This window comes from Streptomyces sp. NPDC091287, assembly GCF_044768525.1.
GTDB lineage: Bacteria > Actinomycetota > Actinomycetes > Streptomycetales > Streptomycetaceae > Streptomyces.
On the sequence record NZ_JBIVUV010000005.1, the window covers coordinates 1 to 55,647 of the forward strand.

The 55,647-nt window shown below is 72.6% G+C and carries 52 protein-coding genes (1 of these 52 only partly in view); 24 read left to right on the forward strand and 28 right to left on the reverse strand.

From position 1 onward, the window contains the following. The coding region (locus tag ACIQRW_RS08820) for a heavy metal translocating P-type ATPase (protein WP_403756442.1) at window positions 1-1,071 on the reverse strand (1,071 nt) is incomplete at its 3' end. Window positions 1,072-1,343: 272 nt separating this feature from the next. Between ACIQRW_RS08820 and ACIQRW_RS08825 the strand changes: the two genes are divergently transcribed. Beyond that, the gene (locus tag ACIQRW_RS08825; RefSeq protein WP_403756445.1) at window positions 1,344-2,033 is read left to right on the forward strand and encodes a copper homeostasis protein CutC; all 690 of its coding nucleotides are present in this window, start codon (window positions 1,344-1,346) and stop codon (window positions 2,031-2,033) included. 61 nt (window positions 2,034-2,094) lie between these two features. Here ACIQRW_RS08825 and ACIQRW_RS08830 read toward each other — a convergent pair whose 3' ends face one another. After that, window positions 2,095-4,203: a HelD family protein gene (locus ACIQRW_RS08830; protein WP_403756447.1), complete on the reverse strand. Its 2,109-nt coding sequence runs from the start codon at window positions 4,201-4,203 to the stop codon at window positions 2,095-2,097. Window positions 4,204-4,597: 394 nt separating this feature from the next. Here ACIQRW_RS08830 and ACIQRW_RS08835 point away from each other — a divergent pair, with 394 nt between their 5' ends. Then, the gene (locus ACIQRW_RS08835) at window positions 4,598-4,789 is read left to right on the forward strand and encodes a hypothetical protein (protein ID WP_003967306.1); all 192 of its coding nucleotides are present in this window, start codon (window positions 4,598-4,600) and stop codon (window positions 4,787-4,789) included. 21 nt (window positions 4,790-4,810) lie between these two features. On the opposite strand, the gene ACIQRW_RS08840 is transcribed toward ACIQRW_RS08835, so the two are convergent. From ACIQRW_RS08840 to ACIQRW_RS08850, 3 genes are all read right to left on the reverse strand, one after another. Then, window positions 4,811-6,454, reverse strand: coding sequence for a DNA repair helicase XPB (locus tag ACIQRW_RS08840; RefSeq protein WP_403756450.1), 1,644 nt, complete (start codon window positions 6,452-6,454; stop codon window positions 4,811-4,813). Window positions 6,455-6,544: 90 nt separating this feature from the next. Beyond that, complete coding sequence (locus tag ACIQRW_RS08845) at window positions 6,545-7,246, reverse strand: YqjF family protein (protein WP_403757393.1); 702 nt, start codon at window positions 7,244-7,246, stop codon at window positions 6,545-6,547. Window positions 7,247-7,367: 121 nt separating this feature from the next. Next, entirely contained in the window at window positions 7,368-9,848 is a 2,481-nt protein-coding gene (locus tag ACIQRW_RS08850; protein WP_403756453.1) for a helicase C-terminal domain-containing protein, read from the reverse strand. Window positions 9,849-9,902: 54 nt separating this feature from the next. On the opposite strand from ACIQRW_RS08850, the gene ACIQRW_RS08855 reads away from it, so the two are divergent. Beyond that, window positions 9,903-11,294, forward strand: a complete 1,392-nt coding sequence (locus tag ACIQRW_RS08855) for a hypothetical protein (protein WP_403756456.1) — start codon at window positions 9,903-9,905, stop codon at window positions 11,292-11,294. Window positions 11,295-11,328: 34 nt separating this feature from the next. On the opposite strand, the gene ACIQRW_RS08860 is transcribed toward ACIQRW_RS08855, so the two are convergent. From ACIQRW_RS08860 to ACIQRW_RS08875, 4 genes are read right to left on the reverse strand one after another with little or no spacing between them, the layout of a single operon-like run. After that, window positions 11,329-12,309 (reverse strand): ABC transporter substrate-binding protein, encoded by a 981-nt coding sequence (locus ACIQRW_RS08860; RefSeq protein WP_403756458.1) that lies wholly within the window; start codon window positions 12,307-12,309, stop codon window positions 11,329-11,331. Window position 12,310: 1 nt separating this feature from the next. Further along, complete coding sequence (locus ACIQRW_RS08865) at window positions 12,311-13,183, reverse strand: ABC transporter ATP-binding protein (RefSeq protein ID WP_403756461.1); 873 nt, start codon at window positions 13,181-13,183, stop codon at window positions 12,311-12,313. Next, on the reverse strand, window positions 13,180-14,256 hold the full coding sequence (locus tag ACIQRW_RS08870; protein WP_403756464.1) for a FecCD family ABC transporter permease: 1,077 nt from the start codon (window positions 14,254-14,256) through the stop codon (window positions 13,180-13,182). Before ACIQRW_RS08870 ends, ACIQRW_RS08865 begins: the two co-directional genes overlap by 4 nt. Continuing rightward, entirely contained in the window at window positions 14,253-15,293 is a 1,041-nt protein-coding gene (locus ACIQRW_RS08875; protein ID WP_403756467.1) for a FecCD family ABC transporter permease, read from the reverse strand. The genes ACIQRW_RS08870 and ACIQRW_RS08875 overlap by 4 nt, the downstream gene beginning before the upstream one ends. A gap of 167 nt (window positions 15,294-15,460) precedes the next feature. Here ACIQRW_RS08875 and ACIQRW_RS08880 point away from each other — a divergent pair, with 167 nt between their 5' ends. Continuing rightward, window positions 15,461-16,132, forward strand: a complete 672-nt coding sequence (locus ACIQRW_RS08880) for an HAD family hydrolase (RefSeq protein WP_403756470.1) — start codon at window positions 15,461-15,463, stop codon at window positions 16,130-16,132. 99 nt (window positions 16,133-16,231) lie between these two features. On the opposite strand, the gene ACIQRW_RS08885 is transcribed toward ACIQRW_RS08880, so the two are convergent. Continuing rightward, entirely contained in the window at window positions 16,232-16,471 is a 240-nt protein-coding gene (locus tag ACIQRW_RS08885) for a hypothetical protein (RefSeq protein ID WP_007452509.1), read from the reverse strand. A 176-nt stretch (window positions 16,472-16,647) separates the two neighbouring features. Here ACIQRW_RS08885 and ACIQRW_RS08890 point away from each other — a divergent pair, with 176 nt between their 5' ends. Continuing rightward, complete coding sequence (locus tag ACIQRW_RS08890) at window positions 16,648-17,031, forward strand: cold-shock protein (RefSeq protein WP_015610403.1); 384 nt, start codon at window positions 16,648-16,650, stop codon at window positions 17,029-17,031. Window positions 17,032-17,076: 45 nt separating this feature from the next. Here the strand turns inward: ACIQRW_RS08890 and ACIQRW_RS08895 are convergent, their stop codons facing one another. The 5 genes from ACIQRW_RS08895 to ACIQRW_RS08915 are packed head-to-tail and all read right to left on the reverse strand — an operon-like array spanning window position 17,077 to window position 21,275. Beyond that, the gene (locus ACIQRW_RS08895) at window positions 17,077-17,697 is read right to left on the reverse strand and encodes a hypothetical protein (RefSeq protein ID WP_403756473.1); all 621 of its coding nucleotides are present in this window, start codon (window positions 17,695-17,697) and stop codon (window positions 17,077-17,079) included. A 39-nt stretch (window positions 17,698-17,736) separates the two neighbouring features. Next, entirely contained in the window at window positions 17,737-18,597 is an 861-nt protein-coding gene (locus ACIQRW_RS08900; RefSeq protein WP_403756476.1) for a 1,4-dihydroxy-6-naphthoate synthase, read from the reverse strand. After that, window positions 18,587-19,282, reverse strand: a complete 696-nt coding sequence (locus tag ACIQRW_RS08905; RefSeq protein ID WP_403756479.1) for a futalosine hydrolase — start codon at window positions 19,280-19,282, stop codon at window positions 18,587-18,589. Before ACIQRW_RS08905 ends, ACIQRW_RS08900 begins: the two co-directional genes overlap by 11 nt. Before the next feature lie 52 nt (window positions 19,283-19,334). Continuing rightward, window positions 19,335-19,811 carry a DUF2771 domain-containing protein gene (locus ACIQRW_RS08910; RefSeq protein WP_403756482.1) on the reverse strand — a complete coding sequence of 159 codons (477 nt, stop codon included), beginning with the start codon at window positions 19,809-19,811 and terminating at the stop codon, window positions 19,335-19,337. A gap of 27 nt (window positions 19,812-19,838) precedes the next feature. Continuing rightward, window positions 19,839-21,275, reverse strand: coding sequence for an MFS transporter (locus ACIQRW_RS08915; RefSeq protein WP_403756484.1), 1,437 nt, complete (start codon window positions 21,273-21,275; stop codon window positions 19,839-19,841). A gap of 473 nt (window positions 21,276-21,748) precedes the next feature. Between ACIQRW_RS08915 and ACIQRW_RS08920 the strand changes: the two genes are divergently transcribed. The 4 genes from ACIQRW_RS08920 to ACIQRW_RS08935 all read left to right on the forward strand — a co-directional run bounded on the left by ACIQRW_RS08920 (window position 21,749) and on the right by ACIQRW_RS08935 (window position 28,456). Further along, a complete protein-coding gene (locus ACIQRW_RS08920) occupies window positions 21,749-22,624 on the forward strand; it encodes a DUF3027 domain-containing protein (protein WP_403757396.1) in 876 nt (291 codons plus the stop codon). Window positions 22,625-23,119: 495 nt separating this feature from the next. Continuing rightward, window positions 23,120-26,323 carry a sacsin N-terminal ATP-binding-like domain-containing protein gene (locus ACIQRW_RS08925; RefSeq protein ID WP_403757399.1) on the forward strand — a complete coding sequence of 1,068 codons (3,204 nt, stop codon included), beginning with the start codon at window positions 23,120-23,122 and terminating at the stop codon, window positions 26,321-26,323. 180 nt (window positions 26,324-26,503) lie between these two features. Beyond that, window positions 26,504-27,382: a calcium-binding protein gene (locus tag ACIQRW_RS08930; RefSeq protein ID WP_403756487.1), complete on the forward strand. Its 879-nt coding sequence runs from the start codon at window positions 26,504-26,506 to the stop codon at window positions 27,380-27,382. Window positions 27,383-27,592: 210 nt separating this feature from the next. Further along, window positions 27,593-28,456, forward strand: a complete 864-nt coding sequence (locus ACIQRW_RS08935) for a calcium-binding protein (RefSeq protein ID WP_403756490.1) — start codon at window positions 27,593-27,595, stop codon at window positions 28,454-28,456. Window positions 28,457-28,546: 90 nt separating this feature from the next. Here the strand turns inward: ACIQRW_RS08935 and ACIQRW_RS08940 are convergent, their stop codons facing one another. Beyond that, window positions 28,547-31,066, reverse strand: a complete 2,520-nt coding sequence (locus tag ACIQRW_RS08940; protein WP_403756493.1) for an HAD-IC family P-type ATPase — start codon at window positions 31,064-31,066, stop codon at window positions 28,547-28,549. A gap of 195 nt (window positions 31,067-31,261) precedes the next feature. Next, entirely contained in the window at window positions 31,262-31,594 is a 333-nt protein-coding gene (locus ACIQRW_RS08945) for a DUF2530 domain-containing protein (protein WP_403756495.1), read from the reverse strand. Window positions 31,595-31,805: 211 nt separating this feature from the next. Here ACIQRW_RS08945 and ACIQRW_RS08950 point away from each other — a divergent pair, with 211 nt between their 5' ends. Next, entirely contained in the window at window positions 31,806-33,260 is a 1,455-nt protein-coding gene (locus ACIQRW_RS08950; protein WP_403756498.1) for an NCS2 family permease, read from the forward strand. 30 nt (window positions 33,261-33,290) lie between these two features. Here the strand turns inward: ACIQRW_RS08950 and ACIQRW_RS08955 are convergent, their stop codons facing one another. Then, a complete protein-coding gene (locus ACIQRW_RS08955; protein WP_398614236.1) occupies window positions 33,291-33,500 on the reverse strand; it encodes a hypothetical protein in 210 nt (69 codons plus the stop codon). A 134-nt stretch (window positions 33,501-33,634) separates the two neighbouring features. On the opposite strand from ACIQRW_RS08955, the gene ACIQRW_RS08960 reads away from it, so the two are divergent. Further along, window positions 33,635-34,075, forward strand: a complete 441-nt coding sequence (locus ACIQRW_RS08960; protein WP_007452526.1) for a MarR family winged helix-turn-helix transcriptional regulator — start codon at window positions 33,635-33,637, stop codon at window positions 34,073-34,075. Between the two features lie 135 nt (window positions 34,076-34,210). Continuing rightward, the gene (locus tag ACIQRW_RS08965; RefSeq protein ID WP_403756502.1) at window positions 34,211-35,545 is read left to right on the forward strand and encodes an MFS transporter; all 1,335 of its coding nucleotides are present in this window, start codon (window positions 34,211-34,213) and stop codon (window positions 35,543-35,545) included. A 72-nt stretch (window positions 35,546-35,617) separates the two neighbouring features. Here ACIQRW_RS08965 and ACIQRW_RS08970 read toward each other — a convergent pair whose 3' ends face one another. Continuing rightward, complete coding sequence (locus ACIQRW_RS08970) at window positions 35,618-36,202, reverse strand: Uma2 family endonuclease (RefSeq protein WP_403756505.1); 585 nt, start codon at window positions 36,200-36,202, stop codon at window positions 35,618-35,620. Between the two features lie 101 nt (window positions 36,203-36,303). Between ACIQRW_RS08970 and thpR the strand changes: the two genes are divergently transcribed. Continuing rightward, window positions 36,304-36,903: an RNA 2',3'-cyclic phosphodiesterase gene (thpR, locus tag ACIQRW_RS08975; protein ID WP_403756508.1), complete on the forward strand. Its 600-nt coding sequence runs from the start codon at window positions 36,304-36,306 to the stop codon at window positions 36,901-36,903. Between the two features lie 203 nt (window positions 36,904-37,106). Then, window positions 37,107-38,096, forward strand: a complete 990-nt coding sequence (locus ACIQRW_RS08980) for an aldo/keto reductase (protein WP_403756511.1) — start codon at window positions 37,107-37,109, stop codon at window positions 38,094-38,096. Window positions 38,097-38,177: 81 nt separating this feature from the next. On the opposite strand, the gene ACIQRW_RS08985 is transcribed toward ACIQRW_RS08980, so the two are convergent. After that, window positions 38,178-38,420: a DUF6411 family protein gene (locus ACIQRW_RS08985; protein ID WP_265600142.1), complete on the reverse strand. Its 243-nt coding sequence runs from the start codon at window positions 38,418-38,420 to the stop codon at window positions 38,178-38,180. 267 nt (window positions 38,421-38,687) lie between these two features. Between ACIQRW_RS08985 and ACIQRW_RS08990 the strand changes: the two genes are divergently transcribed. Then, window positions 38,688-39,194: a hypothetical protein gene (locus ACIQRW_RS08990; protein WP_403756514.1), complete on the forward strand. Its 507-nt coding sequence runs from the start codon at window positions 38,688-38,690 to the stop codon at window positions 39,192-39,194. Here ACIQRW_RS08990 and ACIQRW_RS08995 read toward each other — a convergent pair. Genes ACIQRW_RS08995 through ACIQRW_RS09005 form a run of 3 tightly spaced genes read right to left on the reverse strand, consistent with a single transcriptional unit; the run spans window position 39,188 to window position 42,769 of the window. Continuing rightward, window positions 39,188-40,024, reverse strand: a complete 837-nt coding sequence (locus ACIQRW_RS08995) for a phosphatase PAP2 family protein (protein WP_403756517.1) — start codon at window positions 40,022-40,024, stop codon at window positions 39,188-39,190. The genes ACIQRW_RS08990 and ACIQRW_RS08995 overlap by 7 nt on opposite strands. A 1-nt stretch (window position 40,025) precedes the next feature. Continuing rightward, window positions 40,026-40,979, reverse strand: coding sequence for a YihY/virulence factor BrkB family protein (locus tag ACIQRW_RS09000; RefSeq protein WP_403756520.1), 954 nt, complete (start codon window positions 40,977-40,979; stop codon window positions 40,026-40,028). Next, the gene (locus ACIQRW_RS09005) at window positions 40,979-42,769 is read right to left on the reverse strand and encodes a diacylglycerol kinase family protein (protein WP_403756523.1); all 1,791 of its coding nucleotides are present in this window, start codon (window positions 42,767-42,769) and stop codon (window positions 40,979-40,981) included. Before ACIQRW_RS09005 ends, ACIQRW_RS09000 begins: the two co-directional genes overlap by 1 nt. 206 nt (window positions 42,770-42,975) lie before the next feature. Here ACIQRW_RS09005 and ACIQRW_RS09010 point away from each other — a divergent pair, with 206 nt between their 5' ends. The 3 genes from ACIQRW_RS09010 to ACIQRW_RS09020 all read left to right on the forward strand — a co-directional run bounded on the left by ACIQRW_RS09010 (window position 42,976) and on the right by ACIQRW_RS09020 (window position 44,279). After that, window positions 42,976-43,149, forward strand: a complete 174-nt coding sequence (locus ACIQRW_RS09010) for a CsbD family protein (RefSeq protein ID WP_403756526.1) — start codon at window positions 42,976-42,978, stop codon at window positions 43,147-43,149. Between the two features lie 172 nt (window positions 43,150-43,321). Next, a complete protein-coding gene (locus ACIQRW_RS09015; protein WP_403756529.1) occupies window positions 43,322-43,777 on the forward strand; it encodes a VOC family protein in 456 nt (151 codons plus the stop codon). Window positions 43,778-43,787: 10 nt separating this feature from the next. Further along, window positions 43,788-44,279 carry a hypothetical protein gene (locus ACIQRW_RS09020; protein ID WP_403756532.1) on the forward strand — a complete coding sequence of 164 codons (492 nt, stop codon included), beginning with the start codon at window positions 43,788-43,790 and terminating at the stop codon, window positions 44,277-44,279. A gap of 53 nt (window positions 44,280-44,332) precedes the next feature. Here the strand turns inward: ACIQRW_RS09020 and ACIQRW_RS09025 are convergent, their stop codons facing one another. Both ACIQRW_RS09025 and ACIQRW_RS09030 read right to left on the reverse strand, forming a co-directional pair. Further along, window positions 44,333-46,414 carry a serine/threonine-protein kinase gene (locus ACIQRW_RS09025; protein WP_403756535.1) on the reverse strand — a complete coding sequence of 694 codons (2,082 nt, stop codon included), beginning with the start codon at window positions 46,412-46,414 and terminating at the stop codon, window positions 44,333-44,335. Between the two features lie 113 nt (window positions 46,415-46,527). Next, window positions 46,528-47,340 carry an SDR family oxidoreductase gene (locus ACIQRW_RS09030; protein WP_403756538.1) on the reverse strand — a complete coding sequence of 271 codons (813 nt, stop codon included), beginning with the start codon at window positions 47,338-47,340 and terminating at the stop codon, window positions 46,528-46,530. A gap of 288 nt (window positions 47,341-47,628) precedes the next feature. Between ACIQRW_RS09030 and ACIQRW_RS09035 the strand changes: the two genes are divergently transcribed. Further along, on the forward strand, window positions 47,629-47,958 hold the full coding sequence (locus ACIQRW_RS09035; protein ID WP_403756541.1) for a nuclear transport factor 2 family protein: 330 nt from the start codon (window positions 47,629-47,631) through the stop codon (window positions 47,956-47,958). 24 nt (window positions 47,959-47,982) lie between these two features. Here the strand turns inward: ACIQRW_RS09035 and ACIQRW_RS09040 are convergent, their stop codons facing one another. The 3 genes from ACIQRW_RS09040 to ACIQRW_RS09050 form a co-directional block, all read right to left on the reverse strand. Beyond that, on the reverse strand, window positions 47,983-49,479 hold the full coding sequence (locus ACIQRW_RS09040; RefSeq protein WP_403756544.1) for a helix-turn-helix domain-containing protein: 1,497 nt from the start codon (window positions 49,477-49,479) through the stop codon (window positions 47,983-47,985). 74 nt (window positions 49,480-49,553) lie between these two features. After that, window positions 49,554-50,360, reverse strand: coding sequence for an SAM-dependent methyltransferase (locus tag ACIQRW_RS09045; protein ID WP_217229172.1), 807 nt, complete (start codon window positions 50,358-50,360; stop codon window positions 49,554-49,556). Next, a complete protein-coding gene (locus tag ACIQRW_RS09050) occupies window positions 50,335-51,204 on the reverse strand; it encodes a helix-turn-helix domain-containing protein (protein WP_403756547.1) in 870 nt (289 codons plus the stop codon). The genes ACIQRW_RS09045 and ACIQRW_RS09050 overlap by 26 nt, the downstream gene beginning before the upstream one ends. A gap of 402 nt (window positions 51,205-51,606) precedes the next feature. Between ACIQRW_RS09050 and ACIQRW_RS09055 the strand changes: the two genes are divergently transcribed. The 5 genes from ACIQRW_RS09055 to ACIQRW_RS09075 all read left to right on the forward strand — a co-directional run. Beyond that, window positions 51,607-52,014, forward strand: coding sequence for a hypothetical protein (locus ACIQRW_RS09055; RefSeq protein ID WP_403756550.1), 408 nt, complete (start codon window positions 51,607-51,609; stop codon window positions 52,012-52,014). Window positions 52,015-52,576: 562 nt separating this feature from the next. Continuing rightward, entirely contained in the window at window positions 52,577-53,008 is a 432-nt protein-coding gene (locus ACIQRW_RS09060; RefSeq protein ID WP_403756553.1) for a hypothetical protein, read from the forward strand. Beyond that, window positions 53,005-54,825 (forward strand): alpha/beta hydrolase, encoded by a 1,821-nt coding sequence (locus ACIQRW_RS09065; protein WP_403756556.1) that lies wholly within the window; start codon window positions 53,005-53,007, stop codon window positions 54,823-54,825. The genes ACIQRW_RS09060 and ACIQRW_RS09065 overlap by 4 nt, the downstream gene beginning before the upstream one ends. Then, window positions 54,822-55,409: a hypothetical protein gene (locus tag ACIQRW_RS09070; RefSeq protein ID WP_403756559.1), complete on the forward strand. Its 588-nt coding sequence runs from the start codon at window positions 54,822-54,824 to the stop codon at window positions 55,407-55,409. The genes ACIQRW_RS09065 and ACIQRW_RS09070 overlap by 4 nt, the downstream gene beginning before the upstream one ends. A gap of 180 nt (window positions 55,410-55,589) precedes the next feature. Beyond that, window positions 55,590-55,647: the 5' end (the start) of a DUF1707 domain-containing protein gene (locus ACIQRW_RS09075; RefSeq protein WP_403756561.1), read on the forward strand. Its footprint extends 575 nt past the window's final position; only the first 58 of its 633 coding nucleotides appear in the window; the start codon lies at window positions 55,590-55,592; the stop codon falls past the right edge of the window.

Here is a 55,647-nt window from a genome sequence, read left to right on the forward strand (position 1 = left end):
CATGCGGGCGAGTTGGGTGTCGGCGCCGACGCGGGTGGCTTCGACGACGAGTCGGCCTCCGGCGTTGAGGGTGGCTCCGGTGACGGTGTCGCCGACGGTGACCTCGACGGGTACGGACTCGCCGGTGAGCATGGAGGCGTCCACGGCGGACGCGCCCTCGACCACGGTCCCGTCCGTCGCGATCTTCTCCCCGGGACGGACCAGGAAACGGTCCCCGACCTGCAGCGCGGCGGTCGGGATCGTCGTCTCGACGCCGTCGCGCAGGACCGTGACCTCCTTCGCCCCCAGCTCCATCAGCGCCTTGAGCGCCGCCCCGGCCTTCCGCTTCGAGCGTGCCTCGAAGTAGCGCCCGGCGAGGATGAACGCCGTCACCCCGGCCGCGGCCTCCAGGTAGATGTTCGCGGCGCCGTCGCTGCGGGCGATGGTCAGCTCGAAGGGGTGCGTCATCCCGACCATGCCCGCGGTCCCGAAGAACAGCGCCCACAACGACCACAGGAACGCGGCGGACGTGCCGACGGAGATCAGCGTGTCCATCGTCGCCGCGCCGTGCTTCGCGTTGGTCCAGGCGGCACGGTGGAACGGCCAGGCGGCGTAGACGACGACCGGCGCGGTCAGCGTCAGGGAGAGCCACTGCCAGTAGTCGAACTGGAGCGCCGGGACCATCGCCATCGCGATCACCGGTACGGCGAGGAGGACGGCGGTGATCAGGCGCTGGCGCAAGGAGGTGAGCCCGCCGTCCTCGCTCTCCACCGCCGCGCCCGCCGTGTCCGTACTGTTGATCCCGGGGGAGGCGGTGGAGGCGGGCGGTGCGGGTGGCCGGGCGGTGTAGCCGGTGGCCTCGACGGTCGCGATCAGGTCCTCGACGGACACGTCGGCGCCCAGGTAGGTGACCTTCGCCTTCTCGGTGGCGTAGTTCACCGTGGCCTCGACGCCGTCCATCCGGTTGAGCTTCTTCTCGATACGGGCCGCGCACGAGGCGCAGGTCATCCCGCCGATCGCGAGCTCGACCGCGGCGGTGTCGGCGGCGGAGCCGGCAGCGGTGGTGGCGGTGGTGGCGGAGTGCGCGGACACGGGGTCCTCCCTGAAGCCGTCCGGATACCCCTAGGGGGTATCTCTATCTCTTCCCATGTATACCCCCCGCCCCTATGAAGCGCAAGGGGTGATCGCGGTGAATGCGCCCGTTCCGCACCGGTGTGCGCGCGGTGCGCGTCACCCGTCTGCGGGGTCGGCTCGCGCGCCGTCGTGGTGGTGCGTTGAGATAGAGGGCTGCGCTGTCCGTCTACCGACCCGTAGGCTGGCCATTGGACTAGACCTATAGCTGCGTATCGGAGGAATGGGGACCCATGAGCAACCGTGCAGTCCTGGAGGTGATCGCTCTCGACGCGGAGGACGCGGTCGCTGCCCAGGCCGGTGGTGCAGACCGCCTCGAACTGGTCACCGACATGGCCGCCGACGGTCTGACCCCGTCGCGGGAGACCTTCGCGGCGATCAGGTCCGCCGTGGACATCCCGCTGCGCGTGATGCTCAGGGTGGCGGACGGCTTCGCCGCCGGTGACATCGATGTACTGGTCGGCAAGGCCCGCGAGATGCGGGAGGCGGGAGCCGACGAGTTCGTGTTCGGCTTCCTGGACGGGGAGGGCCACGCCGACCTCGTCGCCGTCGAGCGGCTCGTCACCGAGCTGGACGGCTGCCGGTGGACGTTCCACCGGGCGATCGACCGGGCCGCCGACCGCGACGCCCTGCGCAAGCAGCTCGCGGACCTGCCCGGCCTCGACACGTTCCTCACGGCGGGTTCGCCGGACGGGGTGGACTCCGGCATCCCGGTCCTCCTGGCCGAGGCGGCCCGTACCGGCGAGCCGGGATACCAGGCCCAGGTCCTGGTCGGCGGCGGCCTCCACCTGCGGCACCTGCCCCGGCTGCGGGCCGCGGGGATCGACGCCGTCCACATCGGCGGCGCCGCCCGGCCCGGGGGCTGGTCGGCCCCGGTGGACGCGGCAGCCGTACGGGAGTGGCGCGAGGCGCTGGACGCCTGAGCCGCCGAGTCGGTGGGGCGGTGGGGCGGGAACCGCAAGGGTTCCGCCCCACCGCAGGTCCTCAGGCCAGCGCCTCCGGCAACGGCGCCGCGTGCAGCACCGTGAGCCCGGAGACCGCACGGGTCAGCGCCACGTACAGCCGCCGCAGCCCGGTCCGCTCGTCCGGCTCGTCGTCGACCACGGCCGCCGGTTCGTCGAGCACCACGTAGTCGTACTCCAGGCCCTTCGCGAGCGACGCGGGCACCAGCGTCAGCCGGGACGCGGCGGTCGTCTCCTCACCCGGGGAGAGAAACGCGTGGCCCGCCGCCGTCAGGGCCGCACCCAGCGCCGGGATGCGGGCGTCGGCGGCGATCAGCCCGATCGACCCCTCGTGGCGCAGCGACTCCTCGCAGGCGGCGACGACGGCAGCGTCCAGCACCTCCGCCGACGGGACCTCCCGTACGACCAGCGAACCGGGCGACTCACGCACCGACTCCACCGCCGCCAGCCCCGGAGAGATCACGGGCAGCAGCCGGGAGGCGTACGCGATGACCTCGCGCGGCACGCGGAAACCGGCGGTCAGCTCCTCCACCACCGCCTCCGCCTTGCCCAGGTGGAACAGCGCCTCGCCCCAGCTCTCCGTGGACCACGGGGTCGTCCCCTGGGCGAGATCGCCGAGGACGGTCGCCGAACCGGTCGAGCACCGCCGCCCCACCGCCCGGTACTGCATGGGGGAGAGGTCCTGCGCCTCGTCGAGCACGACATGGCCGAGCGAGTGCGTACGGGCGATGAGGTCCCCCGCCTCGTCGATCAGCACGGCGTCGGCCGCCGACCACTTCGCGGACTTCGCACTGCGGGCGGGCTTCGCCCACAGGAGCAGCTTCTGCTCGTCCTCGTCCAGCAGGCCCTCCGCGTGGGCGGCCAGGAACTCCGCGTCGGAGAGCAGCCGCAGCACCAGCTTCGCCGGATCCACGGCGGGCCAGACCGCCTTGACGGCCGCCTTCACGGCAGGGTTGCGGGCCACGGCATTCTGCACCCGGTCGTCGGGGGCCTCCCCGGCCTCCTCCATCCGTACGAGCACGGCGTGCGCGATCCGCTGCGGCAGCGCCTCGTGCGCGGCCCCGTACCGCATGTTGCGGGCCAGCAGCTCGTCGACCATCTCCTGGACCTCGTACGCGGGCACGCGCCAGCGCCGGGACCCGCGCACCACGACGACGGGCTCGGCGGGGGCGGTCACATGGGAGCGGATGGCCCGCCGCAGCACCTCGGCCATGCGGGCGTCGCCCTTGACGACGGCGGTGGCCGCCTCGTCCTCGCCCCGGACCTCGACGCCGGTGCGCACCAGGTCGTCGACGGTGGCCTGCTTCACCTCCAGCTCGCCGAGGGCGGGGAGGACCTGCTCGATGTAGTGCAGGAACGAACGGTTCGGCCCGATGACGAGGGTGCCGGTGCGGGCGAGCCGCTCGCGGTGCGCGTACAGCAGGTACGCCACCCGGTGCAGGCCGACGGCGGTCTTCCCGGTGCCGGGCCCGCCCTGCACGCAGACGGTCCCGCCGAGGCCACTGCGGACGATCTCGTCCTGTTCGGGCTGGATGGTGGCGACGATGTCGCGCATCGGGCCGACGCGCGGCCGCTCGATCTCCGCCTGGAGGAGCCGGCTGGTGTGCTCGGCCTCGGCGGGGTCGGTGAGGTGCTCGTCCTCGTACGCGGTCAGCTCGCCGGCGGTGTAGCCGAAGCGGCGGCGGAGCCCCACGTCCTGAGGATTCTTGCGGGACGCCTGGTAGTACGGCTGGGAGACCGGCGCACGCCAGTCGATGACCATGGGGTCCCCGACGGCGTCGTGGACGTGCCGGCGCCCGATGTAGAACCGCTCGCCCTCCGCGCCCTCGGCCAGCTCGCCGCCGACGGCGTGCAGATAGTCGAGGCGGCCGAAGAACAGCGGCGTGTGCGAGAGGTCGGCGAGCGCCTTGATGCGGTCGTCGATCTGGGCCTGGAGCACGGCGGCGTTGACCCAGTTCGCGGTGACATCGCGGATATCGAGGGCCTGGACGTCCTCGCGCATCCCGCGCAGCGCGGCGCGGGACGCGGCGAGATGGGCACGCTCGTGCGCCAAGGGGTCGGTGGTGCCGGTGGGATCGGTGGTGCCGGTGGGATCGGGGGTGGAATCGCTTTCTGCTACGTGCGCGGGCACGGTGTTGCCTCCGGCTCTTCAACGCAGGACGGCGGACCGGACGCGCTGCGGTGCCATGGCGGCACGCGGAGCGGCGGGGTCCGCTGGGAAGGTACGTATCCGTTGGGTGTCGGCCGGTTTCCGTCCGGCCGGCGGCGCTCCCGGGGCCGATGACACGGCGCGGGAGGCGGGCAGACCCGCGATTGTAGCCACGGAGCGGGGCGGCGGCGAACCGGAATACGGTCTTCGCGGACCCGCCGGGCGTCTCCCGGGCCTCTCCCGGGGGGCGGAGACGCCAGGGGTACCCGTAGGGGACGCGCGCGCCCGGAGCGGTACCGGAGGGCTACCCGCCCGGTCCCGGGGTTCCCTCTGCGGACCGACGCGCCCGGACGGGTGACGGGAGCACCATGGATGCATGAGCACAGCCACTCTGAACCCACGCAGGACCGGCCCCGCGCACGGCGCGACCGCGGCCACCGGTCACCACCGACCCCACCGCGTCGGCGACGCGGTGCGCGCCGTGAAGGTGTTCGTGACGGCGGCGTTCGGCGTCGTCGTCCTGGGGGAGTACGCGGAAGAGGCGGGCGTCGCAGGCCGGGGCCGCTGACCGCCCGCCCTCCCGGGGGCCTCAGCCGTCGGCGAGCAGCTCGTCCGCGTCGACGATGCGGTACGCGTACCCCTGCTCGGCCAGGAACCGCTGGCGGTGCGCCGCGAAGTCCTGGTCGATGGTGTCGCGGGCGACGACCGAGTAGAACCGGGCCTCGTGCCCGTCGGCCTTCGGCCGCAGGACCCGCCCCAGCCGCTGGGCCTCCTCCTGCCGCGACCCGAAGGTCCCGGAGACCTGGATGGCGACGGTCGCCTCGGGCAGGTCGATGGAGAAGTTGGCGACCTTGGACACGACGAGGACGCTGATCTCGCCCTGGCGGAACGCCTCGAAGAGCTTCTCGCGCTGGGCGTTGCTGGTCTCGCCCTTGATCACGGGGGCGTCCAGGTGCTCGCCCAGCTCGTCGAGCTGGTCGATGTACTGCCCGATGACGAGGGTCTGCTCGCCCTGGTGCTTGCGCACCAGCGCCTCGGTCACCTTCCGCTTGGTCGCGGTGGTGGCGCAGAACCGGTACTTCTCCTCCGTCTCGGCGGTCGCGTAGGCGAGCCGCTCGGCGTCGGTGAGATTGACCCGGACCTCGACGCAGTCGGCGGGCGCGATGTAACCCTGCGCCTCGATCTCCTTCCACGGGGCGTCGAACCGCTTCGGCCCGATGAGCGAGAACACGTCGGACTCCCGCCCGTCCTCCCGTACCAGCGTCGCCGTGAGCCCCAGCCGCCGCCGGGCCTGGAGGTCGGCGGTGAACTTGAAGACGGGCGCGGGCAGCAGGTGGACCTCGTCGTAGACGACCAGCCCCCAGTCGCGGGAGTCGAACAGCTCCAGGTGCGGGTAGACGCCCTTCCGCCGGGTGGTCAGCACCTGGTAGGTGGCGATGGTGACCGGCCGGATCTCCTTCCGCGTCCCGCTGTACTCGCCGATCTCGTCCTCGGTCAGCGAGGTCCGCTTCACCAGCTCGTGCTTCCACTGCCGGGCGGAGACGGTGTTGGTGACGAGGATCAGGGTGGTGGCCTTGGCCTCGGCCATGGCACCGGCGCCCACGAGGGTCTTCCCGGCCCCACAAGGCAGCACCACCACCCCCGACCCGCCGTGCCAGAACCCCTCGACGGCCTGCTTCTGGTACGGCCGCAGCGACCAGCCGTTCTCGGCCAGCTCGATCGGATGGGCCTCGCCGTCGACGTACCCCGCGAGGTCCTCGGCGGGCCACCCCAGCTTCAACAGGGTCTGCTTGACCTGCCCCCGCTCGGAGGGGTGCACGGCCACGGTGTCCGGGTCGATCCGCGCCCCGACCAGCGGCTGCACCTTCTTCGACCGGAGGATCTCCTCCAGCACGGGCCGGTCGGTGCTGGTGAGCACGAGCCCGTGCACCGGGTGCTTGGACAGGGTGAGCCGCCCGTACCGCGCCATCGTCTCGGCGATGTCGACCAGGAGCGCGTGCGGCACGGGGTAGCGGGAGTACTCGACCAGGGCGTCGACGACCTGCTCGGCGTCGTGCCCGGCGGCACGGGCGTTCCACAGCCCGAGCGGGGTGACCCGGTACGTGTGGATGTGCTCGGGCGCACGCTCCAGCTCCGCGAACGGCGCGATGGCACGACGGCAGGCGTCCGCCTGGTCGTGGTCGACTTCGAGGAGCAGCGTCTTGTCGCTCTGGACGATGAGGGGTCCGGTCACGCGCTTCGGCCCTTTCTGCGGGGTGCGGCCACGGATGCGGCCAAACGTCCAGTGTGCCGCATCGCGGGCGGGGGCGGGGTGGGCGTGCGCTCAGCCTCCGGCGCGGGGCCTGCGCTGTGGCCCGAAGCGCACGGGGACGCCGGGGGAGTACAGCACGCTCACCGGCTCGCCGGCCGGAGCGGGCAGCCCTCCGGTGGCCACCAGGTCCTCGTCGCACTCCAGCAGCTCCGCCCGGTGCAGGGGCCACCGGGGATGCGCGTTGGGCAGATAGGCGGTCCGCCCGAAGCACGAGCTGTGCAGGGCCCACCGGGCGGTGAGGAAGTGCTCCAGGGGTGTCGGCTCGTCGATCGGCCGCCCGGCCCGCAGCACGATCCTGCTCCGCGCACCACGCGGACCGGGCCAGCGGCGACTGCTCGTGTACGTGAGAGTGTCGCCGGACCGCTCGACGTTCATCCGGGACCACACGTACGGCAACCGGAACGCGGCCCGCGCCACGAGGACGGGGATGAGCCGCGAGGCGTCCAGCGAACGGAAGACGACCGCGCGCCGCCCGTGCTCGTCCACCGAGTACAGCCGGACGTTGGTCTCCGGGAAGGTCCCGAGATACGGAATCCCCGGCAGCGCGAGCCCGCCCACCCGATGCATCCGGAACGCCACGAGCCCCACGTAGGTCACCCCGTCGAAGGTGTCCGGCACCGTGCCCGGCGGCAGCAGCGGCGCGACGTCCGCCGGATCGACGGCCCAGTGCAGGAACGCCAGGTCCAGCCAGGACTGCGTGAGCAACGGCCGCATCGGCGCGGCGGGCGGGCGGGGCGAAACCGGCTCAGGCACCATCGGTCGGGGCGAAACCGGCTCAGGGGCGGGGCGGGCTGTGGCCATGCCCGCAGCATCGCAGACGGCCCCACGTCCCCTGCTAGGGCTTCCCGTCCTCCGCCAGCTCGGCCACCCCCGTGATCCGGTGCAGCGGGTACGTGCGGACCTCGTCGGCCGTGTGGTCGTACGCCGTGACGAAGCCGCCCTCCACGCGGACCGGGGCGATCACGCGTTGGCTGGCCGCGCCGTCCGCGTTGACGTAGCCGATCCAGACGGCGGAACCCGTCATCGCGGCCGCCTGGACGGTGGCCAGGGTCTCGGCGGAGGTGGTGCGGGGGAGCGAGCCGGAAGGCGTGGGGGACGACGGGTCCTCGGACGTGTCCTTGCGGATCACCGTGGCGGCCGTGTCGCCCGCGCGGATGGCCCGTACCGCCGCCCCGAGCAGGGTGCTGTCCGGGACCGGGGGCCCTTCGGGGACCGGGACCGGGGGTGTGCGGGGCGGCGTGCGGCGGGCGCCGGCGCGGGTGATCAGGACATCGCCCTCGGCGGATTCGGCGGCCGGCGCGTAGCCCATGTCGCGCAGGGCTTCCAGGAGGGAGCCGGGGTCGGCCTGGGAGGCCAGGACCGTGGGGGCCAGGCGGCGGAGGCGGAGCCCGGTGGAGCGGCGGTCGGCCAGGATCTCGTTGAGGACCGCCTCGTCGTCGCAGCGTACGTACGCGGACGCCGATCCGATCCGCAGGTGGCCGTGGCGGCGGGCCACGTCGTCGATCAGGTAGCTCAGCGGCTGCGGCACCGGCGTACGGCTGTGCGCGGCCAGGAACGCGTGCAGGTCGGTCGCCGCCTGCCCGGCGTCCAGGGCGCGGCGCACCGAGCCGGGCGTGAAGCGGTACACCGTCGCCCCGCCCTTCGACTCCACGTCGGCCAGGACCGAGAGCATTTCCGCCAGGGGGCGTTCCAGCGGGCCGGGCGCCACCGCCGTCAGGTCGGCCTGGAGCAGGACGTGGTCCAGGGGCTCGGGGACGAGCGGCGCGAGGCGGGCCGCCGCCGCGTCCGGGCCCTCGTCCAGCAGCGCGCGGGCCTGCGAGGAGAGTGCGCCCCGGCCGGTGATGCCCAGCAGCTCCGCCTCGTTGAGCGTCCACAGGGCGAGGCGGGAGCGGAGGTCCGCCCCCTCGCCCGGGCCCGGGCCGGCCGGAGGGGTCGCGCCGCCGCGCAACGGGCGTTCCCAGCGCAGCCGTCGCAGCAGCGTCTCGGCGTCCGGCGCGGTGCCCGGCGGGAGTTCGGCGAACAGGGCCAGGACCCGGCGGCGTACGTCGGGGGCGGCCGAGCGGTCCAGTTCCGGGCCGAGTGCGGACAGCGCCCGGCCCTTGGCGTCCTGGCCGCCGACCAGGCCAGGGGTCCGGGTGGCCGCGAGCCAGGCGGTGGCGAGGTGCGTCCAGCGGTCCTCGGCGGGCAGGTCGAGCCACTCGTCGGAAGCGGGCGTCGGCGCGTACCGCTCCTCGGGCGCTCCGTCGGAGGCCAACAGGCCTGCCGCGTAGGCCAGTTCGACCCAGAACGCGGCGATCGGCTCGGTCACGTCGAGAGAGTTCGCGGCGCGCTTCAGCTCCCGTACGCTCAGCCCGCCCGCGCGCAGGATCGCGGGGCCGCCGCCGTTCCAGAGCTTCAACAGCTCCTCGACCGTGGACAGCGCCGTGAACGCCTGCCCGGCCGCCGCCCTGTCCACAGCCTGTGGATCGCGTTCGGCGGCAGCAGCGACGACCGGGGGGACCGGTTCCGGTACGCGGTGCGCGCGCCCGGCGCGCAGATGCAGGGCCGCCTCGCGCGGCAGGACCACCGTGCGGGTGGAGACCGGCAGCAACAGGCCCCGGTCGCGCAGCCACTTCACGGGGGGAGTGGGGTTGGGCGTGACCTCCCCGTACGGCGGGCCCCACACCAGCCGGTCCAGGACCGACAGCGCCTCCACCGGGGCGGTGTCCAGCAGTTCCGCCATCCGCGTCCGGTCCGTGAACAGGGCGGCGAGCGCGGCCACCGCGGAGACCGGGTCGTGCGTGGCGGGCAGACCGGTCGTCGCCAGGATCTCCTGGAGCCGGCCCGGCGACATCCCGGCCGTCGCCTCGGAGACCGTGGGGCCCAGGCCCGTGGGCGAGGGGTGCTGCGGGGACGGGGCGAGCAGTTCCCGGGCGGTGCGCACCAGCCGCAGCCGGTCGTCCTCGCCCCAGACCAGGGCCTGTTCGCGCAGCGTCGAGAGCGCGCCCGGCAGTGCGGCGGTGATCGCCGCCCCCGCGTCGTCGCGCTGGTCGCCGTCGTCCAGGCCGTCGCCGGTGAGCAGGGAGAGCAGCGTGTCGTACGGGGCCGGGTCCGGGGCCACCGCGAGCGCCTCGGCGGTCTGGAGTGCGAACCGGTCCAGGTGTTCCAGCGCGCGGACGACGGACGCCCGCGTGCCGGCCCGCGTGGCGAGCTGGGTGATGTCGTTCGGCACCGGGTTGAGGAGGTCGGGGCGGGCACGCAGCAGCCCGGCCAGCGATTCGTCGCCCCGGGCGCGCAGGGCTTCGGCGAGCGTGCGCGGTGGTGTGGTCGTCCCCATCCGTCCCACGGTAGCCGCTGGAACGCTACCGTCGGGGCAGGGCCGGTAGAGGGGATGCACCGCGTGGGGATCGAGAGCGACCAGCTCGTCTACGACTACCTGAGCCGGGTCGGCGACCTGGCTCAGCAGCAACACCTGTCGTCGGGCGCCCGGATGCGCCTGGTTTCGACACTTCGGGGCGAGATCGACCGGCAGCGCGGCGTGGAGGGTGCGGACTCCCCGGCGACCGTGCGACGCATCATCGGCAGGCTGGGCAGCCCGGACGAACTGGTCGCCGCGGCGGCGCGGTCGGCCGACGGCACGGTCACGCTGCCGACCGCCGGGACCGGGACGGGGGGCGGCGAGCAGCAGCGGCGCGCCTCCCTCCCCCGGCCCCGGGGCGGACTCCTCCGCAAGGAGCCGCAGGAGCCGAGGAAGCCGAAGGAGCCCGCTCCGGGGGCGGGGGACGGCCGGGCGGCGAAGGCCCTCAGGAAGCCGAAAGCCGGTATCGGGTGGGGCGCGTCGCGCCGCGGTCGGGGCGACGGCGACGGCGGCGCGCCGGGCAGCGTTTCCGACCGCGCTCCGGGTGGTGTTTCCGGCCATGCGCCCGGCGGTGCTTCCGACCGCGCTTCAGGCGGTGTTCCCGACCGTGCTTCCGGCGGTTCCGACCGCGCTTTCGGCGGCGCGTCCGGTGCGCGGTCCGCCGCCGTGCCCCGTCCGGCTCCCGCCCCCGACGACCGTGCCGACGACGACGGCGGCGTCCCCGCCCGCGACTGGCCCGACCCCTCCGCCCCGCACATGCTCGGCCAGGACCAACAGGGGGACGCGGACGCGACCGACTGGTGGCGCCTGGAGCCGGGCCCCTTCGACGAGGGGACCGCCATCCCCGGGTTCTTCGGCGGCATCGAGGCCCCGGAGCTGCTCGGGAGGCGGCCGGGGCCCATCGAGAAGGACGGGCAGGACGAGAAGAACGAGAAGGGTGCGACGGGCGGGGCCGACGAGGCGGACGGGAAGGCCGGGACCGGGACCGCCGCGCGCCGCCGTGCCCTGCGCCTCCTGAAGCTCCGCCGCCGCAAGGCGGCCGCGGTGGTCGTCGAGCCCGGGGCCGCCGCCTCCGCCCCCCGCGGCGGCTTCGCCCACCCGCTGCTGCTCCTGGCCGCCGTCCTGCTCGTCGCCGGTGTGGTCACCGGTTCCTGGCTGCCCCTGGCGGGCGGCTGGCTGATCGCGTACAGCTCCCGCACCCTCTCCCGTACGGAGGCGAAGTGGGCGGCGCTCGGCCTGCCGGGCGTGGTGGCGGCCGGGGCCCTCGCGTGGGTCTGGGGGCGGATGGAGGGGCGTTGGGGCGAGCCGATCCGCGAGGGCGCGATGCGGGACGTCCTGCTGGACACCTGGCCGGTGGTCGTCCGCGTGGCCGCCGTCGCCTCCGCGCTCTACCTGGTGTGGCGGGCGCGGAGGCGGGCCGGCTGAGCCCGGCCCGGCCCGGCGAGGGGCCGGGCGCGGGTCACTTGGTCATGCTGGTCTCGAACTCCTCCAGGATCTTGCCGGCGGCCGTGTAGCCGATGCCCGCGATCCACAGACGGTCGTCGACCTTGAAGACCTTGTCGTTCTTGGCCGCCTTCAGCCCCTTCCACAGGCCGCTGTTCATCGTCTTCGTCGTCCCGGCCTTGCCCGGGTCGCCGTACGTCGACGTGAAGATGACGTCCGCGTCCGCGAGGTCGATCTTCTCGGGCGACACGTCGTACGAGAACCCGTCCTTCGCCTTGTCCGTGATCGCGGGGCGGCCGGTGCCGATGTCGGCGAGGATCGAGCCGATGTAGTTCTGCTTGCCGTAGATGCGGATCTCGGCACCCTCGACGAAGCGGACGAAGTTGACGTCCGTCGCGGCGGCCTTCTCCTTGCCGCCGAGCGCCTCCGTCACCTTCGCCACCTGCGTGTCGTACGTGGCGAGGACCTTCTTCGCCTCAGCCTGCTTGCCGAGCGCCTCCGCGTGCACCTGGAAGTTCTCCTTCCAGGCGCTGCCGGTCGCCTCCGTCATCACGGTCGGCGCGATCTTGCTGAGCTCCTCGTAGCGTTCCCCGTCACGGACCTTGCTGGTGAGGATCAGGTCCGGCTTGAGAGCGGCGACGGACTCCAGGCTGGCGTTGGCGATCTCGCCGACCGGGGTGATGTCCTTCGTCTCGCTCGCGGGGAGGTAGGAGGGGAAGGCGTCCTCGGACGCCGAGTGCGTCGCGCCGACCGGCCGGACGCCGAGGGTGATCGCGGAGTCCAGCTCGCCGGAGTCCAGGACGACGACCCGCTTCGGCGACGCGGGCACGTCGACGTCGCCGTTCGCGGTGGAGACGGTGCGCGTCTTCGCCGGGGAGTCGGAGGAGGAGTCCGCTGCCGGGTCCGATGAGCCGCACCCGGCGAGGGTGAGCGCGGCGGTCACGGCGAGGGAGCCGGCGACGAGGGTGCGGCGGCGGTCGTGGAGGAGGGGAGTCATGTCACAGACCTTTCTGGGAGGGGGAGACCACCGGGGACGGGGTCCAGGGGGCGCTTGGGACGACGAGCGGCGACCCCGTCACCGGGTCCGGGACGATCACCGCCTCCAGGCCGAAGACCTCGGCGACGAGCTCGGCGGTGACGACGTCCCCGGGCCGGCCCTCGGCGACGATCCGGCCCTCCTTCATGGCGACCAGACGGTCCGCGTACCGGGCGGCCTGGTTGAGGTCGTGGAGCACGGTGACGACCGTGCGGCCCCGGGTGCCGTCCTCGGCAGGAGAAGCCAACTGGCGTACCAGGTCCAGGACTTCCACCTGGTGCGCGATGTCGAGATACGTCGTCGGCTCGTCGAGCAGCAGCAGGTCCGTCTCCTGGGCCAGCGCCATCGCGATCCACACCCGCTGACGCTGACCGCCCGACAGCTCGTCCACCGACCGGTCGGCCAGCGCCGTGACGTCGGTACGGGCCATCGCGTCGGTCACCGCCCGCTCGTCCTCGTCCGACCACTGCTGCCACCAGCTCTGGTGGGGCTGACGGCCCCGGGCGACCAGGTCGGAGACGGTGATCGCCTCGGGAGCGACCGGGGTCTGCGGGAGCAGCCCGATGGACCGGGCGATCTGCTTCGTGGGTATCCGGGCCAGCTCCGTACCGTCCAGCAGGACCGCCCCGCCGCGCGGCTTCAGCAGCCGGCCGAGCGCCCGCAGGGTGGTGGACTTGCCGCAGGCGTTCGGGCCGACGATGACGGTGACCTGCCCGTCGGGCACGGTGAGGTCCAGTTCGTGGACCACGGTGCGGTCCTCGTACGCGAGGGTCAGGGAGCGCGCGGCGAGCCTGCCGGTCCGCTGCGCCGTGTCGGTCGTCGGGCTCGGGCTCATGCGGTGCCTCCACTGCGGCCGCGGTGACCGCGGATGATCAGCCAGATCAGGTACGGGGCGCCGACCGCCGCCGTGAGGACACCCACCGGCAGTTCGGTGGGCGAGAACATCTTGCGGGCGAGCAGGTCGCCGAGGACGACGATCACCGCGCCCAGCAGCGCCGAGGACAGCAGCGGGATCTGCGCGGTCCGGGTCAACCGGCGGGCGACCTGCGGGGCGAGCAGCGCAACGAAGTCCACCGGGCCCGCCGTGCCCGTCGCCACGGACGCCAGGACCACGCCGAGCGCGACGAGTCCGAGCCGTACGCGCCCCAGGCGCACGCCCAGCGCGATGGCGGTGTCGTCGTCCATCGCGACGGTGCGCTGCGCGCGGGCCGCCCAGGCGATGGCGGGCAGCAGGATCAGCAGCGTCCAGCCGATCGGGGCGGCCTCCGACCAGCCGCGCCCGTTCAGCGAACCGGTCATCCAGATCTGCGCCTGTTGGGCGACCAGGTAGTCGCCCTTGGTCAGGAACAGCGTGGTCACCGACCGCAGCGCGATGGCGAATCCGATGCCGATGAGGACGAAGCGGGTGGCGTGCAGGCCGCCGCGCCACGCGAAGACGTACACGAGGGCCGCCGCCGCGATGCCGCCGACGACGGAGAGGTAGGGCAGGACGGTGTACGAGGTGATGCCGAAGGTCATCGCGCCGACCGTGAGCGCGCTGGCGCCCTGGCTGATGCCGATGATGTCGGGGCTGGCCAGCGGGTTGCGGGCCACTGTCTGGATCAGCGCCCCGGCGATCCCGAACGCGGCGCCCACCAGCAGCCCGACGACCATGCGCGGCAGCCGCAGCGTGCCCACGACCAGCTCGGCCGACGACGGCTGCCCGAGGATCACCTTCACGACCTCGCCGGGTGCGACGAAGCTCTCGCCGACGCAGAGGTAGACGACGCAGACGGCGGCCAGGAGCACGACGAGGGCGGCGGCGACGGCGGAGGCCCGCCGGTGCAGCAGGAACCGGCCGCGCGGACCGGCCTTCACTACGGAGTAGCCGGCGGGCCGGACCCGTACGGTCGTTGACGTCCCGTTCACGCGGGCACCGCCTTCCGGCGTACGAGGGCGACCAGGAACGGCACCCCGATCAGGGCCGTCATCACACCCGCGGGGACCTCGCTCGGCGGGAAGACGATCCGGCCGACGACGTCCGAGACCAGCAGCATCACGGGCCCGATCAGCGCCGCCATGGGCAGCACCCAGCGGTGGTCGTTGCCGACGACCGCGCGGGCGATGTGCGGGACGGCGAGGCCGATGAACGCGATCGGCCCGGCGGCGGCGACCCCGACCCCGGTCAGCACGGTCGCCCCGACACCGCCGACGATCCGGACCGCGGCGACGTTCTGCCCGAGCCCCTTCGCCACGTCCTCGCCGAGCGCGAGCGCGTCCAGGCCGCGGGCGACGGAGAGCACGAGGACCACTCCGACGAGGAGGAACGGCCACACCTGCTGCACGACGTCCGACTCCCGCCCCGCGATCGAGCCGACCTGCCAGAAGCGGAACTCGTCCAGCGCGGCGGCGTTCGTCGTGAGGATGCCCACCGTCACCGACACAAGGAGCGCGTTGATCGCCGCGCCGCCGAGCGCGAGCTTCACCGGGGTCGCGCCGCCGCGCCCGCTGGAGGCGATGGCGTACACCGCGACGGAGGCGATCGCCGCGCCCACGAAGGCGAACCACACGTACCCGGTGAGCGTGTGGACCCCCGCGAACGCGATCGCCACCACCACCGCCACCGAAGCGCCCTGGCTGATGCCGAGGATGCCCGGATCGGCGATGGGGTTACGGGTGATCCCCTGGAGCACCGTGCCCGCGAGGGCCAGCGCCGCGCCGACCATCAGCCCGATGAGCGTGCGCGGCACCCGCATCGTGCGGATCACCTCGGCGGCGTCGGAGTGCCCGCCGTGCAGCAGGACGTCGAACACCTCGCCCGGAGGGATGGAACGCGCCCCCACGGCGAGGCTCAGCAGGACCGCCAGCAGCAGGGCGAGCACGGCCGCGGCCGTCGAGCCCGCGCGTCGGGAGAGGCGGGGCGTACGGGGTGGCGCGGCGGTCCGCACGGGCGCTGACGCTGACATTTCACCCAATCGGGACGGACGCGGACGTGACGGAACGGGAGGGAACGCTGGAGCGCTGGGCCAGGACGGTAAGGCTTGGCTAAGTGCGCGTCTCAGTCTAAGCGGCGGCATTTCGGGGCCGACGGGGGCTTCGGGGCCGCCCGCGGCCGGTCGGCACAATGGCAGACATGACTTCCCCGGATCAGAACACTCCCCAGCAGCCGCTTCAGCACTCCCCTCGACGCCCTCTGACGGTCGGCTTCGACCTCGACATGACGCTCGTCGACTCCCGCCCCGGCATCGCCGCCGCCTACCGGGCGCTGTCCGCGGAGACGGGGGTGGAGATCGACGTCGACCTGGTGGTGAGCCGGATCGGCCCGCCGCTGGAGACGGAGCTGGCGCACTGGTTCCCGGCCGACGAGGTGGCCGCCGCCGGCGACCGCTACCGGGAGATCTACCCCGACCACGCGATAGCCCCGAGCACGGCCCTCGCCGGGGCGCGGGAGTCGGTGGCGGCGGTGCGGGCGCTCGGTGGCCGGGCGATCGTCGTCACGGCGAAGTACGAGCCGAACGCGAAGCTGCACCTGGCCCACCTCGGCATCGAGCCGGACACGGTGGTCGGCTGGCTGTGGGCGGAGGCCAAGGGCGAGGCCCTGCGCGAGCACGGCGCGCAGGTGTACGTCGGCGACCACACCGGGGACGTGCGCGGGGCCCGGGCGGCCGGAGCGCTGTCGGTCGCGGTGACGACCGGCCCGTGCGACGCGGCGGAGCTGCGGACGGCGGGCGCGGACGTGGTGCTGGAGGACCTGACGGGATTCCCGGCCTGGCTGGCCGCCTTCGAGGCGGACCGGGTGGCGTGACGCGCTTCGGGGCCGCCGGGGTGGCGTGAGGCGCTTCGGGCCTGCCGGGGTGGCGTGAGGCGCTTCGAGGCGGCCGGGGTGGCGTGACGCGGAGGGGTGTCAGGCGCGGTTCGCGGCCCGTTTCGGGGAGCTGACCCAGGCCGAGCGCACGACGCCCGCCCCGGCGATGAGGAACCCGACGCCCATCAGCATGCAGACCGCGTACGCGACCGGAGGGAACGGGTCCGTGCCCAGGAAAAGTGGGGCGACCGTGACCAGTGTGGCCAGTGCGCCGACGAAAAAGACGATCGCGCCGACCTGAACGAGCCGGTCACCTGCGCCTGAAGGAGTAGTACTCACGCGACCAGGGTAGTTCCCAGCCCGGAGGAACTCTCCGGCGACGTCTTGTCACCGGCCGGGGGCCCATTAGCCTAAGACCGGGCGGGTCACGGTGACCCGCTGTACTGCTATCCGGAGCCGTTTTCCCCGGGGACCGGCTCTTCCGCACACCGACGAGTACGAGGACGAGGACAGACGTGCCCACCGGCAAGGTCAAGTGGTTCAACAGCGAGAAGGGCTTCGGCTTCCTCTCCCGCGACGACGGCGGCGACGTCTTCGTCCACTCGTCGGTTCTCCCTGCCGGAGTCGACGCCCTCAAGCCCGGCCAGCGCGTGGAATTCGGCGTGGTCGCGGGCCAGCGCGGCGACCAGGCCCTTTCCGTGGTGGTCCTCGACCCCACCCCCTCCGTAGCGGCCGCGCAGCGCCGCAAGCCGGACGAGCTGGCGTCGATCGTGCAGGACCTGACGACGGTTCTGGAGAACATCACGCCGCAGCTGGAGCGGGGCCGCTACCCCGACAAGGCATCCGGCGCGAAGATCGCGGGCCTGCTGAGGGCGGTCGCCGACCAGCTCGACGTGTAGCGGACGCGACCCGCCGAGGCGCTGTAGCGGCGCGGCCCCCGCCGGTCAGGCCTGGCTCTCCGCGAAGAGCCGGGTGGACCTTCCCAGGGCCGCGCGCACAGCGCCCGAGCGGGTCAGCGGCGCGCGGTCGACACCGGCGAAGAGCGTGACGAGCACGATGTCCGCGGCCACGGCCCGGCCCACCGTCCGCACCACCAGCTTCCTGCCGCTGCCGAGCCCGGACAGCTTCGCGGTGAGGGAGACGCCGGGATCCTCGTCATCGGCCCGGCGTACCAGGACGAACTGCTTCCGGTTCACCGCCCGCAGCCGGTAGTGGTCGCCGCCGTACCGGAAGTGCAGGGCGCGGGCCCGGCGCGTCAGACCGAAGCGGTTGCGCCGCAGGTGCACCATGGCGTCGCCGACCCGGAGCACCGAGCGGTTGAGCGTCGGCAGGTCGGCGGCCTCGGTGTGGATGCCGCGGGTCTCGAACACCGCCGTGGGGACCGACGGGCCGCGCACCTCGGAGACCACGCTGTCCGGGGTGTACTTCCGGGGCAGCGGGGCGGTGAGGACGATCTCGCCGAACTCCGCCGCCGTGCCCCGGTAGCCCGCCCGCTGCTCGTGGGTGCGGCCTTCCTTCCAGAACGCCAGGGTGAACGGGGCGGTCGACGCGGTCGACGTGTGCACGTGGGGTGTCCTTCCGGTCCGTCGGTCCGCCCGGTCCGCTCAGGGGAACGCCAGCGCGTCCGGGCCCAGCGGCGGTACCAGTCCCTCGGCCGCCGCGCGGGTCAGCAGGCCGCGGATCGCCGCGTAGCCGTCCTCACCGAGGTCGCCGGTGAACTCGTTGACGTACAGCCCGATGTGCTGGTCCGCCACGGCCGGGTCCATCTCCTGGGCGTGCTCCAGGACGTAGGGCCGGGAGACCTCCGGGCTGTCCCAGGCCAGCCGGACCGAGCTGCGGATCGTGTCGGCGAGGCGGCGCAGGGTCTCCTCGCCGAGGGAGCGCTTCGCGATGATCGCGCCGAGGGGGATCGGGAGGCCCGTGGTGTCCTCCCAGTGCCGGCCCATGTCGGCGAGGTTGTGCAGACCGAAGTTCCGGTACGTGAAGCGGGCCTCGTGGATGACCAGGCCGGCGTCGACCTTGCCGTCCCGGACGGCGGGCATGATCTCGTCGAACGGCATCACGACGACCTCGCCGACGCCGCCAGGCACCATCTCCGCCGCCCAGAGCCGGAACAACAGGTACGCCGTCGAGCGCTCGCTCGGCACGGCGACGGTCCGGCCGGTCAGGTCGAGACCCAGCTCCTTGGTGAGGACCAGCGGACCGCAGCCCCGGCCCAGCGCCCCGCCGCACGGCAGCAGCGCGTAGTCGTCGAGCACCCACGGCAGCACGGCGTAGGACACCTTCAGGACGTCCAGCTCACCGCGCTCGGCCATCCCGTTGGTGATGTCGATGTCGGCGAAGGTCACGGCCGGCGCGGGCGCGCCGGGGACCCTGCCGTGCGCCCAGGCGTCGAAGACGAAGGTGTCGTTGGGGCAGGGGGAGAAGGCGATCTCGATCGGGTCCGGGTTCGCTTCAGTGGTCATGCCGGTTCCAACCTTCCAGTACGGGTGCGATCTTCCCGAACGCGTCCGTGAGCGCCGCCAGCGCGTCACCGATGCGCCAGGCGTCCCGGTCGCGGGGGCCCACGGCGTTCGACACGGCACGCAGCTCCATGACGGGCACACCGGCTCGGGCGGCGGCCTCCGCGACCCCGAAGCCCTCCATCGCCTCGGCCAGCGCCCCCGGGTGCGCGGCGAGCAGGGCGCCCGCGCGCTCGGCGGTGCCCGTCACGGTGGAGACGGTGAGGACGGGTCCGGCGGCGGCGCCCGCGGCGGCCGCCACCTCCCGTACGAGCGTGGGCGGGGCGGTGAAGCGGTCCCGGCCGAAGCCGAGCGCGGTGACGGGCAGGAAGCCGTCAGGGGTGTCGGCGCCCAGGTCGGCGGCGACGATGTCGCTCGCCACGACCAGCGAGCCGAGCGGCGTCAGCGGGGTGAACGCCCCGCCGATCCCGGCCGAGACGACGAGCCCGTACGGCGCGGACGCCGACGCCAGGGCGAAGGCGGTGGCCGCCGCGGCGGCGGCCGGGCCGGCACCGCCCGCCAGGACGTCGAACGCGCCGCCGCGGTGCAGCTCGCCCCCCGGCAGTGCCACCGTCTCCGGCGTGCCCCCGAACGCACGCGTGACCGCGTCCCGTTCCACCGGGACAGCGGTCACGACCAGCACACGCACGGGTACAGCCTCAGGGTCGAGGACGGGGGAAGGGCGCTCTTGGGTAAGCGGGTCAGTCCTTCTTGAGCTCGAACTGCCAGATGCCCGTGAGCTTCTTGCCCTTGGTCTCCACGATGGAGATGTTCGTCTTCTCGGACGGCTGGCCCGTCTGGCTGGCGAAGAAGGCGCTGCCGGGGATCGTCCGGTAGGTCTTCTTGTACGGCTCCTGCTCGGCCTGCTGGCCGTTGATGAAGAGCGTCCAGCCGTTCTCGGCGATCTCGGGGTCGACGCCGAAGCGGACCTTGTCGTCCATGGAGACCGTGAGGGACTTCTCGGCCTTCTTGTTCAGGCAGCCCTGGATCAGGGACTCCTTGATCGCCTCGCCGTCGTTGTAGCAGGCGGCCTCGGTGTTCACCGAGTCGCTGCCGACCGTCACGGTGGCGAGCGGCGTCGGCTTGTCGCAGGCGGACAGGACAAGGAGTCCCGCGGACACGGCACCAAGAGCGACGCCGATTCGACGGCCCTTACCGGAGAAGAACGCAACGGTCATGGGCCGAAGGCTATCGGTCGCCTCCGCTCATGCCACGCGGGGGTGCGGCGTGCCGCGCCGCGCGGCCCCCAGGAGGCCCCGTACGGCCGTGGCCGCGCCGAGCGCGAGAATGCCCGCGGCGACCGACATGCCGAGCACCGCGTTGAGCGGCAGGGCGATGCCGATGCCGCCGCCGACCACCCACGCCATCTGGAGCAACGTCTCGGACCGGGCGAACGCGGAGGTGCGGACCTCCTCGGGCACGTCCCGCTGGATCATCGCGTCGAGCGACAGCTTGGACAGGGCCTGGGTGAAGCCGGCGACCGCGCCGAGCGCGGCGACCAGCACGGTGGAGAAGAAGACCGCGGCCAGGACCGCCACGCTCAGCGCGAGCCCCAGCACCGTCGCGATGATCACCTCGGGGCCGCGGGCCCGCAGCCAGGAGCCCACCGCCGTGCCGCAGGCGTTGCCGACGCCCGCCGCCACGCCGACGATGCCGAGCGAGACCGCCGCGCTCTGCCCGGCCAGCGGGTGCTCGCGCAGCAGGAACGCCAGGAAGAAGATGAGGAAGCCGGAGAGGGCCCGGTGCGCGGCGTTGGCCTGGAGCCCGTGCAGGACGGACCCGCCGACGGACCGCAGGCCCGGCGGCCGCTCCTTGGCCGGTTTCTCCCCGTTGCCGCTCCTGCGGAGACCCGCCCGGGTGCTGCCCCTGCCGGGGGCGGGCCGCGGCGTGGCGTCCTCGTGGTGCGGGACGATCAGCCGCGCCCGGCGCTCGCCCTTCGCGGAGTCGACCTTGTGCGGCAGGGTGAAGGCGAGGAACGTGCCCGCGACGAAGATCGCGCAGGCGCCGTAGAGCGGCCACGGAGAGCCGATGGTCTGGAGGCCCGCCCCGATCGGGGCCGCCACCCCGGTCGCCAGCAGCCCCGCCAGGGTCACCCGGGAGTTGGCCTTCACCAGGGAAAACTTCGGTGGCAGCAGCCGTGGCACGACCGCGCTGCGCACCACGCCGTACGCCTTCGACGAGACCAGGACGCCCAGCGCGGCCGGATACAGCTCCAGGCCCCCCGTGGCGACAGCGCCCGACATGGTGATCGCCAGCAGTGCCCGGGCCAGCATCGCGCCCGCCATCGCGGCGCGCCGGCCGTGCGGCAGCCGGTCCAGGAGCGGGCCGATCACCGGGGCGAGCAGAGTGAAGGGGGCCATGGTGATGGCGAGGTAGAGGGCCACCCTGCCCCGTGCCTCGTCCGTGGGCACCGAGAAGAAGACGGTGGAGGCGAGCGCGACCGTGATCATGACGTCGCCCGCGCCGTTCACCGCGTGCAGTTCGATCAGTTTTCCGAGACCGGATTCCCCCGCGCCGTGGGCGTGCGTCGCCTTGCGGATACCGCGCGCCGTGCCGGTGAACGGGGCGCGCAGGGCATGGCCCGTCGCCCGTCCCGCCCTGCGGAGCGGGCCGGGACCGTCGTGCGACCTGGCGGCAGTCACCCCGTCATAGTGCCCCAACCCTGGCCGGTATGAACGGTGATCGGCCGCGGACGCGCGTGTGACGCCCTGTCGGACGAGCGCGCCGGAACCCTCCGGGGCCCTGCCGCCACCGCCGTCCGAGCGGCATCGGCGGGAAGCCGACGGGAACGGATACGGCACGTTTGGGACGGGCAGGTGGGCGCAGCGCGGCGGAGAGGGTAGCGTGCGTAACGCGCCACCGGCGGTTGTTCTTGGCCGCGCGCCTCTCGGCGATCCCGCAGAATGGGTGGCAGAAGGCGCGCCCGAGGCAGGCACAACGGGTGTGGACGTCGACGCGGCCCCCAGGTCCGCTCCGCCCGCACTTGTCTGGCCGAAACGGCAATCGTGCAGCAGCTGGCGCGCTCGTGAGACTGGCGTATGGAGAGAAGCGAAGACCTGTGAGTGCTGCGACGACGACGCGAAGCCGTACGGCCCGGACCCCCGTTCCCGACCGCCTGTGCGCCGAGGCGGTGGACCTCGCGCGTGCGGCCGCGGAAGAGGCCGCCGCGCCCGGTGTGGTCGGTGAGCACATCGGCGTGGTCTCCGAGGGAGACCGGGTCGTCACGCACTACTTCGAGGCCAAGGAGCCCGGGTACCGGGGCTGGCGCTGGGCGGTGACGGTGGCGCGGGCCTCCCGCGCGAAGAACGTCACCCTGGACGAAACGGTGCTGCTGCCGGGGGACGACGCGGTCCTGGCGCCGGAGTGGGTGCCGTGGAGCGAGCGGCTGCGCCCCGGCGACATGGGCCCCGGCGACCTGCTGCCCACCGAGGCGGAGGACCTGCGCCTGGAGCCCGGCTGGACCGGCGAGGACGAGCCGCCGCCGAACTCCGTGGTCTCCCGGGAGCTGGCGGAGCTGGTCGACTCGGAGGACGCCGAGCTGACGGACCGGCCGGTGGCCGCGACCAGCCGGGGTTCCATCGCCGCGGTGGCCGAGGAGCTGGGTACGCGCCGGGCGCGGGTGCTGTCCCGGTACGGGCTGTACGCGGCGGCCGACCGCTGGGACGAGGCGTTCGGCCCGAAGACGCCGATGGCCCAGGCGGCCCCGGCGACGTGCGTCAGCTGCGCGTTCCTGATCCCGATGGCGGGCTCCCTGAAGCAGGCCTTCGGGGTGTGCGCGAACGAGTTCGGCCCGGCGGACGGGCATGTGGTGTCGCTGGCGTACGGCTGCGGTGGGCACTCGGAGGCCGCGGTGATGCCGACGCCGCCGAAGCCGGCGCCGCACGCACTGGACACGATGCGGGTGGACACGTACTCGCTGCGGCCGGAGCGCGGCGGGGGCTCCGTGCCGGCCGAGACGGACGGGGCGTCGGAGGACCTGGGTCACTCCTGAGGGGGGCGCGCACGTTGTCCTCAATCGCCGGACGGGCTTGATCTCTCCGTCCGTCGGTGACCACTCCAGCCCGTCCGGCTGGGTCTCCACCCAATCGTGCGGCGGTGACCACGTTTCCAGCCCGTCCGGCGTTTGAGGACGGAACCGTCGCTGTGGTGGCGGGTGCCGCTGCGGGGTGCCGGGCCCCAGGGGCCTTCTCCCGTGCGGGACCACCCGCGCAAGGGTTCCGTCCTCAAACGCCGGACGGGCTGGAAGTGGCGGGCTTGCGATTCGCCGAGGGCGCGGGGCGGGCTGGGATGGCCGGGCTTGCGGGTCGCCGAGGGTGCCGGGCGGGCTGGAAGTGGCGGGCTCGCCGGTGACCGAGGGCGCGGGGCGGGCTGGGATGGCCGGGCTTGTCGGTAGGGCGGAGGCGGCGCGCGCGGTACCTTCGGGCGCACACTGGGCCGCACAGGCATACGCGGTCCCCACCCAGCGGACGGAGTCGAGAGCGTGAGCATGAAGGCGACCGAGGGGGCCGATCCGTTCGGGACGGCACGGCTGCGGCGCGGCGTGCTCGACGCCTGGGGGGCCGGGCCCGCCCGGTTCCGGGAGGACGCCAACGCCGAGGAGGACCTCGCGCTCGGCGGCTACCGCGACCGCCTCGTCGTCGAGCTGGCCCAGAACGCGGCCGACGCCGCCGCCCGCGCCGGCGTCCCCGGCAAGCTCCGTCTCACCCTGCACCCCGCCTCCCCCGGCGACCCGGACAACCGCTGCGTGCTGGCCGCCGCGAACACCGGCGCGCCGCTCGACGCCACCGGTGTGGAGTCCCTGAGCACCCTGCGGGCCTCCGCCAAGCGTGAGGGCCACGAGTCCTCCGTCGGCCGCTTCGGCGTCGGGTTCGCCGCCGTCCTCGCGGTCAGCGACGAGCCCGCGGTGCTCGGCCGGCACGGCGGTGTGCGCTGGTCCCTGGCCGAGGCGCGCGAGCTGGCCCGGGAGGCGGCCGTCGGCAGCCCCGGCCTCGGCGACGAGCTGCGCCGCCGCGACGGACACGTACCGCTGCTGCGCCTGCCGCTGCCCGCCGAGGGCTCCGCGCCCGACGGGTACGACACCGTCGTCGTGCTGCCGCTGCGCGACGGCACCGCCGAGGACCTGGTGGCCCGGCTGCTGGCCGCGGTGGACGACGCGCTCCTGCTCACCCTGCCCGGCCTGGACGAGGTCGTCATCGAGACCCGGGACGGGACGAGGACCCTCAGCCGTTCGGCCCACGGCCCGTACACGCACATCGACGACTCCGCCCGCGGTCTGGGCCGCTGGCGCACCGTGCTCCACCACGGGCCCATCGAGCCCGCCCTGCTGGCCGACCGCCCGGTCGAGGAGCGGCTGCGCCCGCACTGGTCGGTGACCTGGGCGGTGCCGGTCGACGAGGCGGGCGCCCCGCTCCACCCCCGTACCGCACCCGTCGTGCACGCCCCGACGCCCACCGACGAGCCGCTCGGCATCCCCGCCCTGCTCATCGCCTCCCTCCCGCTGGACACCGCCCGCAGGCACCCCGCGCCGGGGCCGCTGACCGAATTCCTGGTGGAGCGGGCGGCCGACGCGTACGCGGAGCTGCTGGGCTCCTGGCGGCCCGTGTCGACCGGGACCATCGACCTGGTGCCGGGGCCGCTGGGCAAGGGCGGCCTGGACGGGGCCCTGCGCGGTGCGATCCTGGCCCGGCTGCCCCGGGTCGCGTTCCTGGAGCCCGCCGCGCCCCGGGACCCCGAGGCCGAGCCTGGCTGGGCGGACGACTGGGACCGGGACGAGGACCGTACGGAGAGCACCGCCGCCCTGCGGCCCGTGGAGGCGGAGGTCGTCGAGGGCGTCGGGGCCGAGACCGTACGGGTGCTCGCCGAGGTGCTGCCCTGTCTGCTGCCCGCGGGCCTGGAGCGGCGCACCGAGCTGCGCACCCTGGGCGTCGCCCGCGTCCCCCTGACCGAGGCCATCGACCGCCTCGCCGGTCTGGAGCGCGACCCCGCCTGGTGGCACCGGCTCTACGACAGCCTCGCGGGCACCGACCCCGACCGGCTCAGCGGCCTCCCCGTCCCCCTCGCGGGCGACCCGGACGACGAGCGGGCGGGCCGTCCGCCGCGCACCACGATCGGACCGCGGCAGATCCTGCTGCCGCTCCCGGACGCGCTCACCGGCCCCGTCCTCGCCCGGCTCTCCCGGCTCGGGCTGAAGGTGGCCCACCCGGACGCCGCGCACCCGCTGCTGGAGAAGCTCGGGGCCCTGCCCGCCACACCGCGCGCCGTGCTGACGACCCCTCAGGTGCGGGCGGCCGTCGCCGGTTCGCTGGACGCGGGGGAGATCTGGGACGAGGACGCGCTCGACGTTGACGAGCTGGCCGAGACCGTGCTCACCCTGGTCCGGGACGCCGAGCTGGCCCCCGGCGACGAGCCCTGGCTCGGCGCGCTCGCCCTCCCCGACGAGGACGGCGAACCGGCCCCGGCAGGTGAACTCGTCCTCCCCGGGAGCCCGTTCGCGCAGGTCATGCGCGAGGGCGAACTCGCCCTCGCCGACCAGGAGCTGGCCGACCGCTGGGGTGAAGGCCCGCTCACCGCCTGCGGGGTGCTCGCCACCTTCGCCCTCGTGCGGGCCACCGACGTCGTCCTGGACCCGGACGAACTGGAGCCCCGCGAAAGCGACTTCGCCGAACCCGACGACGCCGGGCTGCTGGACGCCGTCGACGTCTGGTGCGAGGACCTCCTGGACCAGCTGCCCGAGACCCCGGTGCCGCCCGTCGCCACCGAGATCGTCGCCGTACGGGATCTGGACCTGGTCGACGACGATGCCTGGCCGCAGGCGCTCGCGATGCTGGCGAAGCCCCCGCTGCGCGACGCGCTGACGCAGCCGGTGCGGGTGCTGCTCCCGGACGGGACGACGCAGTCGGTGCGCCCGTACACCGCGTGGTGGCTGCGCGACCACCCCGTGCTGGACGGCCGCCGCCCGGCCGGACTGCGCGCGGCCGGCGGCGACCCCCGGCTGACCGGGCTGTACGACGCGGTGGACGCGACCGGCTTCGACGACACCCAGGTACTGCGGGCCCTCGGCGTGCGCACCTCGGTCGCGGCTCTGCTGGACGAGCCGGGCGGTGCGGCCGAACTGCTGGGCCGGCTGGCCGACGAGGACCGGCCCGTCACCCCCGTACAACTGCACGCGCTCTACACGGCGCTGGCCGAACTGGACCCGGACCAGGTGACGTTGCCGGACGAGCTGCGTGCGGTGGTGGACGGGGACGTGGCCGTGGTCGACGCGGCGGACGCCGTGATCGCGGACGCCCCCGATGTGCTGCCGCTGACGGAGGGGCTGCCACTTCTCCCCGTAGCCCCTTCCCGGGCCGCCGAGTTGGCCGAGCTGCTCCAGGTGCGGCGGCTCGGCGAGACGATCGAGGCGGGCGTGACGAGCGAGGGCGAGGAGCACCGCGTACCGGAGCCGGTCCGCGTCCTGCTCGGGCCCGGCACCCCGGACACGTACGTCGAACACCCCGAACTCCGCGCGGGCGGCGTCGAACTGGACTGGCGCCGCACCCCGGACGGGGTCGTCCACGCCGCGACCCTGGAGGGCGTGGCGGCCGGCCTGGCCTGGGCGGCCGGTCAGTGGCCCCGCCGCTTCGAGGTCGCGGCCCTGCTGGAGGACCCGTCCCGGACGGAGGAGCTGGCCCGGGACCGCTGGTTCGACTGAGGCCTCTCGAACGGCGGTCGCGGCGGGGGCGCGGGCTTCACAGAAAAGTCACATCCTCGCACAACCGTTCACGTGTGCGGCCTGTCTGTTCCTGTGAGCCAACAGGTTCACAGCAACAGCGGGTCCCGTCGGGCTGTTGACGCGAGCGCGCCCCGGGGCCCCTTCTCCACTTGGGGACACATGCGTATTCGTGCCACCGTGGCCGCCGTTTCCGGCGCCCTGGCCCTTTCCGCTCTCGCCGTACCCGCCGTCCAGGCCGACGGCAAGCCGGAGGCGGGCTTCAGCGTGCCGTCCGGCGCCGAGGTCTTCGGCGCCGAGTCCGGCGCGCCCGCCGCCGGGGCCCGCGTCGACCGTACCGCCGAAGTACCCGTCATCAAGAAGGTCGTCGTCAACGGCGGCAAGGACATCGTGGTCGGCACGAAGTCCAAGCAGAAGTTCACCGTGGCGATCACGGCCTCCTCGTCGTCCGGCATCGCCGACGCGTTCGCCTACCTGTGGCACGGCCACATCGACGAGGTCGACGGCGTCCTCGTTCCCACCGAGCCGATCGGCACGTGCAAGGTCTCGGTGGACCCGACCACCTCCACCTGCACCGTCTCGTTCACGGTCGACCCGCGGTCCGACGACCTCCACACGAGCAGCCTCGCCGGTTCCTGGAAGGTCGGCGTCGGGGCGCTCGCGGCCACCGGCAGCGACGAGGACTTCATCTGGAACGACACCCAGGCCAAGACGCGCGTCCAGCGCTTCTCCAAGCTGGCCGTGAAAGCCTCCCCGGAGCCGGTGAAGAAGGGCAAGACCCTCACCGTGACCGGCAAGCTCACGCGTGCCAACTGGGACACCAAGACGTACAAGGGCTACACCAACCAGCCCGTGAAGCTCCAGTTCAAGAAGAAGGGCGCCAAGAGCTACTCGACGGTCAAGACCGTCAGGACCAGCTCCACCGGCACCCTGAAGACGACCGTCAAGGCCTCGGCCGACGGCTACTGGCGCTACAGCTTCGCCGGTACGTCCACCACCCCGGCCGTCTCGGCCGCCGGTGACTTCGTCGACGTCAAGTAGCGGCTGTCGTGCGCCCGCCGTCGGCTCCTACGGGCTTGCGGCGGGCACACGGTCGTCTCGAACGGTCTTCACGAAAAAGTCATAGATCGCACAACCATTCGCGTGGTTCGTCCGTCTGTTCCTGTGAGCCAAGAGGCTCATGGATCAGATGGGTCCCGCCGGGCTGACGACACAAGCGCGCCCCGGGACCCCTTCTCCACTTGGGGACACATGCGTATTCGTGCCACCGTGGCCGCCGTTTCCGGCGCCCTGGCCCTTTCCGCTCTCGCAGTACCGGCCGCGCAGGCCGATGACGGTCGTTCGTGGACCGTGGACCACGGCGTCACAGCCCCCCAGCCCTCGGCCGGGGAGAAGTCGAAGCAGGCGTTCGGCGCGGCCGCGCAGGCCACCGGCAACGCCAAGATCACCTCCGCGGTCGTCAACGGCGGCAAGCCGATCGTCGTCGGCACCAAGTCGAAGGTGACGGTGCCCTACACCGTGACGGCCACCGACGACTCCGGTATCGCCGGTGCCGCCGCGTTCATCTGGATCGGCTCGTCCGTCGACGCCGAGGACAGCTTCGGCTTCGGCCCGAACGAGAAGTCGATCTCCTGCAAGGTGGTCAACACGACCACCACGACCTGCAAGGGCACCATCACCCTCACGCCGGGGCTGATGCTCAACTCGGACGCGACCTGGTGGCGCGTCGGGGCGGCGGCCGGCGCCAACGACGGCCAGGAGCTGGAGCGTGACGCGGTCTCCAAGGTCCGCGTCCAGCGCTTCTCCAAGCTGACCGTCAACGCCTCCCCGGAGCCCGTGAAGAAGGGCAAGACCATCACGGTCACCGGCAAGCTGACCCGTGCCAACTGGGACACCGGCACGTACAAGGGCTACAGCAAGCAGTCCGTGAAGCTCCAGTTCAAGAAGAAGGGCGCCAAGAGCTACTCGACCGTCAAGACGGTCAAGACCAGCTCCACCGGCACCCTGAAGACCACCGTCAAGGCCTCGGCCGACGGCACCTGGCGCTACAGCTTCGCCGGCACGCCGAGCACCCCGGCCGTCTCGGCCAAGGGCGACTTCCTCGACGTGAAGTAGGACCGACAGGCGAAAGCCCCCGGGAGGACCACCGTCCTCCCGGGGGCTTTCCCGTGCCCGTGCTTCCTGGGGGATGCGCGGGTCCGGCCCCTACATCCCGAAGCGCCGGCCCACCCAGCGCCAGGTGAACTCCAGCAGGACGGCCGCCGCCACCGCGATGCCGACCGCCGTCCACGGCATCGGCGCGCCCACCAGCTTCAGCGCGAAGAAGTCCTGGAGCCACGGCACCACGAGCACGATCAGGAAGCCGAGCCCCATCGCCGCCACCAGTCCGACGCGCCACCAGGTGTACGGGCGGGCGATGATCGCCAGCACCCACATCGAGACCAGGAACAGCGTCAGCGTCGCCGCGCTCGTCTCGGCCTCCAGCGCACCCTCGCCGCTGTAGTGGTTCCGCGCCACCAGGTACGTGGCGAAGGTGGCCGACGCCGCGATGGCGCCCGAGGGGATCGCGTACCGCATGACCCGGCGTACGAAGTGGGGCTGGGCGCGCTCCTTGTTCGGCGCGAGCGCCAGGAAGAACGCGGGGACGCCGATGGTCAGCGTGGAGAGCAGCGTCAGGTGCCTCGGCAGGAACGGGTACTCCACCTGGGTGCAGACCACCAGGATCGCCAGCAGCACGGAGTAGACCGTCTTGGTGAGGAAGAGGGTCGCGACGCGGGTGATGTTGCCGATCACGCGACGGCCCTCGGCGACGACCGACGGCAGCGTCGCGAAGCTGTTGTTCAGCAGCACGATCTGCGCCACCGCCCGCGTCGCCTCCGAGCCCGAGCCCATCGAGACGCCGATGTCGGCGTCCTTGAGGGCCAGCACGTCGTTGACCCCGTCGCCGGTCATGGCGACCGTGTGGCCGCGCGACTGGAGGGCGGCGACCATGTCCCGCTTCTGCTGCGGGGTGACCCGCCCGAAGACCGCGTTCTCCTCCATGGCCGTGGCCATCTCGTCCGGGTCGGTGGGCAGCCGGCGGGCGTCCAGCGTGTTCTCCGCGCCCGCGAGGCCCAGCTTCCCGGCGACCGCGCCGACCGATACCGCGTTGTCGCCGGAGATGACCTTGGTGGCCACGTTCTGGTCGGCGAAGTAGGCGAGCGTGTCGCCCGCGTCCGGCCGCAGCCGCTGCTCCAGGACGACCAGGGCGGTGGGGGCGGCTCCGGCCGCCGCGCCGGGCGCGTTCAGCTCGCCCTCGGCGCGGGCCAGCAGCAGCACCCGCAGGCCCTGCTCGTTGAGGTGCTCGATCTCGGTGAGCGTCGCGTCGCCCTCGGACAGCAGGACGTCGGGGGCGCCAAGCAGCCAGGCGGAGGCCGTTCCGTCGGCCTCGGCGAACGCCGCGCCGCTGTACTTGCGCGCGGAGGAGAACGGCATCGCGTCGGTGACCGTCCAGCTCTCCGCGTCGCCGTCGGCCGCTGGGAGCGCGTTGCCGTCGGCCGTCGGACGGGCGTCTCCGCCGCCCGCCGGATACGCGTCGATGATGGCCTGGAGGCTGGCGTTGGGCCGCGGGTCCGAGGAGCCGAACGACCGCAGCACCCGCGTCACGTACGCCTCGTCGCTCCCGTTCAGCGGCCGGACCTCCGTGACGTCCATGCCGCCCTCGGTGAGGGTCCCCGTCTTGTCCAGGCAGACCACGTCGACCCGGGCGAGGCCCTCGATCGCGGGCAGCTCCTGCACCAGGCACTGCTTGCGGCCCAGCCGTACGACGCCGATGGCGAAGGCGACGGAGGTGAGGAGGACCAGGCCCTCGGGGATCATCGGGACGATGCCGCCGACGGTCCGGGCGACGGAGTCCTTGAAGTTGTTGTCCTTCACGACCAGCTGGCTGATGATCAGCCCGATCGCGGTCGGCACCATCATCCAGGTGACGTACTTGAGGATCGTGCTGATGCCGCTGCGCAGTTCCGAGTGGACGAGCGTGAAGCGCGACGCCTCCTCGGCGAGCTGTGCGGCGTACGCCTCGCGGCCCACCTTGGTCGCGGTGAACGCGCCGCCGCCCGCGACGACGAAGCTGCCGGACATCACCGGGTCGCCGGCCTGCTTGATCACCGGGTCGGCCTCCCCGGTGAGGAGCGACTCGTCGACCTCCAGGCTGTCGGCCTCGGCGACCGTGCCGTCCACGACCACCTTGTCCCCGGGGCCGAGCTCGATCAGGTCGCCGAGGACGATCTCGGAGGTGGAGATCTCGGCGGCGACCCCGTCGCGCCGCACGGTCGGCTTCGCCTCGCCGATCACCGCGAGGCTGTCCAGGGTCTTCTTGGCCCGCCACTCCTGGATGATGCCGATGCCGGTGTTGGCGACGATCACGAAGCCGAAGAGGCTGTCCTGGATCGGCGCGACGAACAGCATGATCACCCAGAGCACGCCGATGATCAGGTTGAACCGGGTGAGGACGTTGGCCCGGACGATCTCGGTGACCGAGCGCGAAGAACGTACGGGTACGTCGTTGACCTCGCCGCGCGCGACCCGTTCGGCGACCTCGGCGGTGCTCAGCCCGCCCGGCCGACGGGCCGGCGGTGGCTCCATGGGGTGCACGGGGTCGAGTTCCGCTCCCGCGTCGATCTTGGCCGGCCGGGAGGTTCCGGGGGTCTGCTCCCCGGAGGAATCGAGTGCCCGCTGCGTCATGGGTTCGACGGTACGGGCGTGCGCGCCGGATCACCCACCGGAGGGTCGAAGATCCGACCAGGGGAGGACGAAGACGGTCCCGTGGTCGTACGGACGGGAGCGAGGGTGGCCCGGTCGGACGGGCCGGCCACGTGGTTCCGGGCAGACGGTCCGGTCACGTGGTTCCGGGCAGGCGGTCCGGTCACGTGGTTCCCGTCAGGCGGTCCGGTCGGCGCGGCCCGCCGGGTCGCCGCCCAGCGCGCTGTCCGTCGCCGCGGCCCCTGCGGCGTCCTTGGCCTCGACCTTGGCCGCGTGCCGCTTGAGGGCGGCGTCGCGCCCCCGGACGTACCAGATGCCGATCAGGCCGAGTCCGGCCCCGGCCAGCGGGGTCCACACCCACCAGGTGTGGCCGCGGTCGGCGAACCAGCCGTAGAAGGGGAGCTGGGCGAGGAAGAGGACGAACCAGAGGATCGTGCCGCCGACGACGGTGGCGACGACGGGGCCCTCCAGGGGTTCGGGCGCCTCGTGCTTCGGTGTCCACTTCTCCATGAGTTCAGTGTATGGGGCCACCCGATCGGGGGGTGTACGGCCCGGACGGCCCAAGGAGCCACGCGGGTCTACGCGCGGAGATAGCGATCTTCGCTTGATGTATTCATACTGAATCTGCTTTGGGTTGGCTCGATTCGTTCGTCTGAACATCCAATTTCGATCACCTTTTGTCCCATCGCATCCACCCCTCTACGTACGACTGAGGTCACCCATGCCCCCCTCGGCCACCGCTCCGGTCGACTCCCCGCCCCCCGCGACTCCGCAGTCCCAGGGCAGCCTGGACCGGTTCTTCAAGATCTCCGAGCGGGGGTCGACCGTCGCCCGCGAGTTCCGCGGCGGGCTCGCCACGTTCTTCGCGATGGCGTACATCATCGTGCTCAACCCGATCATCCTGGGCAGCGCGAAGGACATGTACGGCAACCAGCTCGACAACGGACAGCTGGTCACCGCCACCGTGCTGTCCGCCGCGTTCTCCACTTTGCTGATGGGTGTCATCGGCAACGTGCCGATCGCGCTCGCCGCCGGTCTCGGCGTCAACACGGTCGTCGCGCTCCAGCTCGCTCCCCGGATGAGCTGGCCGGACGCGATGGGCATGGTCGTCCTCGCGGGCATCGTGGTGATGCTGCTGGTCGCCACCGGGCTGCGGGAACGCGTGATGAACGCCGTGCCGAAGTCGCTCCGCAAGGGCATCGCGATCGGTATCGGCCTCTTCATCCTGCTCATCGGCCTCGTCGACTCGGGCTTCGTCTCGCGCATGCCGGACGCCGCGCACACCACCGTGCCGCTCCAGCTCGGCGGCAGCGGCCACCTCGACGGCTGGCCGGTGCTCGTCTTCGTCCTCGGCGCGCTGCTCACGCTCGCGCTGATCGTGCGCAAGGTGCCGGGCGCGATCCTGATCTCGATCGTCGCCATGACGGTCGTCGCCCTGGTCATCGACGCGGTGGCCGGCCTGCCCGACGGGGCGTGGGGCCTGACGACGCCCGCGTGGCCGGGCAACCCGGTCTCGGCGCCGGACTTCGGGCTGCTCGGCGAGGTCAGCCTGTTCGGCGGCTTCGAGAAGGTCGGCGTCCTGACCGGCGTCCTGTTCGTCTTCACCGTGCTGCTGTCCTGCTTCTTCGACGCGATGGGCACCATTCTGGGCGTCGGCGACGAGGCGAAGCTGATGGACCAGGAAGGCAACTTCCCCGGCATCAACAAGGTGCTGTTCGTGGACGGCATCGCGGTCGCCGCGGGCGGCGGCAGCTCCTCCTCCGCCACCACGTGCTTCGTGGAGTCCACCGCGGGCGTCGGCGAAGGCGCCCGCACCGGACTGGCGAGCGTGGTGACCGGTCTGCTCTTCTCGGTGGCGCTGTTCCTCACACCGCTGGCGACCATGGTCCCGTCGCAGGCGGCCACTCCCGCCCTGCTGGCGGTCGGCTTCCTGATCATCGCGGGCTCGGTGCGGGACATCGACTGGAGCGACTACACGCTCGCGGTCCCGGCGTTCCTCGCGATGGTGATGATGCCGTTCACGTACTCGATCACCAACGGCATCGGCATCGGCTTCGTCGCCTTCTCCGTGCTGCGCCTGGCGGCCGGGCGCGGCCGCGAGGTGCCGGTGGCCATGTACGTGGTCTCGGCGGTGTTCGTCTTCTACTACGCGATGCCGGCGCTCGGCCTCACGTGATCGGTTTTGCCGTGCTGCCGCTCGCCGGCCTCACGTGATCGGTGGCGTCACGCTCCCTCGGGCGTCGCCGTAGAACTTCTCCGTCTCCTCGACGGCCGCCTTGAAGCGTTCGTCGAAGTCGTCGCGAATGAGCGTCCGGACCACGTAGTCCTGGACGCTCATTCCGCGTTTCGCGGCGTGCTGCCGGAGCCGGTCGAGCAGCTCACCGTCTATCCGCAGGCTGAGCACTGTCGATCCCATGTCCAGCAGGGTCGCCGCCCCGGAGCGCTCTTTGCGTCACTTTCCGCTTCTAACTCACTCGTTCGGGTGATCGGTTTCTCGCGCGTGTACCACCAGGTGGTATTTAGGTTGGGTAATGAGTTACGCTAACAAACATGCCTGACCTGATCCACGACGGCGACAGTGCCGCCGCCGTGAGCTCCCTACGCTCCGCCGTGATGCTGCTGGGCCGTCGACTGAAGCACCAGCGTGTCGACGAGTCGCTGAGCCCCACCGAGATGTCGGTGCTCGGCACCCTTGCCCGTTGCGGCTCGGCCACCCCCGGTGAGCTGGCCCGCAAGGAGCACGTGCAGCCCCCGTCGATGACCCGCATCGTCGCGCTGCTGGAGGCGAAGGGACTGGTCAGGCTGGAACCGCACCCCGATGACCGTCGGCAGAAGAGGGTCAGCCAGACCGAGCAGGCCGAGGCCATGCTCGCGGAGAGCCGCACCAAGCGGAACGCCTGGCTGTCCCACCTCGCCGAGGGCCTGGACGAGGACGAGTGGGAGACGCTTCGGGCCGCCGCGCCCGTGTTGGAGAAGCTCGCCCACCTGTGACCCCGCGGGCGCGCCGACGATGATCCGCCGCCGGACCGGAAGCACCACCCGGTCCGGACACGATCACCGCCGGAGCGCCCGTCGTCACGTCCTCGTCGGACCGAACGCCGCAGACGCCCGAGGAGGCGAACCCTTTTGAGTACGGGATCCGGAGCAGACTCCGCCCCCGCACCGACTTCCACCCACGAGAGCAAGACCGGCGGGACCTTCTCGTCGCTGAAGATCCGCAACTACCGCCTGTTCGCCACGGGCGCCGTGATCTCCAACACCGGTACCTGGATGTCCCGCATCACGCAGGACTGGCTCGTGCTGAGCCTGACGGGTTCCGCGACGGCCGTAGGCATCACCACGGCCCTCCAGTTCCTTCCCATGCTCCTCTTCGGCCTGTACGGCGGCGTCATAGCCGACCGCCTGCCGAAGCGGCAGATCCTGCTCGTCAGCCAGGCCCTGCTCGGCCTGTGCGGCATCGCGCTGGCCGTCCTGACCCTGTCCGGTGTCGTGGAGGTCTGGCACGTCTATCTGGTCGCCTTCCTTCTCGGCATGGTGACCGTCGTCGACAACCCGGCCCGTCAGTCGTTCGTCTCCGAGATGGTCGGCCCCGCGCAACTGCGCAACGCGGTCAGCCTGAACTCGGCGAACTTCCAGTCCGCCCGGCTCATCGGCCCCGCCGTCGCGGGCGTCCTGATCACCACGGTCGGCAGCGGCTGGGCCTTCCTGCTCAACGGCCTCTCCTTCCTGGCCCCGCTCGTCGGCCTGCTGATGATGCGCACCAACGAGATGCACGCCTCGGTGACCGTCCCCCGAGCCAAGGGCCAGCTCCGCGAGGGCCTGCGCTACGTCAAGGGCCGCCCCGAGCTGATCTGGCCGATCGTCCTGGTCGGCTTCGTCGGCACGTTCGGCTTCAACTTCCCGATCTGGCTGACCGCCTACGCCGACGAGATCTTCGACGGCGGCGCGGGCATGTACTCGTTCTTCAACATCCTGATGGCGGCCGGTTCGCTGGCCGGCGCGCTGCTCTCGGCCCGCCGCCGCTCCACGCGGCTGCGGATGCTGGTGATCGCGGGCACGGCGTTCGGGCTGCTGGAGATCGCCGCCTCGCTGTCCCCGTCGGTCTGGCTGTTCTCGATCCTGCTGGTCCCGATCGGCATGCTCGGCCTGACCACGAACATCACCGCGAACACGAGCGTCCAGATGGCCGCCGACCCGGAGATGCGGGGCCGGGTGATGAGCCTGTACATGATGGTCTTCGCCGGGGGTACGCCGGTGGGCGCCCCGATCGTCGGCTGGATCAGCGACACGTACGGCGCCCGCACGGGCTTCGCGGCCGGCGGTGCGATCTCGGTGATCGCCGCCCTGGGCGTCGGCTTCGCCCTCGCCCGCGTCGGCGGCCTCCGCCTGAAGGTCGACCTCCGCCCGGGCCGCCCGCACGTCCGCTTCGTCCCGCGCGAGCAGCTGGCGACGGCGGCGTGATCCGCACGGAACCGCCCTCCTCCCGAGTGGGAGGAGGGCGGTTCCCGTATGCCCGGGCGGGTCGGTCGCGGGTCAGTCGCGGGGGAAGGCGTCGGTGGCGAGGACGAGGCCGACGACGGTCGAGGTGACGTCGACCGGGGTGCCGAAGTCGAGACTCAGCACACTGCGGTACTCGTCCTCCTTCGGGAGGGTGTGCAGGTGCCAGGTGCCGGTGTACGGATCGACGATGAGGTAGACCGGAACACCGGCGAGGGCATAGGTGGCCTTCTTCGAGCCGTAGTCGTTGGCGGCGGTGCTCCTGGAGATCACCTCGGCGACGAACTCGATGTCCTGGTGGCGCCAGCGGCCGTCGGCGGTCTTGGCGGCGCCTGTGGCAAGGGCTGCGACGTCGGAGGCGAAGCCGTTGAGGAGGCCGGGGAAGTCGATGCGTACGTCGGACAGGAGCCGGTCCTCCTGATAGCGGGGCAGCAGTTGCCTGATGATGCTCAAGATGATCCGCCAGTGCGTGTCCCGCTGCGGCGACCTGTAGACGTTCCCCTCGACGATCTCGACCTTGAATCCCTCGGGGACGGGCTCAAGCCACTCGAACATCATGTCCAGGGTGCGCTCGTCGCTGATGTCGGCCATGTCGATCCTGTCGGTGTCTACGACGGTCATCGTGCCGCTCCCCCCGCGGCCGCACGGGCGTGCGGGCAGCCGCGTAGTACAACGATAGGCCCGGCGCCCCGGACACGCCCGGACCTGCGAGACTCGCGCGCATGAGCAGCCACAGCTCCGGCCGCCGTCCGCCCACCGAGCGCCTCTTCGCCGCCGTCCTGCCGCCCGCCGGGGCCGTCGCCGGACTCCGCGCGGCGGTGGCCCAGCTCCGCGCCCTGCCCGGCGCGGGGGACCTGCGCTGGACGCGGCCCGAGGGCTGGCACTACACGCTGGCGTTCTACGGCGAGGTGCCGGAGGGCGTTCTGCCGGAGCTGTACGAGCGCCTGGAGCGTGCCGCGCACCGCACCGAGCCCTTTCCGCTCCGCGTGCACGGGGCGGGGCACTTCGGCGGGCGGGCGCTGTGGGCCGGGGCGGCGGGCGGGCTCGACACGCTGCGGCTGCTCGCCGAGCGCGCCGACGCCGCCGCCCGGCGGGCCGGGCTGCCGATGGAGGAGCACCGCCGCTACACCCCGCACCTCACGCTGGCCCGGAGCCGGGGCGAGGCGGAGCTGAGGCCCTTCACCGCGGCGCTGGCGGGGTTCGAGGGGGAGCGCTGGGAGGCCGGCGAGCTGAGTCTCGTACGGAGCAGTCCGCCGGTGTCCGGCGTGCCGGGGGAGCGGCCGCGCTACGAGGCGGTGCGGGCCTGGGCGCTCGGCCGGTGAGCGGTGCCGTTACGCTCGAAGGGTGGACCCGAAGACCAGAAACCGCATCATGGCGGCCGTGCTCGTGCTGATGTTCGTCGTCGTCGCCGTGGGGGCCGCCCTGGGCGGCTGATACCGGCGGACCGCCGGGGAGCCATGCCCGTCCGGCGCGTCCGGGGCACATGCTTGCCTGGAGTGGACTCGAAGGAGTTGGCTGGGGCGTCATGAAGTACACACAGCTCGGACGCACGGGACTCAAGGTCAGCCGGCTCGTCCTCGGGACGATGAACTTCGGCCCGCAGACCAACGAGTCGGACAGCCACGCCATCATGGACTCCGCGCTCGGCGCGGGCCTGAACTTCTTCGACACGGCCAACGTCTACGGCTGGGGCGAGAACAAGGGCCGCACCGAGGAAATCATCGGCACCTGGTTCGCACAGGGCGGCGGCCGGCGCGACAAGGTGGTCCTGGCCACCAAGATGTACGGGAACATGGCCGCCGACGGCGACGCCTGGCCCAACCACGACAAGCTCTCCGCCGTGAACATCCGGCGCGCGGTCGACGCCTCGCTCAAGCGTCTCCAGACCGACCACATCGACCTGTACCAGTTCCACCACGTCGACCGGAACACGCCCTTCGACGAGATCTGGCAGGCGATCGACGTCCTGGTCCAGCAGGGCAAGATCCTGTACGCCGGTTCCTCGAACTTCCCCGGCTACAAGATCGCCCAGGCCAACGAGCAGGCCGCCCGACGGGGTTCGCTCGGCCTGGTCAGCGAGCAGTGCATCTACAACCTCGCCGAGCGCCGCGCCGAGATGGAGGTCATCCCGGCCGCGCAGGACTACGGCCTCGGTGTCATCCCGTGGTCGCCGCTGCACGGCGGCCTGCTGGGCGGCGTCATCAGGAAGACGACCGAGGGCGGCCGCCGCGCCTCGGGCCGCGCCGCCGACGCCCTGGCCGACCCCGCCACCCGGTCCCAGATCCAGGCGTACGAGGACCTGCTCGACAAGCACGGACTGGAACCCGGCGAAGCGGCCCTGGCCTGGCTGCTGACCCGCCCCGGCATCACGGGCCCGATCGTCGGCCCGCGCACCGCCGACCAGCTGGACAGCGCCCTGCGCGCCCTGGAGCTGGACCTCCCGGAGGCCGTGCTCACGGGCCTGGACGAGATCTTCCCGGGCCCGGGGCCTTCGCCGGAGGCCTTCGCCTGGTAGGGGCGTGGAAGTGGGGGCCTCCCGACACTGTGCCGGGAGGCCCCCACTTCTTCCGTTGCCGGCCGGAGCCGTTGGCGTCTCTCAGAACGGCATGTGGCCACGGGTGCGTCGGCCGGCCGAGCCGCTCCGGCCGACGGCCTTGGAGCTGCTGCGGAACGGCTTGCTGAAGAGGCGGCCCAGGACGCCGGGCGCCTTGCCGCCCGCGCGGGAGCCCAGGCCGAGCGTGCGCTGCGTACCGCGCTCCGGACGGCGGGAGAGCCGCGGAACGAAGAAGGCGAGTACGGCGAGAACGACACAGACTGCGACAATTCCTACGACGATCATGGCAACTCCTTTTCCCGGTGCTGTTGTTCGCGGGTGATGTCTGCGCCGTGTGCCCCACCGGCGGCTTTCGAACCCCGGCGGCACGTCGACCGGTCGCCTTCGGGCGGTGCCGGTCGCGTCCTTCCGCGCGAGGCCGGAGAACGGCCTGACAAGGAGATACCCGGGCAGGAGAAGCTGGGTCACCGGGGAAGCCGAGCTTCTGCCCGGGGCCGACAAGCGCCGAGACCGTAACGACGGTCCGGCGAAAACCGACGAAAGGACGCACCGATGTCCCCGGTGACCGAACAGTGGGATGAAGTTCTCCGCACGCATCTGGCTCTCGGCGAGGAGAGATCGCCGGTCCTGGCCGCCGCGGCGTTCTCGGCCGAGGCGGGGTTCTTCGCCGTCGCGGGGCGCGGCGGTGCGGACGGGCGGCCGTACTTCCGGTCGACGGGGCATGTCGCGGGGGCCGACGGCACGGGTCCGGAACGCGGGGGGCCGGACGACGTCGAGGCCCTGTGCACGGTGTGCGAGGAGGCCGTCCACCCCCGTGGCCTGTGGATCGCGGGCAGGCCCTGGCAGCGCGAGAGCCGGGAGCTGGTCTCCGACGCCGTCACCGGGCGTGACCTGGAGCTCGCGCTGCTGCGCGAGGGCGACCGCGCCATGTGGGTGGTCCGGACGGAACAGGGCGTCTGCGTGTTCGTGCTGGTCGACGGGGACAGCGAGGCGCACCTCTCCGAGGCCCGGTCACTGACGCTGGAGTTCGACTCCTTCCTGGTCGGTCAGGGTTACTGATCCCGCGCTCCGCGCCGGGTGCCGTACGCCTCCGGCTCCGGGTGCTCGTCCACCAGCTCGGGTTCGAGGCCTTCCGACGCGTCCGTGCGGCGTCGGCCGGCCTCGCTCCGCCAGGCTTCGAAGGCCCAGCCGGTCAGGACGACGACCGCGCCTCCCAGCAGCCATCCGCCGATGACGTCGCTGAACCAGTGCACGCCGAGCGCGATCCGGGTGAAGCCGACGCCCAGGACGGAGATCCCCGCCGCTCCCCAGCACAGCCCCCGCCACCTGCGTGGCACCAGTGGCAGCAGCACCAGCAGGAGTACGGCGCACGACGTGGCGGCCGTCATCGCGTGACCCGAGGGGAACGAGTAGCCGGGTGCGCGGGCCACCGGGTCCTGGAGCGAGGGCCTGGCCCGCTCCACCACGACCTTGGCGAGTACCCCGGTCAGCGCGCCGCCGATCGCGGTGGTCGCGGCCCACGCCGCCAGCCGCCACGCCCGCCGGTACAGCAGCCACACCGTGAGCAGGGCGACGGCCGTGCGCAGCGTGGCGGGGTCCCAGACCCAGTCCGACAGGATGCGCAGCGTGGCCGTCCACCCCGGGTGCTCCAGGGCCACCTCGTGCAGTCGGCGGGCCGCCCCGGCGTCCAGGCGCTGGAGGGGAGTCCACGTTCCCTCGACGAGGATCACGAGCAGCGCGAACGGCACCGCCGCGACCGCGCCCGCCCCGGCCGCCGCCAGCAGTCGTACACCGAGGCGGCGGTCGGCGCGGCGGGTCCGGTCCTGCTCGTCCCGGGGCCCCGCGCCGTGCGGCTGCGGGGTGGGCGGTTCGGAGAGGGATCGTGTCACGTCATGCTCCGGGGTCGGCGGCGACCGGTCCGGGCCTGCGGGCCCGGACGGCCTCCAGTTGGGCGGCGAAGGACAGCCCGACGAACAGGGCTATGGAGGTGAGATAGGCCCACAGGAGCAGCGACATGAACGCGCTGAGGGGCCCGTAGACGGTGTCGAAGGAGCCGCTGATGCCGAGGTAGAGGGTCAGGAGCCAGGTCAGCACCGTCCAGAGGACGAGGTAGACGGCGGCCCCGAACGCCAGCCAGGTGTAGCCGGGCTGGCGACGGCGCGGGGAGCGGCGGAAGATCGCGCTCGCCGAGATCAGCGCGAGCAGGAAACCCAGCGGCCAGCGCAGCAGGGTCAACGTCTCCCGGGCCGTGTCGCCCAGACCGTACACGGAGGCCGCGGCGGCGACGAGTTCTCCGCCGGCCACCATCATGACGGACCCGATACCGAGCGGGATGCCGGCGCTCAGGGCCATCACCAGCCCGCGCAGGTACTTGTGGTGGAAGACGCGGTCCCGCTCCACCCCGTAGATCCGGTTGGCCCCCCGCTCGATCTGGCACATGGCGGTGGTGACGTTGGCGAGGGAGAAGGCCAGCCCCAGCCAGAGGGCGACCTCGGGCCCGTCGCCGTCGCTCCGCCGGTGGCGGTTGAGGGCGTCGTCCACCACCTGGGCGCTCGGGCCCTCGCTGATGCCGCGGATCGTGAGCTCGGCGAGCCTGCCGACGCTCTCGGTGTGCAGCTCGGCCGACAGGCCGACGAAGGCGATCACCAGCGGGACGATCGCCAAAATCGTCTGTAGGGCCAGCGCGCGGGCGTGGCTGAAGCCGTCGGCGTAGCGGAAGCGTACGAAGGCGTCGCGCACCAGCGGCCAACGGCCGTACCGGCGCAGGGCCGTGAGCGCCTCGTCGCCGGACAGCTCGTCCCCGCTCATGTCGCGGGTCACCGGGACCCGGGTCGCCGTCCCCATCACCGCTCCCGGGCGGGAAGCAGGACGGTGAGGGCGCCGGGCCTGACCTCGGCGGCGAGGCGCAGGCCGGGTCCCACCGGGTCCCCGTCGACCTCGCGCGGCTGCGGCCGGGTGAAGCGCAGTTCGGCGCGGCGGAAGGTGTGGAACTCGACGGGGCCCCGGGCGGAGTCCGCGGCGCGGGAGGTCCCGGCCGTCCGCCGACCGTCCGTCCCCGGGACCGGGCCGTTCGCGCCGGGCTCCTTCGCGTCCCGGCCTCCTCCGCTGCCGCGCAGCAGCACCCCGGCCGTGCGCAGCCAGCCGCCCGCGCCCCGGGGGTCGAAGACCGCGAGGTCCAGCGTGCCGTCGTCGGGCCTGGCGGCGGGCACCGGTGCCGCGCCCGCCTGGACCGTCCCGATGTTGGCGACGAGGACCATACGGGCGGTGCGGTGCAGCTCCGGGCCGCCGTCCAGGCTGACGGTCAGCCGCATCCGGGGAGCGCGCAGCCCCTTGACCCCGGCCAGCACGTACGCGGGCCAGCCCAGGGCCGACTTGGCGCGGTCGGAGGTCTCCTCCAGCATGGCCGCGTCCAGTCCGGCCCCGGCCATCGCCGTGAAGTGGACGGCGGGGAACCCGTCCCCCTCGATCCGGCCGAGATCCAGGGCGCGGGGCTCGCCGGTCAGGCCGGCCGCCAGTGCGTCGGCGGGGCGCAGCGGCAGTCCGAGGTTGCGGGCCAGCAGATTGCCGGTGCCGCACGGTACGAGGACCAGCGGGACGCCGGTGCCGGCGAGCGCGTCCGCGACCGCGCGGACCGTGCCGTCGCCACCGCAGACGACGATCAACTCGGCCCCCGCGCGCAGGGCCCCGGCCGTCTGGCCGCCGCCGGGGTCCTGCGCGGTGGTGTCGATGAACGGGGTGTCGTGGTACCCGTGCTGGGCCAGCACCAGCCGCAACCGGTCACGGGTCGCGGCGTCGGTCACCGTCGGATTGACGATGACGGCGGCGTGCATCCGCACGGGGGCGGGACGGCGTTCGGCAGCGGCCACGGCGATGCCCATCGCGTCGGCCGGGGGCCACGCCGCCCAGGAGTGCCCGGCGGACGCGGCCCGGCCCACGACGAGCAGGGACAGCGAGCCGTTCATCAGCCCTGCGGCCACGTCGGTCGGGTGGTGCATGCCTCGGTAGAGCCGTGCCAGCCCCACGAGGAGCGGAACGAGCAGCAGGAGTGCGGCCAGGGGCGCCCGCCACGGGGAGCGGACCCGGGACAGGACCAGGACGGCGAGGCCGGCGTAGAGGGCGGTGGCGGCCCCGGTGTGGCCCGAGGTGTAGCTGGAGGTCGGCGGTGAGTCGTCCAGGCGCTCCACGTCCGGGCGCGTCCGGTCCACGGAGGCGGTGATCAGCAGGAAGACCGCCGACTGGAGGGACACCGCGGCGGCGAGGAAGACCGTCTCGCGCCACAGGGGCAGCCGGGGCACCAGGACCAGGGCGAGGCAGGCCAGCAGGGTGAGGCCCACCACCGTGCCGGTGTCCCCCAGGGCGGAGACGATCGTGGAGGCCGTGGTGAGCGTGGCGGTGCGTGCGCCCACGAGGGCCTCGACGACGTTGTCCTCCGCGGTCATCGGCCACAGCCCACGGGCCGGCCCGGTGATCAGCAGGCCGGCCCCTGCCACGAGGGCCGCCTGGCAGACCGCGAAGGCGGCGATCCGGGCCGCGGCCTGGGCGGTGCCGCTGGAGAGGGCGGGGGAGCGGCCGGGGCGCCGAGGGGCGGGTGCCCCTCGCCCGCCGGTCCCTCTCTCCGGAACGGTGGTCTCCATCTGGTCCCCCCACGTCTGCTCCGCCGTGCGGCGGTTCCGCCCGGAGCCTGTTCTCCGGGCGCTACGCCGTATGCCCTGCCGTGCGCGGGTCAGGCCTGGGACCCGGCGGCCGTCGTGGGTCAGGTGCCGGTCGGCATGTTTGAAGCGGGCTGCGGGGGTCAGGCGGTGGGAGACCGCAACGCCGAGCCCAGCGAGAGGTGAGTGACATGGCCGCCGACGAGAAGAGCCGGGCCAAGACCGAGCAGGCCAAGGGCAAGATGAAGGAAGTCGCCGGGCGCACCGTCGGCAACGAGCGCCTCACGGCCGAAGGCAGGGCTGAGCAGGCCAAGGGTGATGCCCGCCAGGCCAAGGAGAAGACCAAGGACACCTTGACCGACTGACGGCGTCACCGTGCGACGACACCGGGCCCCGCGGAGTTCCTCCTCCAGCGGGGCCCTGTCATGTCGTGCCGCGTCCGTCCGTTCCGGGCCCTGAGGGGCGAGGGCGGTGGGCGGGGCGGTGGGTCACTTTACGTGGATGCGATCGCCCGGGGCCTCCCGTACGGTCCTGCCCATGAACGCAGCATGCATCGATCTGACCCTGGACTGCACCGACGCCCAACTTCTCGCCGCCTTCTGGAAGTCGGCCCTGGGCTACGTGGACCAGCCCCCGCCGCCGACGTTCGCGACCCGGGAGGAGTGGCTCGCCCAGCTCGATCTGCCGGAGGGCGAGTCGCTGGACGACGTCGCCTGGCTCTGCGACCCGGACGGTGTCGGCCCCCGGCTCTCCATCCTCAAGGTCCCCGAGCCGAAGACCGCGAAGAACCGGCTGCACATCGACGTGCGGATCGCCGGCCACGGCACCCCCGCCGAGCGGTGGGCCCGCGTCCGGGCGGAGGCCGCGCGGCTGGTGGCGGCCGGCGGGTCCGTGCTGGCGGAGGCCGACGAGCACCATGTGGTGATGGCCGACCCGGAGGGCAATGAGTTCTGCGTGGCGGCGGCCGGCGCGCCCACCCCGGCAGCCGCGTAGCCTGGACGCCGTGAACGCCGCTCCCCGGATCCTCGCCGTCCTCGACGAACTGCGCGCCTCCGCCGCACCCGGCGAGCGCGGCGCGCTGTGGCATCTGGCCGAGCAGGGACGGGAGTTGGACGCCAACCTGGTGCGCCTGCCGGCAGGCGCCGAGGTCGGTGAGCATCAGGAGGACGTGCTCGATGTGCTCCTCGTCGTGCTGGAGGGCCGGGGGAGCGTCAGGACGGCGGAGGGCGGACCGGCCCTGGAGCTGGGCCCCAGCACTGTCCTCTGGCTGCCCCGCACGTCACGGCGGGCGCTGGCCGCCGGGCCCGACGGGCTGGTGTATCTCACCGTCCACCGCCGCCGCCCCGGCCTCGCGATCAAGCCGCCGGCCGGGGCGTACGAGGGCGGCGAGGGGCCCTGCATGCTGGACCGGGTCTGCCCGGAGTGCGGGCGGCTGTCCCAGGACCCCGCACCGGTCTTCTGCAGCCGGTGCGGGGAGCGGTTCCCCGAGCGCTGAGGCCGGGGGCGGCGCGGACCGTGGTCCTGGCGCACCGTCGGCGCCGCGCTCCCTCAGAACCCCTCGCACTCCGTCAGGTCCGGGCGGCCCGGCGGGTTCTCCTTGCCGACCAGGTCGGCCAGGTTCTCCTTGTACATGTCCTCCCAGATCCTGCCGGCCAGGATCGTCCGGAGCGCCGAGCACACCTCGCCCTTCAGGAGCGGGCTCTTCGGCCGCATCGCCACGCCGTAGCCCTCCGCGCCGTTGATGGGCTCCAGCTGCCGCACCTTGCCCGGGTTGGCCTTCACGTATCCGGCGAGGATGATGTCGTCCGAGGCCACCGCGTAGACGTCGGACTTCGGGTCCAGCAGTTTGTCCAGGCAGTCCTGGTAGGTGTTGGGCTGCGACTTCGCCATGGTGAAGCCCCGCTTCGGCAGCTCCTTCTCGTACGTCGACTCCCGCGCCGTGCACACCTCGACGCGCAGGTCCACCAGGTCGCTGGAATCGTTGATCGTGTACTTGCGCGATTTCTCGCGGACCAGGAAGCTCCGGCTCGCGTCGTAGTACGGGCCCGCGAAGTCGACGCTGTAGCCGCCGGGCGAGGCGGTCTTGCGGTCGTCGGTGATGCTGTACGACGCGATGACCAGGTCCACCTGCTTGGTCTTCAGCGCGGTGCTCCGGTAGTCCGTGGCGACCGTGGTGAAGGCGACCTCGCCCTTGCCGTAGCCCATGCTCTCGGCGATCGCGTACGCCAGGTCGATGTCGTACCCCCGGTACGTACGCGTCTTCTTGTCGAACTTGCTCAGTCCGGGCTGGTCGTCCTTGACGCCGATCTTCAGGGTGGGGTGGGTGTCCTTCCACCGCTCCTTGCTGCCGCTGCCGGCGGCTCCCTCGGCGTCGCCCTGGCCCTGCACCGAGCCCGCCCGGTCGTCGCCGCCCCCGCCCTTCTCGCCGCTGCCCTGGGAGACCATCCAGCCCGCGCCGGCCAGCAGTGCCAGGCACACCACCGCCGCGGCCACCTTCCAGCCCCGGTACCGGCCGGGCGGCCCGCCCGCCGTCGCCTGCGCCGGTGCGGGCGGCGGGACGGCGGGGCCGGGCGCGGGCACCGGCGCGGGTGTCGAGGGGTTCGGCGTGGAGACGGCCGTCGGCGGGTGTGTCGCCGCGGCGGCGGCCCGGGCCGCGTTCGGCGCGGCGGGGTCCCCGAGCACCTCGCGGAGCATCGTCTCCGCCGTGGCGGCGTCCAGGCGCTCCCGCGGGTCCGTGATCAACAGCCCCTGGATGACCGGGGCGAGAGGCCCCGCGTAGCGGAGGGCCGGGTCGGGGGACTGCCGGATGTTCTCCTGGACCTCCCAGACCTCGTGCCCGGCGAAGGGCACGCGGCCCTCGACCATCTCGTACAGGGTGATCCCCAGCGCCCACAGGTCGGAGGCGGGGGTGGGGCCCGGGGAGGCGGGGGCGAAGAGTTCGGGTGCCAGGTAGGAGGAGGTGCCGATGACGCTTCCGGACCGGGTCACCCGGTCCGCGCCCTCGAAGGTGGCGATGCCGAAGTCCACCAGGATCGCGAGGCCGTCGTCGCGGACGAGGACGTTGCCCGGCTTCACGTCGCGGTGGACGACCGAAGCCGCGTGGACCGCTCGCAGGCCCTGGAGGACCTGGAGGCCGATGTTCGCCGCCCTCGGCACGGCGAGGACACCGCCGCCGCTCAACAGATCCCCCAGGGACCTCGCTTCGAGCAGCTTCATCACGATCCAGACCTGGTTGTCGGTCTCGACCTGGTCGTGGACCGTCACCACGTTCTGGTGCTCGATCTTGGCGATGGCCTCCGCCTCGCGCCGCGCCCGTTGCAACGCCGCCGTCTGTGTGGCGGCGGTCATCGAGTTCCGGTCGAGCAGGCCCTTCACGGCGACGAACCGGCGCAGCCGCCGGTCGTGGGCCTTCCAGACCTCGCCCATCCCGCCGCTACCGATCGGCTCCAGCAGCTCGTAGCGGCCGTCGATCACGGTCCGGGGGGAGGGCGGAGCGCCGTGCGGCGGCGGCGTGCTCGGCCACACCTGCGGCGCCACGGCGTCCGGAGGTCGGGGGTCGTCGCCCGACCGGCGGTCCTCGGGACCCCCGGCCCCGTCGCCCGCTCTGCCGGCCCTGTCTTCGTTGTGCATACGACCCCCTGTGCACTACATGGACCACGCCAGATTAGACGTTACGTCCTGCTCGGACGCACGGGCGTGAGGTACCGGTTCGCGCCCCGGTGATCGGCGGTACGGATCGGGGCCTAGGACTCCGCGCCGCCGTTGCTCTTCAGCAACTGGCCGTTGACCCACTGGCCTTCCGGGGAGCACAGGAATCCCACCAGGTGGGCGGTGTCCCGCGGGGTGCCGAGACGGCCGAGCGGGGTGCCCCGCACCAGGGTCTCGCGCAGCTCGTCGTTCATCCAGCCGGTGTCCACCGGGCCGGGGTTGACGACGTTCGCGGTCACCCCGAGGTGGGCCAGCTCGTGCGCGGCGGCCAGCGTGATGCGGTCCAGGGCCCCCTTGCTCGCCCCGTAGGGAAGGTTGCCCACGGTGTGGTCGCTGGTGAGCGCGACGATCCTGCCTGTCGGGGTGCCGGGCACGGTGCCGGGCGCGCTGCGGAAGCGGAGCCCGTACTCGCGGATCAGCAGCCAACTGGCGCGGGAGTTCACCGCGAAGTGCCGGTCGAACGCCGCCACGGTGGTGTCCAGCAGCCCCGAGTCCACCGACTCCGCGTGCGAGAGGACGAGCGCGGTCACCGGCCCGCTGAGGCGCTGTTCCGCCTCGTCGAAGATGCGTGCCGGCGCGTCGGGGTCGGTCAGGTCCGCCTCGATCGCCGCAGTACGGGCCCCTGCCTCCGCCAGCTCCTTCTCGATGGACGCGGCGGCCCCCGGCTCGGCGCCCCAGTCCATGCGGCGGTCGTACGGCGTCCAGTAGGTGAAGGCGACGTCCCAGCCGGTGGCCGCCAGCCGGCGCGCGATGCCCGCGCCGATGCCGATGCTGCGGCCGACGCCCGTGATCAGAGCGATGGGGCGGACCGGTCCGGGGGTGGGCGAAGGCTGTTCGGAGGTCGTCACGCGGTGATCCTTCGTGACCCGTACGCGTACGTCAATGGCCTTTCCGGACACGCGGGCGACGCCCTTGCGCCTGCGCTGACCTGCAGGGCGGACCGATCGGGGAGCCCGTGGGCCGTGCCGGCCTCCACCTCTCGGGGCCGCCGGCCTGATCCGCCGCCCCGGGCGGGGCGCGGGGCGCCACGGAGTCACGCGGTCGGGCACGCCCGGCATGCGGTGGCGGGCGGGCCGACAGAGACTCGGTGAGGATCTCCGGGACGCCCGTTCCCGGACGCGCCGAGGAGGAACACGATGACCTCATCGATCAGCGACCCGGTGGTGGAGAAGTTCATCGCCGCGGTGAACGCGGGCGACAAGGACGCCTTCTTCGCCGACGTCCTCACCGAGGACGCCACCATGTCCGACGACGGCAGCGAACGGGACCTGGCGGCCTGGACGGAGAAGGAGGTCTTCTCCCCGAAGGCCAACGGCCGCATGAAGGTCGTGGACGCCTCCGACGACGGCCGTACCCTCGTCGTCGACTACACCAACGACACCTGGGGCACGATGCGGACCCGCTGGGTCTTCACGGTCGCCGGCGACCGCGTCAGCCGCTTCGAGACGGGCCAGGCGCCGTCCTGAGACCGGCCGCCCGCCCGATTCCCGTCACAGGCGGCGGTAGGTGCGGCCACCGCGCCGGGGGAGGGCCGTCGGGTCGTCGGGACCGTTCCGGGTGGCCTTCAGCGCGAGGTGGACCTCGGCGCGCACGGTGGCGTCGGCGAGATTGCGCGCGAGGTGTTCGGCGCACTGGCTGAGCCAGCCGGCCAGGGTGGTGCGGTGGACGTGCAGTTCGGCCGCGGCGGGGGCGGTTCGGGCGTGGTGGCGCAGCCAGCAGGCCAGGGCGATCCGCAGATGCGGCTCCAGACCGCCGACCAGGCCGACGGCCCAGCCCCGGGCCGCCTCGGTGTCCAGGAGATCGTCCGGCAGCGCCTCCAGCCGGGCGGGACCGGCCGGACAGCCGCTGCCGCGGCGGCTGCTGAGGCTGAGGTCGGCGTCGGCCCCGGCGTCGTCGAGGTCCGGGTCGGGGGCGGGGGCGCGGAGGGCGAGCAGCAGATGCGCCTGAACGGTGGCGTCCTCCAGGTCCGCGCCGAGCAGCCGGGACAGGTCGCGTATCCGAGCCCGGACCGTGCCGGGGGACAGGCCGAGCGCGGCGGCGGCGCGGGGCTTGCTGCCGGTGCGGAGCCAGACCAGGAGCAGGTGCTGGTGGGCCGGGGACAGCGGGCGCAGGACGGATGCCGCCCACCGGGCGTACGGGGCGGCGGGCAGGAGGGGGGTGAGCCGGGAGGTGCCCACGGCGTCGGCGGGGACGATGCGGCAGTCGGGGGTGGCGCTGTGCCGGGCGGCGGCGGCGTCGCTGTGGGCGGTGGGCATCTCGGCCAGGGGCAGGGGCCCGGCCATGCCCGCGAGCAGGTGGTGCCGCTCGCTCAGCCGGGAGACCAGGCGCAGGATCCGCCCGTCGTCGCCGCCGTGGTGGAGCTCGGCGACGACCAGCTCGCCGTCCGGCCGGCCGATCAGGGTGCAGGCGCCGGCGTGCGGGGCGATGGAGGGGCGCACGGCCCGCCAGAGCACCTCGTGGGCGGTGGGCAGGTCGGGGCCGGAGAGCCGGTAGACCGTGACATGCGTGAGCCTGTTCCCGCCGAGGGTCTCGGTGACGGCGGCGGTGTGACCAGCCAGCAGCAGCCGGATGAGGGTGGTGTGCAGCCGCATCTGTTCGCCCCGCAGCTCCGCCGCCCGCTGGCCGCGCACCTCCAGGAGGGCCGCGGTGGTCGTGGCGACGTGGCTGGCGTGCCCCGGGGGCACGGTGGGCGCCGGGGCCAGGACGAGGACGGCTCCGGCCGCCGGGCGCTGCGTGCAGTGCGGGTGTTCCAGTGGCGCGGCGGCCGCGTGTACGCCGTCGGCCGCCGCGGCGGCGGGGGTGCTGTAGACGGCCCCGGCGATGGGGTCGGCCAGTACCGCCCACCCCTGGACCAGGGACGCGGCCTCGGCGATCAGGTGCGCACCCGACCGGGTCGCCGCCCGCAGCAGCCGGGCCGCCGCCTCCCGCTCGTGCCGGGCACCCCGCGGGCCGGTGGTCCCGTGGTCGGTCGTGCCTGTGCTGCTCATGTGCGAGCCTCTGCGGGCCGTGCGCGCCGCGCGCGGGGATGTTCCGTGCGCGGCGCGGCAGTTGCGGATGTGGGTCAGGGAATGCGGGCGACCGCGCCCCACCCGGCCCGGGCCGTGGTGGTGCCGGTGTTCGCGTCGGGCCGCCAGTTCGGCCAGGACACCATGCCCGGTTCCACCATCTCCAGCCCCTCGAAGAACGCGATCGTGGTCTCCGGCTCCCGGAAGATGTACGGGATCGCGCCGCTCGCGTTGTACTCGTCCTGGACGGCGCGGTGGGCGTCGTCGGACGCGGTGGAGTGGCTGAGCGAGAGGTAGCTGCCGGAAGGCAGGCGGTCCACCAGCCGCCGCACCAGGGACAGGGCGTCGTCCCAGTCCACGATGTGCCCGAGGACGTCACTGATCACGAGGGCGACGGGCTGCGTCAGGTCCAGGGTCTTGGCCGCCCCGGTGAGCACGGTCTCGGTGTCGCGCATGTCCGCCTCGACGTAGGCGGTGGCGCCCTCGGGGGTGCTGGTCAGCAGCGCGTGGACGTGCAGGAGTACCAGGGGGTCGTGGTCGACGTAGACGATCCGGGAGTCCGGGGCTATCCGCTGGGCCACCTCGTGCGTGTTGTTCGCCGTGGGCAACCCGGCGCCCACGTCGAGGAACTGGCGGATTCCGGCGTCCCGCGCGAGGTAGGTGACCGTACGGCGGAGGAAGTCCCGCGACTCCTTCGCGAACGTCTCGATCAGCGGGTACTTCTCACGGTAGGCGTCGCCCGCCGACCGGTCCGCCGGGAAGTTGTCCTTGCCGCCGAGCCAGTAGTTCCAGACACGTGCGGAGTGCGCGACGCTCGTATCGATCTGCGCGGGCAGTTCAGGCCCATTTCCGGTCGTACTCATCCTGTAACACCTCTCCTGTTCGGGCCGGCCGCATCGCCATCACGCACGACACGTCCAGCATTCCCTGATACGTCTGCACGGGGTGGGGGCTGTCCCACACCTCCGCCGTGCCGGGGAGCCCGCCCTCCCGCACCACATGGTCCGCGATCTCCCGGATCTCCACCCGGTAGAGGGTCAGCGCGGGAACACCGGTCAGCGGGTGCGGCGGCGCGTACTCGGGGTGCAGTTGCACCGTCACATCGCCCTGCTCCGCCAACTGCTGGATCCTTCTGAGCTGTTCACGCATCACGTCGTCGCCGCCCACCCGGACGCGCAGCGCGGTGACGGGGAGCACGGCCCAGAGCCGGGTCTGCTGTTCCTGGAGCCGCTTCTGACGCTCGACCAGGAAGTCCGCCCGGCGCTGCCGCCCGGCCGCGTCCCGGTCGGGGCACCTGATCTCGTCCACGGCCATCGCGTAGGCCGGGGTCCGCAGCAGCAGCGGCACCAGCGCCGGGTCCCAGGTACGTACGACGCCGGCCGCCGACTCCACGCTCATCAGGTCCATCAGCCAGGGTGCCATCGCATCGCGCCACGGATGCCACCAGCCGGGCAGATTGGCCGCGTTGAGCCGCCCCATGATGTCGTCGGCCTCCGCGGCACCCGCCCCGTAGGCGGCGAGCAGGGCGGACACCTGCCCCACATCGAGGGAGGTCTGCGCCTGTTCCAGCCGCCGCAGCGTCGTGGGATGCCACCCCAGCTGCGTGGCGGCCTGGGGGACGGAAAGACCGGCGCCTTCCCGCAGGCGCCGCAGGCGGGCCACGAGGACCAGATGCCGCGCCGTCCGCCCCGACCTCTCGCGCGCCACGGCGCCCCCCTCCCCGTTCCGGTCCCGCTTCGGTACCGCTCCGGTCCCGCTCCGGTCCCGTTTCGGCTCGATCTATCCGACATTCCGCGCAGTCTGCGCACAGTGCACACAGCGCACCTTGCGACGGTCGCACGGCGCTCTCAAGGTAAGCATGTCCGACTCGACCACACGCCAACTCGGTGAGACCGGACCGATCTTGCCCCCATCGCCAGCACCGTGCTCAGCCAGCCCCCACCCTCGGCCCCAACAGCTCCAGCCTCAGCTCCCTCCCCAGCCCTCTCCCCAGCCCTCTCCCCGGCCCCACACCGGCTCCCCCCCAGCCCCAGCCCCAGCCCCAGCCGTTCCGTGCACTGCCGTTCCGCGCACCGTCGTTCCGGCGGTCCGTTCTCTGGAGCCCACCGCATGAACAACCTGACCGACCTGACCCACCTGAACCGCCCGGCCCACCCGAAGCTCCGGTCCGTCGTCGGGATTCCGAGGCCCACCCCGGCCCGCCCGCTCGACCTGCGCGTCCGCGCCCAGCGGATCCAGATCGACGAGCTCATCGTCGACGACCCCCGTCAGGTACTCGCCCACGCCGGGCAGGCCGCCCTCAACGACCCGGACACGGCCGCCCTGCTGGGGCACAATCCGGCCACCCCGCTGTCGCTGCCCGCCGCGGCGGCGCTCCTGTGCGCGCTCTACGACACGGACGTCCTCACGGCCATGGGGCTGCGCCTCACCCGCCACACCACCCGCGTCTCCGCCTCCAACCAGCAGACGGAGCCCGTCTCCCTGGTACGGTCCACCGCCCCGGACCAGGAGAGCTGACCCGCTTCCTCCGGCCCGGCCCCTCGGGGCGACTCGGGCCGGCTTCGGGACCCAGGCACGTCAGTGGATCGGCGCCCAGTGCGGGAGGGCTTCGCAGTTCGGCGGGCAGCCCGAACCCGAGGTGGTGCTTCAGCCGATGGTCGGCAGCCTCGATGTCCGGCTCGGCAGCCGGAGGCAGCAGCGAGCCGTAGGAGACCGGAGCATGCGCCTTCAGCCAGCAGGTGAGGTCGCGCCAGGCTTCCACGACGTTCTGTTGATCGCTCATTCCGCACATTCTTGACCGGCGCCGGTGGGTGATCACGGCTCTCGGCCGCTACGGAACGGCGACTCCACGAAGGTTGCCCAGGAGCCGGGGAGACGCTGAGCGCGGGGAGGCGCGAGCACAACGCTTGCGGTCGGTACAACGCTTGCGGTCGGTGCACACGCAAGCATGCAAGCTCGAAGGGCACCGTTGTCCAGCCGTTTCCGTGGCTGGAATCCGTTCCCGATCGCGTACGTGTGCGTGACCTGCGTTAGCCTCGCGAGGCGCAAATTTCGGAACGCAGGCAGACGGGGGATTGCCGTGACCAATTCGGAGCGCTGGCAGGAGCTGTTCGGACCGACCGGCGATGAGCCCGCGATGAGGCTTGCCTCGGCGTCCGGCGAACCCGGGGCAGGCGCGGGCGGAACAGGGAGGCTGAAGTACAGCAAGGGGCCTTGGACCAGTGCCTCCGGCACCGCCGGCGAATTGCGGACCAGGGCCGAGACGAGCCGGTCGGTGCTCGGGCGCGGCCACGAGGGCGTCGCGGCGGGAGCCGCCGGCCTCAGTTCCGCCGCGGCCCTCAAGAGCGTGCTGACCTCCTGGGAAGAGCGCCTTCAGGCGGTGCGGGACGAGTGCGAGCAGCTCAAGGGAAACCTGCTGACGGTCGCCAAGGAGATGGGGGAGTCGGAGACCGGGACCAAGGCGTCCTTCAAGGGCGTCCACGTCGCCGACAAGGCGGATGAGAAGCGATGACCGGATCTCTCACTTGGCAGCTGCTACGCGACCTCAAGACCTCCGAGCTCACCCAGGCGGGCGACAAGTGGCACGAGGTCTCCGGCCGTTCGGCTTCCGACCGGGCGCAGGTCGACCGCGCGATGTCCGCGAAACTCCGTGAGACCCAGGAGAGCGATGCGGCCGAAGCCGCTCTCGGTAGACTCCGGCGACTCAGCCGCAACTTCCAGTACGTGCAGACCGAATGCGGGTTGGTCCGTACAGCGCTCAACGGGCTTGCCGGAGATCTCGCCGATCCACAACGCCAGTTGAAGCATGCACTGGAGGACGCCGCCTCCCTGAACTTCACCGTCCACGACGACGGTTCCGTCAGCTACCCGGCTGCCAAGGTCGACGACCTGACCGGGGCGAAGCGGGAGGCGCCGGGCGGCAGTTCCCAGGGCAGCTCGCGCCTCCCGCTGGAACCGCCAAACCTCGGCTCGCCCGGGCAGCAGTCGCTGTATCCCGGCCACCCAGGCTTCACGCCGGTCAACCCGAACGCGGCGAAGGCGCAGGACGTGGCCGACCGTATCGCCCGAGCCGTACGGGCCGCACGGGAGATCGATGCGCGGTACGCGAAGACCCTCAACGGTCTGAGGGCGGAGAAGGGTCTCGATGTCACCGCGGCCACGCTGAAGGATGTCTTCCGGGACACCGCCGATGTCCGCTCCACGGCCGGCATGCACCTCGCCGAAGGTGTTCCGGAGGACAAGAGCCCGGCCGAGCGCAAGAAGTGGTGGGACGGCCTGACCGAGGAACAGCGGCAGGAGTACCTGAAGATCGCCCCGGACCTGATCGGCGGCCTGGACGGTATCCCGGCGGTCTCCCGCGACGAGGCGAACCGGAACTACCTGCCGGTCCTCATCGACGAGGTGGCGCGACAGGGCGGCGACGAGGCCAAGACCAAGCTCGACGCCCTCCGCATGATTCAGGACAAACTCGACAAGTCGAGCCACCCGCCCATGTTCCTCTTGGGCGTCGGGGATGAGGGCAACGGGCGGGCGATCGTCTCGTACGGCAACCCCGATGCTTCCAGGCATGTCGCGGCGTACGTCCCCGGTCTCGGCACCAAGCTCGACGGCGACTTCGTCAAGGGAACGATGAAGCGGGCCCAGGACACGGCCATCGGTGCCCAGGATGTTGACCCGTCCAGTGCCTCGATCGTCTGGCTGGGTTACGACGCCCCGCAGAATGCGGACGTCATGACGAAGGGCGATGCGCAGCGGGGCGCGCCGGCGTACAACGAGTTCATGGCAGGCCTCTCAGCGACGAACGCGAACGAGGACCCACATGTGACGGCGATCGGGCATTCCTACGGCTCGCTCACCGTGGGCACGGCCGCCAAGGAGTCCGGCGGGATTCCGGGCGTCGACGATGTGATCCTGCTCGGCAGCCCCGGCGTGGACGCGCAGAGGGCGACGGAACTCGGTGTGGGCAAGGACCATGTGTTCGTGGGCGCAGCTGATAATGACCCGGTCACCCACCTGCCCACGAAGGGGGAGTCGGCGCTTGCCGCGGGGCCCGCCTGGGTGCTGGGTGGTCCGGAGGCGGTCAGAAGGGCTAATGACCTCTTCGATGTCGGCAACGACGACCTGCACTTCGGCAAGGACCCTGCGAGCGAATCATTCGGAGCACAACGCTTCCAGGTCGACGACGGGCCGAGGATGGTCCGCGATGTCGGACTGTTCGACGCCCATTCCCAGTACTTCGATCCGGAACTGGATGGTGTGTCGACGGATAACATCGCCTACATCGTCGGTGGACGTCCTGAGGACATTGTGAGGGAGAGGCATCGATGAGGCGCATGATGCGGACCGTTCGCCTGGCTTGTGCGGTGGCTGTGGCCGGTGTGCTGCTCGCTGGGTGCGGGCTGGGGGGTGGTGGCAACGAGAATAGGGCAGTGGCGGGCATGGATATGCAGGGGGCGGCGGAGCGTGGCGACGGGATGTTCTACGCGACGGTCGGTGAGATCAAGCCGGAAATCGAGTGGGTTTACTACACGACAACAACCGGAAGCTGCGATGTGACGCGCTACTGGACCGTGATGACGGTCGTTTCCGCACAGCGTCGGGGCAGCTTCCTTGGTGTGGTCGAGCGTTTCTGGAAGGCGAGCGACTACCGGATCAAGACGGTGAATCCGAGCAAGGAGATGCCTGCGATCTACGCCACGTCCCCGGACGGCTTTGGTATCAGAGTCAAGTTCGGCTACAAGGGGCAGGCGTTTTTCCAGGTCACCAGCCCCTGCGTGGACGAGTCGAAGGTGGCCCCGCCCACGAAGGTGGCCACCGGCCGTACGTACGAAGGCAGGCCCCCCACCCCCAACGTCCGCTCCGACTTCTGGTCCGCCGAGACCCCGGTACCGGATCCCGCCCCCTCGTCCTGACCGCGAGTGGGCGGATGGTCCGACGGATGCAGAGGACCGTCAGTCAGGCATCCACAGCGTTGCTCAGGAAATGGCGATCTCCCTGAGGACGTTCGCCGTCTCGGGGCCCGGCGGACGGACGCGTGGACGGTGAGGGCTGTCGATGCGCAGTCGCCGCACCGGCTGCCTATCCTTGCGGCCATGACAGCCCACTTTCCGGAGCCCTCTCCGCGCCCCGTTCCCTCAGGAGGAATTCGCG

Coding starts and splice junctions, on each gene's coding strand:
- ACIQRW_RS08825 (WP_403756445.1), top strand. CDS start 1,344: ATGAGCAACCGTGCAGTCCTGGAGGTGATCGCTCTCGACGCGGAGGAC.
- ACIQRW_RS08835 (WP_003967306.1), top strand. CDS start 4,598: ATGAGCACAGCCACTCTGAACCCACGCAGGACCGGCCCCGCGCACGGC.
- ACIQRW_RS08845 (WP_403757393.1), bottom strand. CDS start 7,246: ATGCGGCCGTTGCTCACGCAGTCCTGGCTGGACCTGGCGTTCCTGCAC.
- ACIQRW_RS08850 (WP_403756453.1), bottom strand. CDS start 9,848: ATGGGGACGACCACACCACCGCGCACGCTCGCCGAAGCCCTGCGCGCC.
- ACIQRW_RS08855 (WP_403756456.1), top strand. CDS start 9,903: ATGCACCGCGTGGGGATCGAGAGCGACCAGCTCGTCTACGACTACCTG.
- ACIQRW_RS08860 (WP_403756458.1), bottom strand. CDS start 12,309: ATGACTCCCCTCCTCCACGACCGCCGCCGCACCCTCGTCGCCGGCTCC.
- ACIQRW_RS08865 (WP_403756461.1), bottom strand. CDS start 13,183: ATGAGCCCGAGCCCGACGACCGACACGGCGCAGCGGACCGGCAGGCTC.
- ACIQRW_RS08875 (WP_403756467.1), bottom strand. CDS start 15,293: ATGTCAGCGTCAGCGCCCGTGCGGACCGCCGCGCCACCCCGTACGCCC.
- ACIQRW_RS08880 (WP_403756470.1), top strand. CDS start 15,461: ATGACTTCCCCGGATCAGAACACTCCCCAGCAGCCGCTTCAGCACTCC.
- ACIQRW_RS08900 (WP_403756476.1), bottom strand. CDS start 18,597: ATGACCACTGAAGCGAACCCGGACCCGATCGAGATCGCCTTCTCCCCC.
- ACIQRW_RS08910 (WP_403756482.1), bottom strand. CDS start 19,811: ATGACCGTTGCGTTCTTCTCCGGTAAGGGCCGTCGAATCGGCGTCGCT.
- ACIQRW_RS08925 (WP_403757399.1), top strand. CDS start 23,120: ATGAAGGCGACCGAGGGGGCCGATCCGTTCGGGACGGCACGGCTGCGG.
- ACIQRW_RS08930 (WP_403756487.1), top strand. CDS start 26,504: ATGCGTATTCGTGCCACCGTGGCCGCCGTTTCCGGCGCCCTGGCCCTT.
- ACIQRW_RS08935 (WP_403756490.1), top strand. CDS start 27,593: ATGCGTATTCGTGCCACCGTGGCCGCCGTTTCCGGCGCCCTGGCCCTT.
- ACIQRW_RS08940 (WP_403756493.1), bottom strand. CDS start 31,066: ATGACGCAGCGGGCACTCGATTCCTCCGGGGAGCAGACCCCCGGAACC.
- ACIQRW_RS08945 (WP_403756495.1), bottom strand. CDS start 31,594: ATGGAGAAGTGGACACCGAAGCACGAGGCGCCCGAACCCCTGGAGGGC.
- ACIQRW_RS08950 (WP_403756498.1), top strand. CDS start 31,806: ATGCCCCCCTCGGCCACCGCTCCGGTCGACTCCCCGCCCCCCGCGACT.
- ACIQRW_RS08955 (WP_398614236.1), bottom strand. CDS start 33,500: ATGGGATCGACAGTGCTCAGCCTGCGGATAGACGGTGAGCTGCTCGAC.
- ACIQRW_RS08960 (WP_007452526.1), top strand. CDS start 33,635: ATGCCTGACCTGATCCACGACGGCGACAGTGCCGCCGCCGTGAGCTCC.
- ACIQRW_RS08970 (WP_403756505.1), bottom strand. CDS start 36,202: ATGACCGTCGTAGACACCGACAGGATCGACATGGCCGACATCAGCGAC.
- thpR (WP_403756508.1), top strand. CDS start 36,304: ATGAGCAGCCACAGCTCCGGCCGCCGTCCGCCCACCGAGCGCCTCTTC.
- ACIQRW_RS08980 (WP_403756511.1), top strand. CDS start 37,107: ATGAAGTACACACAGCTCGGACGCACGGGACTCAAGGTCAGCCGGCTC.
- ACIQRW_RS08985 (WP_265600142.1), bottom strand. CDS start 38,420: ATGATCGTCGTAGGAATTGTCGCAGTCTGTGTCGTTCTCGCCGTACTC.
- ACIQRW_RS08990 (WP_403756514.1), top strand. CDS start 38,688: ATGTCCCCGGTGACCGAACAGTGGGATGAAGTTCTCCGCACGCATCTG.
- ACIQRW_RS09000 (WP_403756520.1), bottom strand. CDS start 40,979: ATGGGGACGGCGACCCGGGTCCCGGTGACCCGCGACATGAGCGGGGAC.
- ACIQRW_RS09005 (WP_403756523.1), bottom strand. CDS start 42,769: ATGGAGACCACCGTTCCGGAGAGAGGGACCGGCGGGCGAGGGGCACCC.
- ACIQRW_RS09010 (WP_403756526.1), top strand. CDS start 42,976: ATGGCCGCCGACGAGAAGAGCCGGGCCAAGACCGAGCAGGCCAAGGGC.
- ACIQRW_RS09015 (WP_403756529.1), top strand. CDS start 43,322: ATGAACGCAGCATGCATCGATCTGACCCTGGACTGCACCGACGCCCAA.
- ACIQRW_RS09025 (WP_403756535.1), bottom strand. CDS start 46,414: ATGCACAACGAAGACAGGGCCGGCAGAGCGGGCGACGGGGCCGGGGGT.
- ACIQRW_RS09035 (WP_403756541.1), top strand. CDS start 47,629: ATGACCTCATCGATCAGCGACCCGGTGGTGGAGAAGTTCATCGCCGCG.
- ACIQRW_RS09040 (WP_403756544.1), bottom strand. CDS start 49,479: ATGAGCAGCACAGGCACGACCGACCACGGGACCACCGGCCCGCGGGGT.
- ACIQRW_RS09045 (WP_217229172.1), bottom strand. CDS start 50,360: ATGAGTACGACCGGAAATGGGCCTGAACTGCCCGCGCAGATCGATACG.
- ACIQRW_RS09055 (WP_403756550.1), top strand. CDS start 51,607: ATGAACAACCTGACCGACCTGACCCACCTGAACCGCCCGGCCCACCCG.
- ACIQRW_RS09065 (WP_403756556.1), top strand. CDS start 53,005: ATGACCGGATCTCTCACTTGGCAGCTGCTACGCGACCTCAAGACCTCC.
- ACIQRW_RS09070 (WP_403756559.1), top strand. CDS start 54,822: ATGAGGCGCATGATGCGGACCGTTCGCCTGGCTTGTGCGGTGGCTGTG.